This is a genomic window from Pseudomonas sp. PGPPP1 (genome assembly GCF_002255865.1).
Lineage (GTDB): Bacteria > Pseudomonadota > Gammaproteobacteria > Pseudomonadales > Pseudomonadaceae > Aquipseudomonas > Aquipseudomonas cremoris.
On sequence record NZ_NKIG01000040.1, the window covers coordinates 1 to 44,849 of the forward strand.

The window sequence follows — 44,849 nt, forward strand, 5'->3', positions numbered from 1 at the left end:
GGATCAATCGGTGCAGATCTATAACAGCGAGCGGCCACATCTATCGCTGAAATACAAAACGCCCGATGCGGTGCATCGGGCGTTTTGAGGCTGAAATAGGTGTAAACCTATTTCAGGACTGGACACCTGCCTTACAACTTGGCAGTCAACAGCGCTTCCAGCTTCTCCTGGTCCCGAGCAAACTGGCGGATGCCTTCTGCCAGCTTCTCAGTCGCCATCGCATCCTCGTTGGACTCCCAACGGAACTGCGCTTCAGTCAAATGTACCCGCGCTTCACCGGCATGACCCGGCGACAGCTTACGTTCCAGCTTGCCGTTATCGGCAGCCAGTTTCTCTAGCAGGTCCGGGCTGATGGTCAGGCGATCGCAACCGGCCAGCTCTTCGATCTGGCTCAAGTTACGGAAGCTTGCGCCCATGACTACGGTCTTGTAGCCATTGGCCTTGTAGTAGTTGTAAATGCGTGTCACCGACTGCACGCCTGGATCATCAGCGCCGGTGTAGTCGTTGCCATTGGCTTTCTTGTACCAGTCGTAAATACGGCCCACAAACGGCGAAATCAGGAACACGCCCGCTTCTGCACAAGCCACGGCCTGGGCAAAGGAGAACAGCAGGGTCAGGTTGGTCTGGATGCCTTCTTTTTCCAGCGTCTCTGCAGCGCGGATGCCTTCCCAGGTGGATGCGATCTTGATCAGTACGCGGTCACGACCAATACCGGCCTTTTCGTACAAGTCGATCAGGCGGTGCGCACGTTTGAGCACGGCATCAGTGTCGAACGACAGGCGGGCATCCACTTCGGTGGAAATGCGCCCCGGAACCACTTTCAGAATCTCTTGGCCCACCGCCACCGCGAAGCGGTCGCTGGCCAGGCCCACGTCACCGTTGCAGTCCTTCACGCACTCATCCAGCAGCTTGGCATACGCAGGGATCGAGGCGGCCTTGAGCAGGAGGGAAGGGTTGGTGGTGGCGTCTTGCGGTTTGACCCGGGCGATAGCTTCAAAATCGCCGGTATCGGCTACGACAGTGGTGATTTGCTTGAGTTGTTCCAGCTTGGAAGTCATGGGCGTGCTCTGTCCTATGGGTCTGTTGACATTACCCGAGCGCTGACAGGCGCTCAAGGCGCAAATGCGTTCGATCGTTTGCGAGGGCAACAACCTGAAAACGGCCGTTTGAAAGATTGGCCTTGGTGCTAAATAGGAGGGCAAAACGGCCGGCAGGTTCAACCGAATCCCATAAGACCGGATTCAAACCCGCAGGCACCGCCCGTGCGCTCAACGTCCTTCCAGCAACGCCCCAGCCTGATCCAGCAACGCCAACGGATCACTCGCCTTGTGAATGTCCACCGACAACAACTGCCTGAACTTGCGCGCCCCCGGAAACCCCGTCCCCAGCCCGAGAATATGTCGGGTGATATGGTGCATCGAGCCACCGGTCGCCAAATGCTCGGCAATGTAAGGCCGCAACTGCGTCAACGCCTCCGCCCGACTGATCACCGGCGCGTCACTACCAAACAACCGCTGATCCACTTCCGCCAGCAAATATGGATTGTGATAAGCCTCGCGACCCAGCATCACCCCATCAAACGTCTGCAAATGCTCTTGGCATTCTTCCAGCGTCTTGATCCCGCCGTTAAGCACAATCTCCAAATCAGGAAAGTCCCGCTTCAACTGCGCCGCCACGTCATACCGCAACGGCGGAATGTCGCGGTTTTCCTTGGGTGACAATCCTTCCAGAATGGCAATTCGCGCATGCACCGTAAAACTGGTGCACCCCGCGTCTTTTACCGTACCGACGAAATCACACAACTCGGCATAACTGTCCCGCCCATTGATCCCGATGCGGTGCTTCACCGTCACGGGAGTCGACACTGCATCCCGCATTGCCTTCACGCAATCTGCTACCAGCGCAGGATGCGCCATCAGAATCGCGCCGATCATATTGTTCTGCACCCGATCGCTGGGGCAGCCGACGTTCAGGTTCACTTCGTCGTAACCGGCAGCCTCGGCCATGCGGGCGCAGGCGGCCAAGTCGGCGGGGACGCTGCCGCCCAACTGCAGCGCGAGAGGATGCTCTGCTTCATTGTGGCGCAGGAAGCGCTCGTGATCGCCGTGCAGGATCGCACCGGTGGTAACCATCTCGGTGTAAAGCAGAGCGTGTTTGGAGAGCAGGCGTAGGAAGAACCGGCAGTGGCGGTCGGTCCAATCCATCATAGGGGCGACGGAAAAGCGACGGGTAAGCGGTTGCGGTGGAACGGTCGTCAGGGGCATTGGGCAATCTGAGTGGGTAGGGCAGAATGCGTGAGTTTATCAGGAATCCAGAGGCAGGTTTCCGGGCCTACCTCTTCAGCGCTTGTGTGATTGCCGGGGCTCACCCTGTAACAACCGTCCCTTTATGAAAAATCTCGCGTCGTGCCCGGCGACTTATATTCTCATGTTTGCTTAGCGCGTAAATCTCATCAAAACGGCGACGATCAATGCCGTCATATTTGTCGAGCTCTTCAAAAACCATCCGATCGTAATCGTGCTCGATCACGAACCGGAAAATTTCCCGACGGTAATAAAAGCCGAATTGGAACGCCAGGACTTCGGTGAGGTGATCCGTGGGAGCGAGGAAGCAGTTTTCCAGATCGATTGCCTTGGCTCGTGTGGGTTGCTGCGGATCGATCATTACGTTGTTGGCCCAGAAATCCATGTGGACGATGTCTTTGCTGTGTAAAGCATGCAGCAGGTTAAAGGACACGTGAATCAGGTTCTGAATGTTGCGTTCGCGCTTGAGCCATGTGAGCCCATTAAGGTGGCCGTCGAGCATTTCGGTGAATATGAAGAATTCCTGGATCAGGCCGAGAGCTGATTTCCTGTAGCCGAAACCGTACAGGCCGGCGACGGGGGCGCCGCGTTTTTGTGCGCCGAGGGTATTGATGACTTCTTCTACTGGCCAGTCGAACGCTCCGTCGCGCTTTGCGCGCCCGAACGTCACTCTTAGCTTTGGTCTGAGGCTGTCAAGGGGCTGGGATTTGGCGAACAGGTCGTTCTCCATCCCTTTGAGGGGAGCGCTGACGCGGTCTCGCAATTGAAGGCGGGCGTCGATCAAATCCTCAATTGCTTGCTGAGCGCTGGAGTCGGTGCGGTGAGCGGTGAAGATCGTCGCGTTGCGGTGGTTGAGGGTTGCAGGAAAGCTCTGGAGCACGGTGTTGTCAGGAAAGCTCAAAACACATCCTTGTTGTTCGTGAAATATGACAGATATGTTACAGGCTGTACCTATTGGATCCAACCTGAACATGACCTGTCCAAACATTAAATTTAAGTCACAAAGGTAGCTTTAAGGGTTTTCCATAATTGACTGTGCGTTGTTTTTGTGGGTTTTTTTGGCCGTGTGGTTGGCGGTCAGCACTGAAATTCTGCTGAGTTTCATCGCGCAAGTGGGCGGGATTTTTGTTCTTCGGGAGGGAGAAAATTGGCGTGAAAAAATAATTGCGTGGTGCAATAATGGCATTGCGCCATTATTTCAAACTTTAAGTGCTAACAATGAAAACAACACTTTATGCGAAATTTTTTATCGTTTTAGTTACGCTTTCGCTGGTCTACGCTATTTATAGGTTGACCAGCGAGTTGGTATGAATGGTCTTAAGCGGGATTCGAGTTTTTGTATTGGCGGAGCAGGACGCGGCCAATCACGAATATGCCCCCAAGTACTAAGCCTAAAAAGGCGCCAAGTGCGGCAGGTTTTTTGTTGTTTTTGCTGTTTCCGATTTTAACTTCGTCAAGCGTGTTGAAGGCTCTCACGCTATTTTCAGGAGCTAAAGCTGGCAGGTTTAGCGCAATGGCTTCGTTATTCGCAGTGTCCATTGCTGTCTTGAGCTGAGATTTGGCTTGCTCTGCGGAAGGCGCGGTAGCTGAGGCGATATAGAGAACGGCCTCATTCCTCCCCGTCTTTGGCGCGGTTTCTTTCAGTGCGATGGATTGCGACGCCATGACGCCCATCGCGGTGTAGAAAATATCACTTTGTATTGAGCTATACAGTTGCAGTTCTACTGGCTGTATCGAAGTACCGGCAACCTGCTCATTTTTATTCACTTCTTTATACAAGTTATAAAGTGATGATTTTGTGATGTAAGTGCTGGCTGTCCATTCCTCTGCCGACGTCATATATAGGGATAATGAAATGACAGCGCCTGCAACTGTTGTCGCCAGGATAGTTATCTTGTTCGTCCAGAGGGCTTGGATCAGCGGGACCAGATCTATCTCATCACTAGGACGGTTATTTGAATTCGTTGAAATGCTCACGAAAAATTCCTTTCTAAACGTTCCCGAATTGTAGAGAAAAAAACACAATCAGACACTTATTATTCCATTTAATATAAATGAGAATACTTCTTGTTTTGTAAGTGCGTCACTTAACACCTTCACTACCCACCGCACCCTGAACCGTAGCTGTCGCTCATTGAGTTTTCATGAATGTCAGCGTCTCACCGGCATACGATCACCCGAACGATATAAACGTTCACGCCTCAACCTTCAGGGACTTGAAATATGCGCTCGAACCTTATCAAAGCCATGATCATTGCCGGCGCAGCGCTGGTTGTTAGCGCATGTTCAGGCATGAGCACCAGCACGTGCCTCTCCGAAGGTTGCCAATCCCTCGATGGCCACGGGTCTGGCAACGCGACCAGAGTAAACTTCGGAGGAAGCGGGATTGGTAATAGTTTCAACCAGTACAGTTCCGACTTGCTGCACGATTGAGATCGAAGTGGGCAGACTTACCTGCCCACTTAGCTTTTATCTACCTAATCAATGCCCGCCCGGCATGCGCCGTGCAATCAGGTAAACGCCGAGCCCGACCAGTGCCGTGGCTGCTCCGATATAGCCGGTACTGGTCCATCCCAGTCCCGCGCTAATCGCCATCCCGCCAAACCACGGGCCCAGTGCGTTGGCGAGGTTGAACGCCGCATGATTGGACGCAGCTGCCAAGCTAGGCGCCTCGTGCGCGATGTCCATCAGGCGGATCTGCAGCGGTGCGGCCATTGACACCATGGTGCCCACCAAGCCGATTCCCAGAAGCACGCTCCACAACGACCCGGCGGCAAACGGGAAGAGCACCAGCACGGCCATCGACCACACCAGGATCAAGCCCACCGCACGGAACTGCATGCGATCAAAGAGCTTGCCGCCGGCGATGTTGCCGATGATGCCGCCCACACCAAACGCCGCCAGGCCAAACGGAATCCACTGCGGCGACACTTTGGTCACTTCGAGCATGGTCGGGGCGAGGTAGCTGAACACGCAGAACATGCCGGCAAAGCCAATAGCGCCAATAGAGAGTGCCATCCACACCTGGGGTTTGGTGAAGGCGCGCAGTTCCTTGCGCGGGTCGCTGCGTTGTTCGTCGTGGCGGTGGGGAACGAATTGCCAGACCAAGGCGATGGTGCACAAGGCGATCATGCTGACCAATGCGAACGCCGAGCGCCAGCCCAAGTGTTGGCCGAGGAAGGTGGCAATGGGGTTGCCGAGCAGCATGGCCAGGGTCAGGCCCATCATCACGCGTGCGACAGCGCCAGCGCGTTTGTCAGTGGGCACCATGCTGGAGGCGACCACGGCAGCGATGCCGAAATAGGCGCCGTGGGGCAGGCCGCTGATAAAGCGGAAGGCCACCAGCGAGCCGAAGGTCGGGGTAAACGCCGTGGCCAAGTTGCCCAAGGCGTACAGGCCCATCAGCAACAGCAGCATGTGTTTTCGCAGCAATTTGGCGCCGAGAATCGCCAGCAGTGGGGCGCCAACCATGACGCCCAACGCGTAGGCGCTGATGGCATGGCCGACTTGGGGTTCGCTTAAGCCCAAGTTCTGCGCGATGTCGGGCATCAAGCCCATGATGGAAAATTCGCCGGTACCGATCGCGAAGGCGCCCACGGCCATGGCAGCTTCCATTTTGGCGGCGCTGCGCGCGGGCAGTACGTGCCCGGGTGTTTGCTGGATAGTCATGGGTAACTCTGTATGGATGGGGGGGTACGAAGAAGAGCCGTCGATGCTACGCAAGCGGCGTCGAAGGTGTCTAGAACAGCCGTTGGCGTGAGAGTTCCAGGCCTGTGACCTCAGGTCGCGGCTGCCACGCTTGACACCGGCGCGTTAAAAGCTGCGATTTAGAGCTGTCAATTGGCCAAACGGCGCATAAACGCCGTTTGCCGTGATATTCTGCGCGCCGTCTTGGTCTAGTCTCTTTCTGGTGCGTACATCCGTATACGTCCCAGCGATTGGCTGTCGCCCAGGTAGCTGAAGCCAATAATGATAAAAAGTCAGCGCAGAAGGGACATAAAAGTGAGGTCGATACATCGACCTTGTGTGCCCACCCTGCGGCCCTCAAGTGAATGTGTGAACCCCGCGGTGCGTTGCCTGGCGCAGCGTAATGGTGGCTTGCTCATGATCCGGGGTGGTAGGGCGGATGGCGTTTTATCATAGGTGCTACTGATGTTTAAAAAAGTAAACACTGCCTTGCTAGGGCTGGCTTTGTCGCTGGGGATCAGCTCCGTTCACGCGCAAGAGGCAAAGAAAGTCGATGTGCTGCTGATCGGCGGCGGCATCATGAGTGCAACCCTGGGTGTATGGCTCAATGAGCTGCAGCCGGACTGGTCGATGGAGATGGTCGAGCGCCTTGATGGCGTGGCCGAAGAAAGCTCCAACGGCTGGAACAACGCCGGTACCGGTCACTCGGCCCTGGCTGAGCTGAACTACACCCCGGAAGACAAGAACGGCAACGTTGAGATCCCGAAAGCGGTCGAGATCAACGAAGCGTTCCAGATCTCCCGTCAGTTCTGGTCCTGGCAGGTCCAGCAGGGCGTGCTGAAGAACCCGCGTTCGTTCATCAACTCCACGCCGCACATGAGCTTTGTGTGGGGCGATGACAACATCAAGTTCCTGAAAAAGCGCTACGAAGCCCTGCAAGCGAGCCCGCTGTTTGCTGGCATGCAGTACTCCGAAGACCCGGCGCAGATCGCCAAGTGGGTTCCGCTGATGATGGAAGGGCGTGACCCGAACCAGAAAATCGCGGCCACCTGGACCCCGATCGGCACCGACGTGAACTTCGGCGAGATCACCCGCCAGTTCGTTGCCCACCTGCAAACCACGCCGAAGTTTGACCTGAAACTGTCGAGCGAAGTGCAGGACATCACCCGTAACGCCGACGGTTCGTGGCGTGTGAGCTACAAAAACCTGAAAGACGGCACCAAGACTGAAACCGACGCCAAGTTCGTGTTCATCGGCGCCGGCGGCGGTGCACTGCACTTGCTGCAAAAGTCGGGTATTCCTGAAGCCAAGGACTACGCGGCCTTCCCGGTTGGTGGTTCGTTCCTGGTTACCGATAACCCAGCTATCGCCGAGCAGCACCTGGCCAAGGCCTACGGTAAGGCTTCGGTTGGCGCACCGCCGATGTCGGTTCCGCACCTGGACACCCGCGTACTGGATGGCAAGCGCGTAATTCTGTTTGGCCCATTCGCCACCTTCTCGACCAAGTTCCTGAAAGAAGGCTCGTACCTGGACCTGCTGACCAGTACCACCACCCACAACATCTGGCCTATGACCCGTGTTGGTGTGCGTGAGTACCCACTGGTCGAGTACCTTGCTGGCCAACTGATGCTGTCGGATGACGACCGCTACAACGCCCTGAAAGAGTACTTCCCGAACGCCAAGAAAGAAGACTGGCGCCTGTGGCAAGCCGGTCAGCGCGTGCAGATCATCAAGCGTGACCCAGAGTTGGGCGGCGTGCTGAAACTCGGTACCGAAGTGGTCAGCTCTGCCGACAACTCCATCGCAGGCCTGCTGGGTGCATCGCCAGGCGCGTCCACCGCGGCTCCGATCATGCTGACCGTGCTGCAGAAAGTGTTCAAGGACAAGGTTGCGACCCCTGAGTGGCAGGCCAAGCTGCACCAGATCGTACCGAGCTACGGCACCAAGCTGAACGACAGCCCGGAAGCGGTTGCCAAGGAGTGGGCCTACACCGCCGGCGTCCTGCAACTGACTCCACCGCCTGCGATTCCGCAATTGGCTGCTCCAAAAGCCACCGAGGCTACCAAGCCTGCGGCTGAGCCGAGCAAGCCGGCGTCTGACCTGGCGCTGTAAGCCAAGTCGAGATGCAACAAAGCCCGCTGAACCGGTAACGGTCAGCGGGCTTTTTATTGGGCGGTGGTTGGCGATGGCGTTTCCTGGCTTATCGAGCAGCCGGATTACCTACGCCTTTGCTGCTTCGTTTCGGTCGCAACGGGTTCAGCAAGCCGACAGACACGACCTGTTAAAAATATCCCAGAGCCAAGCAGGAGCGAGGCTGTAGCAAGGGGGCATTTTTTACCGGTGTATGTGTTGGGCGATCACGCCCGAGGAATGTGTATGTTGCTACGTTATGCGGCATTGGCGGCAGTTGTCGTCGCGGCGTCCGGGTGTGTGCAAGAGCGTGTTGTGCATGAGCGTGGGCCGGTCCAACGGGAGTACGTTGAAGTCGTCGCTCCGCAACCGCCACCGGTGCAGGTGATCGAGGTCGAGCCCGCACCCCGTTACGGTTACATCTGGTCGCGCGGCTACTGGCGTTGGGAAGGTGGGCGATACGTTGCGGTACACGGTCACTGGGAGCAGGTGCGCGAAGGTTATCGTTACGTGCATCCGCACTGGGTACAACGCAATGACGGCTACCACTGGCAGGTGGGGGGCTGGATACGTTGATCTCCGGCTAGATCGAAGCGGCCACTGTGTGTGGCGTGGGCTGATCGGAACAGGTACAAAGATTGCCCGACTTACCCCATCGACACGCCTGTAGACGACCGTAAAGAGAGACAGTCCATGACCGATCGCCGCCTCATCATCCCTGCCGCCATGCACCCTATTGTCGAGCGCGCGGGTTACGTCCCGGCAGTTAAGGTCGGCAACACCCTTTACTGCGCGGGGCAGGTCGGTCGCACGCCAGAACTGGCTGTGATCGACGACCCAGAGGCGCAATTCGTCGCCGCCTGGGAGAACCTGCGAGTGGTGTTGGAGGAGGGCGGATGCAGCTTCGAGGATGTGGTGGACATGACCACTTACCACGTCAACATGAGCCAGCACATGGCGGTTTTTCGTGAAGTGAAAAACCGCCTGTTTCCACGCGGGCATTGCGCCTGGACGACTATTGGCGTGTCAGAACTGGCGCATCCCGGTTTGTTGGTGGAAATCAAATGTGTGGCGGTACAGCGCTGAGTTATTGAACCACGCGATAACACGGCACATACGCCGCGCCGCCTGGCAATTTCATGCGGTGCTGCGCCACGAAGGCCTGCAGCAACTCGTCCAGCGGTTTCATGATGGCCGGGTCGCCGTGGATCTCGTATGGGCCGTTTTGCTCGATCAGGCGGATGCCCTTGTCCTTCACGTTGCCTGCCACAATGCCTGAGAACGCGCGGCGCAGGTTGGCGGCCAACTCATGCGGTGGCAGCGAGTGGCTCAGTTGCAGCGCGGCCATATTGGCGTGCGTTGGGTCGAACGGGCGCTGGAAACCCTCATCGATCTTCAGAAGCCAGTTGAAGTGGAAGGCGTCATTACGTTCACGACGAAATTGCTTCACTGCCTTGAGCCCGGCGGTCATCTGGCGAGCCACTTCGGCCGGGTCGTCGATGATGATCTGGTAGTGCGCCTGTGCGGCTTCGCCCAGCGTGGCGCCGACAAACGCGTGCAGTTGCTGCAGGTAGGGCGCTGCGTGTTTCGGCCCCGTGAGGATGACCGGGAACGGCAGGTCACGGTTGTCCGGGTGCATCAGGATACCCAGCAGGTACAGGAACTCTTCCGCCGTGCCTGCGCCGCCCGGGAAGATGATGATGCCGTGGCCGACACGCACGAACGCTTCCAGGCGTTTTTCGATGTCCGGCAGGATCACCAGTTCGTTGACGATCGGGTTCGGCGCCTCGGCTGCGATGATGCCCGGCTCGGTCAGGCCCAGGTAGCGCCCGCCGGTGATGCGTTGCTTGGCGTGGGAAATGGTCGCGCCTTTCATCGGGCCTTTCATCACGCCAGGGCCGCAACCGGTGCAGACGTCGAGGCTGCGCAGGCCCAGTTCGTGGCCGACTTTCTTGGTGTATTTGTATTCTTCGGTATTGATCGAATGCCCGCCCCAGCACACCACGATTTTCGGCTCGACACCGGGGCGCAGGGTGCGGGCGTTGCGCAGCAAGTGGAACACGTAGTCGGTGATGCCTTGGGAATTGCTCAGGTCGATGCGCTGACTGTCCAGCTCGTTCTCGGTGTAGACGATATCGCGCAGGGCGCTGAACAGCATTTCACGGGTGCTGGCGATCATTTCGCCATCGACGAAAGCGTCGGCCGGAGCATTCAACAGTTCGAGGCGCACGCCACGATCTTGCTGGTGGATACGCACCTCAAAGTCTTTATAGGCGTCGAGGATGGTCTTGGCGTTGTCGATGTGCGCGCCGGTGTTGAGGATGGCCAGCGCGCACTGACGGAAGAGGGTGTAGATGCTGCCGCTACCGGCTTCGCTCAGTTGTTGGACTTCACGTTGGGACAGGGTTTCGAGGCTGCCCTTGGGGCTGACGGAGGCATTGATGACTTGACGTTGGGGCATTCTGATTCCTTGAAGGCGCAGCCACCGCGCCCTTGAAGGCGCCGCGATGGCTTGAGAAGGGTGGGCGCCGAATTCGGTCGCACGGGACGGTTTTTTACCTCAGGCCCAAGGCCGAGTGCAAACCCCGTCCGGCACCATCATGCCGCAGAACTTACTGAATCAGCTTCCAGTTTTTGTAGAAAACCCGACGCAGGGTAAAGACCATCCCGGCAAAGCCCGCAATCACGGCGTTGAGCACCGAAGGCAACGACGTCGGCCGCACGATATCGATAAACAGGCAGTAACGCTTTGCGTCGTTTTTGTTGAAGGACGCATGCATCAGCGTGTCATCGAAGATAAACAGCGGGTCGTCGTGCCAGTAATGCTTGTGCTTGCCAACCTGGATGTACACGCCGTCGTGATGGGGCGCCGGCGCCATGTTGTAGAGCACGCGGAACATCATGCGCAGGGGGCCGAAGTGAAAGGAGGTCGAGCGGTTTTCGTTAAACACGGACACACCGATGGTTTTCACGAACGGCAGTTTTTCCCGGAGTTTCGGAATGTCGAGGGTGGTTTCGATGGGCCGTCCGTACCATTGGAAAAACAGCATGCCACGCTTTTTTTCCGCCATGCGCTCGTCCAGGTAGCCGATGATTTCATCCTTGTGGGCCATGGCGTCGTCGATTACCTGTTGCAGGTCTTTACGCCACGCGGCGGGCAAGTCGTTCATCGTGTAAACGTGGCGGTTGCGCGAACTCAGCAGGTCGAACAGCGTGTTGAACGGCGCCAAAAGCCAGGTGTTGCGACCACTGCCAATGAAGTATTTCTTGATGGTCGCGCGGTCGTATAGGCCGTTGCGCAAAAAATCGTAGACACCGCACACCAGCACCAGGGCCAGGAACACCAGGGTAGTAACCGGGAAGCAATAAATGATCAGCAACACGCCCAGCACCCAGGCGGCCGAAACCATTCTCTTGCGGATGACACTCGCACTCATGAAGCTCAGCTCCAGCGGGGAAGATGTATAGACTCCAGCCCCCGGCATCGTGATATGCCAGGCTTTGAAATATATGGAAACAATCTCCTTATAATAGGGCTTTATCCCTGAGTCGGGCGTTTTAAATATTGCGAAATTGTGAAGGCTTTACACAGTTTTTAACCCGCTCAGCGTTTTGTTGATTGGATTTTGTAAACGCAAGATTTGCGACTATCGTGACGCTTCGGTTTTTCGGACGTCATAGACCGGTACGAATGAAGTTGAATGGCCACCACTGGCCGTCGACCCCTTGGAAGAGGCAGAAATTTTATGATCATCAAACCGCGGGTTCGTGGCTTTATCTGTGTGACCGCTCACCCTGTTGGCTGTGAAGCGAACGTCAAGGAACAGATCGACTACGTCACCCAGCACGGCGCCATCGAAGGCGGCCCCAAGAAGGTGCTGGTTCTCGGCGCTTCCACCGGCTACGGCCTGGCCGCGCGCATCAGTGCCGCGTTTGGCTGCGGCGCCGACACCCTGGGCGTGTTTTTTGAGAAAGAAGGCGAAGAAGGCAAGTTGAGCTCGGCTGGCTGGTACAACAGCGCCGCGTTCGAGAAGTTTGCTGTCGAAAAAGGCCTGTACGCCAAGAGCATCAACGGCGACGCGTTCTCCGACGAGATCAAGCGCCTGACCATCGAAACCATCAAGAAGGACCTGGGCAAGGTCGACCTGGTGGTCTACAGCCTGGCCGCGCCACGCCGTACCGACCCGCAAGGCGTGGTGCACAACTCCACCCTCAAACCGATCGGCAAGGCCGTGACCCTGCGCGGGATCAACACCGACAAGGGCGTTGTGGTCGACACCACGCTTGAGCCTGCGACCCAGGAAGAAATCGACGGCACCGTCAAAGTGATGGGCGGCGAAGACTGGCAGCTGTGGATCGACGCCCTGCGTGACGCCGACGTGTTGGCCGAAGGCGCCAAGACCACCGCGTTCACCTACCTCGGCGAGAAGCTGACCCAGGACATCTACTGGAACGGCTCCATCGGCGAAGCCAAGAAAGACCTCGACAAGAAAGTCCTGACCTTGCGCGACAACCTCGCTGCGCTGAAAGGCGACGCCCGTGTGTCGGTGCTCAAGGCCGTGGTCACCCAGGCGAGCTCGGCGATCCCGATCATGCCGCTGTACCTGTCGCTGCTGTTCAAAGTGATGAAAGAGCAGGGCACCCACGAAGGCTGCATCGAGCAGGTCTACGGCCTGTTCAAGGACAGCTTGTACGGCAGCGAGCCGAAACTCGACGCCGACGGCCGCCTGCGTGCCGACCTGGCTGAGCTTGAGCCTAAAGTCCAGGACGCCGTGGCTGCACTGTGGAACCAGGTCACCGACGACAACGTCAATGAGATCAGCGATTTCGCAGGCTATAAGGCTGAATTCCTGCGCTTGTTCGGCTTTGAAATCGACGGCGTGGATTACGACGCTGACGTGAACCCGACCGTGAAGATCAATGGCCTGATCCAGGCTTAAACACGGTCGAAAAATGTGCGAGCGGGCTTGCTCGAGAATACGTAGTGTCAGTCACTGAATAGGGCGACTGATACACCGCTTTCGCGAGCAAGCCCGCTCCCACATTCGATCTGTGTTTTCTCAGACCCGTCTTACGCTCCGCTGAGTGCACCCCTTCTGCAAGATCTGCCAGAATCCCTTCGCTATCACTCACGCTAACGGAGGATCTGATGACGATTCGTGCAGTAGTTTTTGATTTCGGCGGTGTCCTGTTCGACTGGAACCCGCAGCACCTCTACCGCAAGCTGATTGCCGACGACCACGAACGGCAATGGTTTCTCGAGAACATCTGCACCCAGGCCTGGAACACCGAGCAGGACGCCGGCCGCTCCCTGGCCGAGGGCACTCGCAGCCTCATCGAGCGATATCCCCAGCATCAAACGTTGATCCAGTCCTATTACGACCGCTGGCATGAAATGCTGCGCGGCCCGTTGCCGGACGGTGTGGCGATCCTTGAAGCCTTGCATAGCGCCAACATGCCGTTGTTCGGGCTCACCAACTGGTCAGCCGAAACCTTCCCGTATGCCCGAGCCCACTATCCGTTCCTGCAGCATTTTCGCGACATCGTGGTGTCCGGCGAATTGAAGCTGATCAAGCCTGATCCGGCGATCTATCACGCAAGCCTTAGCCAGGTACGTGTTCATCTGTCGGATATCCAAGCCAGTGAAGTGGTGTTTATCGACGATGTGGCGGGCAATATCGAGGCAGCCGTCGCGCTTGGTTGGCAGGGGATCCACCATGTGTCGGCCGAGCGCACAGCGGCGCGCCTGCGTGAGTTGGGTGTGGGCTTCTAGCGCGCCCACTTCTCCATCACGAAATCCACGAACGCGCGCAGTTTGGGCAAGCGGTAGCGGTCCTGGCGATACAGCAGGTGCATGGGGCGGCTGGGCAATTGATAGGTGGTCAACAAGGCCACCAGCTTGCCGCTTTCCAGGTCCGGTTGGACCAGGGCATCGGCCAGCATGATGATGCCCATGCCGTTTACAGCCGCCTGGCGCAAGCCTTGCGAGCTGTTGATGGTCAATGTGCCGGCCACTGGAACCTCCACCTCGCCGTCATCGCCTGTCATGCGCCAGAGCTTGTCGGTATCACGCCAGTTGTCGTTCGCCGGGTAGGCGAACGCCAGGCAGTCGTGATGCTGCAGGTCGTTGGGCGTCTGTGGCGTGCCGCGTCGCGCCAGGTACTCAGGTGAAGCGCAGAGGGTGAGGGTGTAGGCCTGCATGGGTCTGGCGATCAGGCTGGAGGTTTCCAGTTCGCCGAGGCGGATCGCCACGTCGAAGCCGCTGTCGACCAAGTCCATCCGCTCGTTGCTCAGCACTACGTACAGGTTGATCAGCGGGTATCGTTGGGAAAACTCGCTCAAGGCCGGCACGAGGCGTTCGGTGCCGAACACGGGGGGCGCGGTGATACGCAGGTTGCCTTTGGGGGTTTCGCTGTGGATCTGCTCGGCCAGCAGCTCGGAGTCGGCCACCAGTCCCAGGACTTCCAGGCAGCGTTGGTAATATTGCCCGCCAAACTCGGTGAGGCTCTGTTTGCGCGTGGTGCGCTTGAGCAAGCTGACCCCCAGCCGTTGTTCCAGCGCGCGCAGATGGTTGCTGACCATGGTGGTCGACATTCCGCACTCCTGCGCGGCGGCGGTCATGCTGCCGGTTTCCACCACCTTCACGTACACCGTCATTGCTTGGAACAGGTCCATTATCAAGTCCAGCTTTAAAGTAATTGCAGGTAAACCCAGTTTATCCAGCTCTGATGGCTAACGATACTGGGCACACCCACACAATGCTTGGAGCTCGACGCCATGACCGCCGCCTGCCTGATGACCACGTATCAACCTTCGCCCTTGAGCTTCACCCGTGGTCTGGGCACCCGTCTGTGGGATCAGCAGGGGCGTGAGTACCTGGATGCCGTAGCCGGTGTGGCAGTGACCAACGTCGGGCATTCCCACCCCAAACTGGTGGCCGCCATCAGTGAACAGGCTGGCTTGTTATTGCACACCTCCAACCTCTACAGCATCGATTGGCAACAACGGTTGGCCCAACGCCTGACCGAGCTGTCGGGGCTGGACCAGGCGTTTTTCAACAACTCCGGCGCCGAAGCCAACGAGACGGCGCTGAAGCTGGCGCGTTTGCACGGCTGGAAAAAGGGCATCGAAGAGCCGTTGGTGGTGGTGATGGAGAACGCCTTTCACGGTCGCACCCTTGGCACCATGGCGGCCAGCGATGGGCCCTCGGTGCGCCTGGGCTTCCAACGGTTGCCGGGGGATTTCCTCAAGGTTGGTTTTGGTGATATCGCCGCCATCGAAGCACTTACCCAACGGTTTGGAGTGCGTATTGCCGCAGTCCTGCTGGAACCCATCCAGGGCGAAAGCGGTGTGTTGCCAGCCCCGCCGGGTTACCTGCGAGCCTTGCGCGAACATTGCACCCGTCACGGCTGGTTGCTGATGCTCGACGAAATCCAGACCGGCATCGGCCGTACCGGCACTTGGTTTGCCTTCCAGCACGAAGGCATCGTGCCTGACGTGATGACCCTGGCCAAAGGCCTTGGCAACGGCGTGCCCATTGGCGCTTGCCTGGCCCGGTTCGGTGTGGCCCAGCTGTTCACGCCCGGCAGCCATGGCAGTACGTTCGGCGGTAACCCGTTGGCCTGTCGGGTGGGCTGCACTGTGCTGGATATCATTGAAGAACAGGGCTTGCTGCAGAATGCCGCGCAACAGGGTGAACGCCTGTTGGCGCGGTTACGTGTGGAGCTGGCGGATCACCCGCAGGTGGTGGCCATCCGTGGGCAAGGCTTGATGATCGGTATCGAGTTGGCCAGCCCTTACCGTGACCTGGCCCTACGCGCCGCCCAGGAGCATGGCCTGTTGATCAACGTGACCCGGGGCAAGATCATCCGCCTGCTGCCGCCGCTGACGCTGGATGCCAAGGAGGTGGAGATGATTGTGCGAGCCGTCACCCGTTTGCTGGATTGAAATAAGAGCAAAGTGTGGGAGCGGGCTTGCTCGCGAATGCGGTGTGTCATTGCCAAACAAGCTGACTGATCCACCGCTTTCGCGAGCAAGCCCGCTCCCACATGGGGATTTCCGTGTCTTTCAGTGGGCATGCCCATTCAGCCATTCCTGGTTCATCGTCTCCTTGTCCCCTAAGTAGTCCAACAGCCACGCCATCGCCGGGGACAGCTTGTTCTGTGCCCACGCCACGCACGACGGGCTGGCCGGAAACGGCCGGCTCAATTGCAACGCTACCAATTCGCCACGTTCGATCCACTGCAATACCTGATGCGCCGGTGCCATGCCGACACACAGGCCGTCGCGCAGGCAATCGATGGCTGAGGACCAATTCGGTACCACCAGCCGCCGCTGGTTATCCAAGGTCCACGTGTCGCGCTTGGGCAGGTTGCGCGAGGTGTCGGTCATGCACAGCGAGGCGAACGGGCGCAGTTGATCATCACTGAGCAAACCCTGCACGGCCGCCAGCGGATGCTTCGCGCTGACCACGCACAGCCAGTTGAGCAAACCCATATCGCGGAAAGTGAAATGACTGGCTACCGGCACCGCGCTGGTCGCACCGATAACAATGTCGGTGCGCTCATCCGCAAGGGCATCCCACACACCGTTGTACACCTCGTATTCCAGCAGCAATTCCACCTCGGGAAACTGCCGATAGAAATCCAGCACCAATTGCCGACAGCGCTGAGGTTTGACGATGGAGTCCACCGCCACCTTCAATTGCCCACTCCAGCCATTGGCCACTTGCTGACACAGGCGCCGTGTGCCGAGCATTTTTTTCATCACGCCCCGAGCTTCATCTATAAACAGGCGGCCGGCGGGCGTCAGTTCCACATCGCGATGTCGCCGCACGAACAACGGCACCGCCAGCCACTCTTCAATCTGACGCACCGTATAGCTGATGGCCGATGGCACTCGGTGCAGTTCTTGGGCGGCGGCGCTGAAACTGCCATGGCGCGCCACCGCATCGACTACATCCAGGGAGTATTCGGACCACATGGCAGTTGCCTTCAAAATTATTGATAAGAGTGTTCAATTATTATCGCTTCACACAGAAACTGTCAGCTTCATAATGGGCGTCAGTCAGCAAATAGTTTGATGGCAAGATCTACAAGGCTTCGATGAAAAATTCTTTTTGTTTTACCTGGTATCTGGCGGGGCTGAGTATGCTCGGTTACCTCGCCATGGACATGTACTTGCCGGCGTTCGGCGCCATGGGCGAGCAGTTGCAGATTGGCGCGGGCGCAGTAGGCGCCAGCTTGAGCATTTTCCTGGCTGGTTTTGCGGTGGGGCAATTGCTGTGGGGGCCACTGTCTGACCGCCTGGGGCGCAAACCCATCCTGCTCGCGGGCCTGAGCCTGTTTGTACTGGGATGCGCCGGGATGTTCTGGGTCGAGACTGCACCGCAGCTGCTGGCACTGCGTTTCATGCAGGCGATTGGCGTGTGTTCCGCCGCCGTAAGCTGGCAGGCGCTGGTGATTGATCGCTACCCGGCGGACAAGGCCCACCGCGTATTCGCCAGCATCATGCCGTTGATGTCGCTGTCGCCCGCACTGGCACCGCTGTTAGGCGCGATGGTGCTGAACCACTTTGGCTGGCAGGCGATTTTCGGGGTATTGCTGGGCGTTTCACTGCTGTTGCTGCTGCCGACATTATTCCTGCGCAGCGTGCCGAAACGTCAGGCGGTTGAAGGCGAAACGACGCGCTTGGGCTATGGCCAGTTGCTTACCTCTCGTGTATTTACCGGCAACGTGATGATCTTCGCCGCGTGCTCGGCCAGTTTCTTTGCCTGGTTGACCGCTTCGCCGTTCATTCTTGGCGATATGGGCTACAGCCCGAATGACATCGGCTTGAGCTATGTGCTGCCGACGCTGGCGTTTCTGGTGGGCGGTTACAGTTGCCGCAGCGCCCTGCAACACTTTCAGGGCAAGACGCTGTTGCCGTGGTTGCTGCTGGCCTACTGCATCAGCATGGTGGCGTTGTACCTGGTCGCGACGTTGACCATACCGACCCTGACCACCCTGTTGATTCCGTTCTGCCTGATGGCGCTGGTCAACGGTGCCAGTTACCCCATCGTCGTCGCGAATGCGTTGATGCCTTTTGCGGAAAACTCCGGCAAGGCGGCAGCACTGCAAAACACCCTGCAACTGGGTCTGTGCTTTCTCAGTAGTTTGTTGGTGTCGTCGATGATCGAGCAACCGCTGCTGATTACCGTGATCGTGATGTTGGCGACTGCGCCGTTGGCGGTGTTGGGTTACTGGTTGGCGCGGCCGAAGTCGGATAATTCCGAACTGGCGAGCGCTTGATCTGGCAATACGATCGAAAAATGTGGGAGCGGGCTTGCTCGCGAATACGGTGGACCAGCCGGTAAGTCTTTACCTGACACACCGCTTTCGCGAGCAAGCCCGCTCCCACATTTGATTCGGTTTCTTCAGTTGCAAAGCGCCATGGCTTAAAAGGTAATTTCCATATTCACCGTCGGCGTCGACGTGCGGCTACCGCGGCCGCCGTCCACGCCGAACTTGTTATGCCAGTACTCGTAACCCACCCCGAGGTACAGGTTCGGCTTCACGCTTTTACCGGGTCGCACGGCCACCATCAGTGCCGTGCGCATCAGCGCTTCCGGCGCGGTGTCACGGCCGTGGTAGTCCTCACCTTTTTCCCCGACGTAATTAACGAAGCCCTGGAATTTCGCTCCGTGATTGGCGATCTCGAACGGGCGCATCCACGTCAGGTTGAGCATGTAGGTCGCGTCGAACGTGTGGTTCGACTCCTGCGCGCCAGGGATACCGGTGTGGTTCTTTTCCTTGTAATACATCAGGCTCAGGTCCAGCACGCCGACAGTGTTGAACTTCAAGGTCGGGCCGATCACCAGTGCGCGCTTTTTGGCTGAGGCAAAGTTGTTGTTGCGGTTGGCGTCGAAGCCCAGGGTCAGCGCGTAATCCTTGATCATGCCGGTACCCAGCGGCACATCGAACACGCGCGACGCGTACAACTGGTGCCGGTACACCGCATACACCTCGCTGCCACCATGGTCGGTGCCCTTGCGCGGGTCGCTGCTGTCGGAGAGGAAGACATCGAGGTTCAGGTAATTGCTGCCGTACTGGTAGCCGCTGGCGTGGGTGAAGCTGTAGATGCGCTTGCTGAAATCGTCGGGGTTATTCGGATTGGTGAAGTGTTGGCCGTAGCGAAATCCTACGCTGTTGTTCATCCATTCCACCGCGACAGCCTCCCCGCCGCCGAGGAGTGTGAGTAATACAGTTGCGCCGTGCAGTGCCTTTTTCATTGTTTTAATTCCTTTGGCGTTTGGCTCATGGCGGCCTTGCAGGGGCCGCCGGGCGCAGTATCAGCACAAGGGTGGTGTGCGCCAAAGAACAGAATCTCGCCTGGGGTGATGCCGAAACGGCAGCAGCGCAGTTGTCGTGAAAGTCAGGAAATACGGGGCGCCCAGGCAGTTTCTTCACGCTCGCGCAGGGCAATTTCCTCGCCCAGCAAGTGGGTCAAGGCTTGCACTGCCACCGGCAGGTCGCGGTCTTTGCGGGCATACACACCGAGGTCGCTGAAGATGCCGCCCTGGTCACTCAAGGGAATGTGCAGCAGTTCGCCGCGCGCCAGGTCGGCTTCGATGCCGATACGGGTCTGAAAGGCGATGCCCAATTGCTGGCGTGCCAACTGCCGGGCCAACTCCATGGAATTACTCTGCAGCAAGGGTTTGTTTGCCGCCGCGCGCTTGTGCAAAGGCGCGATCAGGTGATGCACCGACAACTCGCTCTTCGCCTGAATCACCCCATGCTCGCAGCACTGCCCGTAGCTGACGCGGGTTTCAGCGGCCAACGGATGGTCCGGTGTCATCAGCGCACCCAGGCGGAAATGCCCGACGCACAACTGAGTGATTTCGCTGCTGCGGGCGAGGGCAAACGCCAGCCCCAAGTCTGCCTGGCCATTGATCACCGAACCGGGAATCGACTGCGAGCCTTGCACCGTCACGCCAATCGTCACCTTCGGGTAGCGCTCGCGCATGCGCCTGAGCGCGGCCGGTAGCAACTCGACGGCGGCGCCTTCCACCGTAGCGATCTCCACGTGGCCGGTCTGCACACCGTGCAATCCATCCAGCTCGCCGCGCACGCGCTCCACATCCTGCAACAGCAGCGTCACGTGGCGAGTGAGGATTTCGCCCGCGGCAGTCACGCGCAGCCCGCCGGGTAGACGCTCGAACAAGGCGGCGCCCATCTCGTCTTCCAGCTTGAGGATCTGCCGGTTCACGGCGGATGACGCCACGTTCAGGCGGCGTGCGGCCTCGCGGATCGAGTGACAGCGCCGGACCATGTCGAAGTAGTAGATCGCCGGGGCGTGAATACGCAGCTTGCGGTTGAGCATTTTTTTTCAGGTCCTTTTGCGCACGGCTTCAAGCCACAGGGCAGGGCGGCTGAATGGATTTTTGTAACGGCTGTAAACGGCTTATTGTGGAATTGATTGTATACAACTCTATGGACATCTCTTGTTTCCTTTGCATACAGTGAATGCACAACAAAAACAGAGATCCCCTCACCATGACTATCCCGAAGGCGTCACCGCAGCGGCCCGAAGATGAAAATCTGGGCGTCGCCGCCAACATGGCTTACGGCCTGCAGCATGTGCTCACCATGTACGGCGGCATCGTTGCCGTGCCCCTGATCATTGGCCAGGCCGCCGGCTTGTCACCGGCGGATATCGGCCTGTTGATCGCCGCGTCGTTGTTTGCCGGTGGCCTGGCCACGCTGTTGCAAACCCTTGGCTTGCCGTTCTTTGGTTGTCAGTTGCCGCTGGTGCAGGGTGTGTCGTTTGCCGGCGTGGCAACCATGGTGGCGATTGTCGGCGGCGACGGTGCCGGCGGGGTGCCGGTGATTCTTGGGGCGGTGATGGCCGCGTCGTTGATCGGACTGCTGATCACGCCAGTGTTCTCGCGGATCACGAAGTTTTTCCCACCCTTGGTGACCGGGATCGTGATCACCACCATCGGCCTGACCCTGATGCCCGTTGCGGCGCGCTGGGCCATGGGCGGCAATAGCCGCGCGGCAGATTTCGGCAGCATGCCGAATATTGGCTTGGCAGCGCTGACCCTGGTGTTGGTGTTGCTGCTGAGCAAGATCGGCAGTGCAACCATCTCGCGCCTGTCGATCCTGCTGGCGATGGTAATCGGCACCGTGATTGCGGTGTTCCTGGGCATGGCCGACTTCTCCGGCGTGACCCAGGGGCCAATGTTCGGTTTCCCAGCGCCATTCCATTTCGGCATGCCAACCTTCCATGTGGCCGCGATCATTTCCATGTGCATCGTGGTGATGGTGACCTTGGTCGAGACCTCGGCAGACATCCTGGCGGTGGGCGAGATCATCGACACCAAGGTTGACTCCAAGCGCTTGGGCAACGGTCTGCGTGCTGACATGTTGTCGAGCATGTTCGCACCGATCTTCGGTTCGTTTACCCAGAGCGCCTTCGCCCAGAACGTAGGCCTGGTGGCGGTTACCGGGGTGAAGAGTCGTTTTGTGGTGGCAACCGGCGGGGTGTTCCTGGTTATCCTCGGACTGCTGCCGTTCATGGGGCGGGTGATTGCGGCGGTCCCGACGTCGGTGCTCGGTGGGGCGGGGATTGTACTGTTCGGTACCGTGGCGGCGAGTGGTATCCGTACGCTGTCGAAGGTGGATTACCGCAACAACATGAACCTGATCATCGTCGCCACCTCCATCGGTTTTGGCATGATCCCGATCGCGGCGCCGAACTTCTACGATCATTTTCCGACGTGGTTCGCGACCATTTTCCACTCAGGCATCAGCTCATCGGCGATCATGGCGATCCTGCTGAACCTGGCCTTCAACCATTTCACCGCCGGCAACTCGGACCAGCAGTCGGTGTTTGTGGCGGGGACAGAGCGCAGCTTGTGCTTCCGGGATGTGTCGGAACTGCGCGATGGGGATTACTTCAGCGGCGGTAAGTTGTTCGATGCCGAGGGTAAGGAGATTCCGTTGGTAGCGGATGCTCCGAGGAAAACCACTAAGCCTGAGACCACTGAGGTCTGAAGCGGTACCTGATGTGGGCGCTGGCTTGCCTGCGATAGCTGCGGTGAATTCACCCTCGTCATCGCAGGCAAGCCAGCGCCCACATTTGAATTCAGCCAGCCTTGAGTTCTTTGTACGGCATTGCACACACCTCATCCAAAAACTTCACCACGGTCCCCATGCACGCTTGGCGTTCTTCGACATGGGGCATGTGGCTGGAGTCTTCAAACAGCGCCCAGCGCACATCCGCGATCTCATCCAAAAACGGCTTGACCACCAGCGGCGTGGCCTCATCGTGCCGGCCGGAAATCACCAGCGTCGGTACATTGATTGCCGACAGGCGGCCGATGGATTTCCAGTCTTTCAAGCTGCCGATTACGTGGAATTCGGTGGGGCCGCTCATGGCGTGGTACACCGTCGGGTCGGAGTCGACTTGGGCAAAGGTGCGCGCCACTGCGTCCGGCCATGGGTTGACCCGGCACACGTGATGGTCATAGAACACCCGTGATGCCGCGAGGTATTCCGGGTCTTGGTAGGTGCCGGTGGCTTCGTGCTTGAGCAGGGTTTCATGCACGCCTTCGGGCAACAATTTGCGCAGGCGGTTGGCTTCGCTGACCCACGTGCGCATGCACGTCGGCGAGTTGGCCGGGATAAACGCGCGCAGGCCCTTGGGCTGCAGGATCGCGTGTTCGCTGCCGAGCATGCCGCCCCAGGATTGGCCGAGAATCGCGTAGTTGTCGCTGATCTCCAGATGCTGCAGCAGGTTGTTCAGCTCTTCGAGAAACAGGCCGACGGTCCAGAAGGATGGGTCTTTGTCAGGGAGGTGGGTGGAGCGCCCGTTGCCCAGTTGGTCGTAGTGGATCACGGCGTGACCGCTGGCGGCGACATCCTTGAACGCGTCGACATAGTCGTGGGTGCAACCCGGGCCGCCGTGAATGACCACCAGCGGTGTACGGCCACTGGACAGGTCACCGGTGACGCGATACCAGGTCTGGTAGGTGCCAAACGCCGCATACCCTTCGTGGATTTTTTCGATGAATTCCATTTCGTGCCCTGCTCTCAAAAAAAGGATCAGGGACACAATAGTCGTCGCGGGAAATTTAGGTAACTAGCAAAACAGCTAGGTTTTGCGCGCGGGTCAATCTTCGAGCAAGCGGTAATGGGTGGCGCGCACCACCGCCTGTACGCGGTTCTTGGCCCCCAGTTTGTGCATCGCCGAGGCCAGGTGCAGGGTAACCACCGCCAGTGAACGGCTCAGCTGGCTGGCGATTTCAGCGGCAGTCAGGCCGTCGGCGGCCCATTTGAGGCACTCGCGCTCCCGTTTGGTCAGGTGGATATGCGGGTAGGTGCGCAGCTCCTTGCTGAACAGCGGGTAGGCCGCTTCCTGCAAGGCATGGGAAATAAGGCTGAAATCCGACAAGGTTTGCTGCGCATCCTGCAGTACGGTCTGGGCTTTGCCGGTACGCAGCCCGGTCAGCGATGCAAAACCACCACGGGGCAGGTGGATTGGCACGCTCACGCCGCAGGTCAGTTGCTGGTCGTGCAGGTAGGACGAAACGGGCGCATGGCAGGGATCGATGATCTTTTGTAGCGCGGTATCGGCCTTGGCTTCGTAGGACCACACGAACGGCGACACCGTACTCAGGGCCAAATGCTGCACCGGATCGATCTGATAGAACCCTTTGCAGCACCACAAGCTGTGCCAGCCCGGCGGGGTATTGCGCAACGCCAGTACCGAGGGGGTGATGAGTGCACCATCCTGGTCAATCGGCACCGGGGTGTAGTCATACACCAGTGCATCGAAGCCCAACTGCTGGGCGAGGATAAACGTGTTGTCCATCTGCTCATCCAGGCTCCTGCCCGGCATCAAGCGGTGATTGAAGGCAGTTAGCTTGGCCAGCATCCGTTCTGCTCCCGAATTCATTTGAATCTCGACTTGCTGCAAGTAGAATGCCACGCCCCGGCGAAGGACAGCCAGGCCAAACCTATAAGAATTGCTAGGTTATGGACACGCGGCATCCTCGGTAGTGTTGGCCGCTAAACGGCCGCTACCTGCCAGGCCGACACAACACAAGGAATGTATGCATGTGGCGTGAAATTGCCCCCGACCAGCAGTACAACGTGCAAGTCGACGGCTATGACCTCGTGGTCTACAGCTTTGGCGAAGGCGATGAGGTGCTGTTGTGTCTCAACGGCGGGCCAGGCTTGCCGTGTGACTACTTGCGCGACGCCCATGGCTGGCTCAAAGACCATAACCTGCGAGTGGTTGCATTCGACCAGCTTGGCACGGGCGCATCAGCCAGACCGACCGATGTTTCCCTGTGGGAAATCCGCCGTTATGTCGAAGAAGTCGAAACCGTGCGCCAAGCCCTGGGCCTGGGCTGCGTGCATTTGCTTGGGCATTCCTGGGGCGGCTGGCTGGGTATCGAGTACGCCATCCACTACCCCGAGGCCCTGAAAAGCCTGATCCTCGAAAACACCGTCGGCGACATCCCGCACCTGTCCCAGGAACTGGAACGCCTGCGCGGCGCCCTCGGCAGCGAAACCGTGGCCATGATGCAGCGCCACGAAGCCATGGGCACCCTAAACCACCCGCAGTACCAGGCCGCGATCACCTTGCTCAATTACCGCCACGTGTGCCGCCTCGACGAGTGGCCCGAGCCGGTCAAACGCTCGCTGGGTGACTGGAACATGGGCCCCTACGAAACCATGCAGGGGCCCAACGAATTCCTCTATATCGGTAATCTCAAGGACTGGAACCGTCTCCCTGAAATGACCGAATTCAAGATGCCTATCCTGATCACCACCGGCCAGCACGACGAACTCACCCCGGCTTGTGCCATGCGCATGAAGATGGCCGCCAGGCACGCCGAATTGCACGTATTTCCCAACAGCAGCCATATGCCGTTCTACGAAGAACCGCAGGCGTATTTCCCGGTGCTGCTGGACTTCCTTGCGCGTCATCGAGGCTGACGGATGAACCTGGCGCGCTACCGTTTTGTACTCTCCCGGCCGCTGCAATTGCTGCCGGTGTTGTTTGGCATCAGCCTGATTACCTTTGTGCTGGTGCGTTCGATTCCGGGCGACCCGGCGCGGGCCCTGCTGGGCTCGCGCAGCACGCCAGACGCCTTGTTGAAAATCCGCGCCCAGTACGGCCTCGACCAGCCGTTATGGCTGCAATATTTCTACTTCCTGAAGAACCTGCTCAAGGGCGATCTCGGCCAATCGCTGCTGTACAAGGTCGATGCGCTGAAACTGATCGTTACCCGCATCGAGCCGACCCTGGTGCTGGTGCTTGGTAGCGTGGTGCTGGCGCTGCTGATTGCGGTGCCGCTGGCAACCGTGGCCGCGCGTAACAAAGGTGGTTGGGCAGACAACCTGATACGCGTATTCACTACCGTGGGCCTGGGCATGCCGGCGTTCTGGCTGGGCTTGATGCTGATCCTGTTGCTGAGCGTGCAGTGGGGCCTGTTTCCGGTGTCCGGTTACGGTCGCACTTGGGTGGACAAGGCCCACCATATGGTGCTGCCGTGCCTGACAATCGCCCTGGCGCTGTCGGCGGTATTGGTGCGCAACCTGCGAGCCAGCATGTTGATGGAGTTGCAGGCCGACCACGTCACCGCCGCCCGGGCCCGAGGGCTGTCGGAAGCGGCGGTGTTTCGCCGCCACGTGTTGCCCAACTCCCTCGTGCCGGCGGTCAACCTGTTGGCGGTGAATATCGGCTGGCTGATCAGTGGCACGGTGGTGATCGAAAGCCTGTTCGCCATCCCCGGCATCGGCCAATTGCTGGTGCGCGGCATCTTCACCCGCGACTACATGGTGGTGCAGGGCGTGGCCATGGTGCTGGCCTGTGCCACGGTGGTGGTCAACTTTATCGCCGACGTGGTCACGGTAGCCCTCGACCCACGGGTGAAGATGCAATGACCAGCCGCCCGTTGATTGCCCCGTGGCGCCTGCGCTTGCGTTTCGGTTTTCGCAACGGCCGTCTGACTGCCGCGTGGGGCTTGTTGATTCTGCTGGTGTGGTTTGCCCTGGCACTGTTCGCGCCGTGGATCGCCCCTTATGACCCGATTGCGCAGAACACCGATATCAGTTTGCTCGGTCCCAGCCTGTCCCATCCATTTGGCACGGATAATTACGGGCGCGACATTCTTTCGCGGGTGATCTGGGGCGCGCGCATCGACCTGCAACTGGCGATCATCGGCGTGATCTTCCCGTTCATGATCGGCACCTTTATCGGCGCAGTCTCCGGCTACATCGGCGGGCGTTTCGACAGTTTCTGCATGCGTGTCATCGATGTGATCCTGGCGTTCCCGTTCCTGGTGTTGATGCTGGCGATCATGGCCATTCTCGGTCCGGGCCTGAAGAGTTTTTACATCGCCATGGCGCTGGTGGGTTGGGTGTCGTATGCGCGGCTGATCCGCTCGCAGATCCTGGTGCTGAAGGAAAGCGACTTTGCCTTGGCGGCCAAAAGTTTGGGCTTTGGCCACGGGCGCATTCTGTTCCGGCATTTGCTGCCGAATGCGATGTTCGGCTCGATCGTGTTTTCCATGTCCGACGCCGTGCTGGTACTGCTCAATGGCGCCGCCGTGAGTTACCTGGGCCTGGGCGTGCAGCCGCCCACCGCCGAGTGGGGCACCATGGTCGCCGAAGGTCAGGCCTTCATCACCACCGCCTGGTGGATCTGCACGTTTCCGGGGCTGGCCATTGTGACCCTGGCCATGGGCTTTAGCTTGCTGGCGGACGGCGTGGCGCAAGTATTGGGGGATCGCTCATGAGCCTGTTGCAGGTGCAAGACCTGAGCGTAATCGCCACTCACCCTGGGCGCGACGTCACCTTGGTGGACCGCGTGTCGTTTGACGTGGCCGAAGGCGAGATCCTCGGCTTGGTGGGCGAGAGTGGTTCGGGCAAGACCATGGCCTGTCGCGGCCTGATGCGCTTGCTGCCATCGCCCAGCCTGCGGGTGCAGGGCGGTGCAGTGCGCTTGGCCGGCCAGGATCTGTTGCAACTGGATGATGCCGGGATGCGCGCCGTGCGGGGCGGGCAACTGGGCATGATTTTCCAGAATCCCAGCAGCCATCTGGACCCGCTGATGCGCATCGGCGAGCAGATCGCCGAGGGTATCCGCCTGCATCAAGGCGCCTCGAAAAAGGACGCGCGCCTGCAGGCCATCGACGTGTTGCGCCAAGTGGGCATTCCCGATCCCCAGGCGCGTGTCGACAACTACCCCCACGAGTTTTCCGGTGGCATGCGCCAGCGCGCAATGATCGCCGTGGCCTTGGGCTGCAACCCCAAAGTATTGATTGCCGACGAGCCAACCACCGCCCTCGACGTCACCGTGCAGGCGCAAATCCTGCGCCTGCTGCTGGACCTGCGAGACACGCGCGGTTTGTCGATCATCATGATCACCCACGACCTTGGCGTGGTGGCGCAAACCTGTGATTCCATCGCGGTGATGTATGCCGGACGCCTGTGCGAACACGGCAGCAAGTACGACCTGCTGGCCCGTCCGCAACACCCCTACACCGCTGGCCTGATCGGCTGCCAACCGGCGCGCAGCAGCGGTCACGCCTTGCTGCGCACCATCCCTGGCCAGCCGCCGCTGCTGGACTCATTGCCCGCCGGTTGTCGCTTCAATCCGCGCTGCCCGCAGGTCGGCGCCTTGTGCACCGAGCGCTTGCCGGAAGGGGCGCGGGTCGCCTGTCACTACCCCTTGGGAGCGCACCCATGAGCCTGTTGCAGATCAAGGACCTGGAGGTGAAGTTTGCCGCGTCCGGCACCGGGTTGTTCGGGTTGAAAAAGCAGTGGGTGAGGGCGGTGAACGGTGTGTCGCTGAACCTGGCGGCGGGTGAAACCCTTGGATTGGTAGGCGAGTCCGGCAGCGGCAAGAGCACTTTGGGTCGGGCAATTTTGCACCTCAACCCGATCAGTGGCGGCCAGGTGTTGTTCGACGGCATCGATATGGCCCACGGCAGTGCCGTCGACATTGCGCGTTTGCGTCATGAAACCGCGATGATCTTCCAGGACCCTTACGCAGCCTTGAACCCGCGCCATACCATCGGCGAAACCATTGCCGAAGTGTTGCGGGTGCAACGCAAGGTCCCAGCGGACCGGATTCCGGCTCGGGTCAATGAACTGCTCGACCTGGTCGGCCTGCGCCCCGAACTTGCCAGCCGCAAACCCGGCTCCCTCAGCGGCGGCCAGTGCCAGCGCGTCGGCATCGCCCGTGCGCTGGCGGTGGAACCGCGCCTGATCATCGCCGACGAGTGCGTGGCGGCGCTGGATGTGTCGATTCAGGGCCAGATCATCAACCTGCTGTTGGAGCTGCAACAGCGCATGAACCTGGCGATTCTGTTTATCGCCCATGACCTGGCGATCGTGCGCCGCCTGTGCGACCGCGTGGCAGTGATGTACCTGGGCAAGATCGTCGAGGAAGGGCCGGTGGAAGCGGTGTTTACCGCGCCGCGTCATCCCTATACGGCGGCGTTGATTGAGGCGATTCCGGAGATCGACCCTCATCGACCGTTGCCTTCGGAACCCTTGCCGGGTGAGCCACCCAGCCCACTGAATTTGCCTACAGGGTGTGCCTTTCACCCGCGCTGTCGGCACGCGCAAGTCATGTGTTCCGTGGTGTTGCCGCCTACTCATTTCCTGCACGAGCATCGGTACAGTTGCGTGCTTGAACAACCATTGACCCTTTCTGCCGTCCATAAACAAGGAGTTATGACATGCAATCGCGCCACTTGAAGCTGCTTGCAGCCGCCACGTTGACCGCTTGGTCCCTCACTGCCGGGTTGGCGCAAGCCGCCGGCGTATTGACCATCGGTTGCCGTGAAGACAGCACCACGTTCGACCCGATCAAAAGCGCGCAAAACCGCGACACCTGGGTATTCGCCAACGTCTACGACACCCTGGTCCGCGTGGATAACCTGGGCACCAAGATGGAGCCGGGGCTGGCAGAAAGCTGGGAGATTTCAGAGAACGGCCTGACCTACACCTTCAAGCTGCGTGACGCGAAATTCTCGGACGGTTCGGCGATCACCGCAGATGACGCGGCGTTTAGCCTGCTGCGTATCCGCGACAACAAGGCGTCGCTATGGGCTGACCCCTTCAACCTGATCAACACGGCCAAGGCGGCTGATCCGAAAACCCTGGTGGTCACGCTGAAGACTCCGGCTGTAGCTTTCCTTTCCCAACTGGCTTCGCCGACGGTGTCGATCCTGTCGGAAAAAGCCATGACCAAAATGGGTGAAGAGGCCTACTCGGAAAACCCGGTGACCTCCGGCGCGTTTACCGTGGACGAGTGGCGCAAGGGCGATCGGGTGATCCTGAAAAAGAACCCGAACTTCTGGCAAGCCAAGAACGTCAGCCTGGACGGCGTGGAGTGGGTCTCGGTGACCGACGACAACACCCGCATGCGCATGGTGCAGAACAACGAGCTGGACACGGCGATCTTCGTGCCGTTTTCACGGGTTGAAGAGCTGAAGAAAGACAAGAATGTGGTGGTGCATTCCGACCCGTCCACCCGTGAAGATCACCTGCTGATCAACCACGAGCACGGCTTGCTGGCCAAGCCGGAAGTGCGTCAGGCGCTGGACATGGCCATCGATAAACAATCGCTGGTGAAGACCGCCACGTTCGGTCAGGGCACTGTGGCCTATTCCTACATTCCAAAGGGCTCGCTGTACCACTACGCCAACAACCTGCAACGCCCGTACGACCCAGCCGAAGCCAAGAAACTGCTGGCTGCCGCCGGTGCCAAGGACTTGAAGCTGAACTACGTGGTCAACGCCGGTAACGAAGCCGACGAGCAGATCGCGGTGATCATCAAGGACCAGTTGGCCAAGGTCGGCGTGACCGCCAACCTGCAAAAGGTCGACCCCACCCAAAGCTGGCAGATGCTGGTGGACGGTGACTACGATATTTCGGTGATGTACTGGACCAACGACATCCTCGACCCGGACCAGAAGACCACTTTCGTGCTGGGCCACGACACCAACCAGAACTACATGACCCGCTACAAGAACGACAAGGTCAAGGAGTTGGTGGCGCAAGCGCGGATCGAGGCCGACCCGGTCAAGCGTGAGCAGATGTATGTCGAGCTGCAGAAGCTGGCGAAGCAGGATGTGAACTGGATTGACCTGTACTACAGCCCGTATATCAACATCTCACGCAGCAACATCAGCAATTTCCTGCAGAACCCGTTGGGCCGCTTCACCCTTGAGGAAGTGGTGAAAAACTAAACCCTCACCACACCGCAAACCAATGTGGGAGCTGGCTTGCCTGCGATAGCATCACCGCGCAGTGACTGAGTCACCGAGGTGTTTGCATCGCAGGCAAGCCAGCTCCCACATTTGGTTTGGTGTGTGAGGTATTACTGCGCGTCGAACGCCTGCCCATTGATGCCGGTACTGTCCGGCCCCATCAGGTACAGGTACACCGGCATGATCTCTTCCGGCGTCGGGTTATCCGTCGGGTTTTCCCCTGGATACGCCTGGGCCCGCATGCTGGTGCGCGTGGCGCCGGGGTTGATGCTGTTGGCGCGTACCGGCGCGACGGTGTCGAGCTCATCGGCCAGGGTTTGCATCAGGCCTTCGGTGGCGAATTTCGACACGCCGTAAGCGCCCCAGTACGCACGACCCTTGCGACCCACGCTGCTGGAGGTGAACACCACCGACGCATCCTGGGACAACTTGAGCAGCGGCAGCAGCGTGCTGGTCAGCATGAACATCGCGTTGACGTTCACGTGCATCACCCGCATGAAGTTCTCACCGGACAACTGCTCGATCGGCGTGCGGGGGCCGATGATCGAGGCGTTGTGCAGCAGGCCGTCGAGGTGGCCGAACTCTTTTTCGATCATCGCTGCCAGCTCATCGTATTGATGCGGCAGGGCGGTCTCCAAGTTGAACGGGATCACCACCGGTTGCGGCTGGCCTGCGGCTTCGATCTCGTCATAGACCTGGGCCAGGTTGGCCTCGGTCTTGCCCAGCAGCAAGACGGTGGCACCATGGGCGGCATAGGTTTTCGCCGCTGCTGCGCCAATCCCGCGACCGGCGCCGGTCACCAGGATCACCCGGCCTTTGAGCAGTTCTGGACGTGCGGAGTAATCAAACATAAATAGCCTCGACAAAATTCACAGTGATACAGCTCTCAATGTGGAATCCAATTCCTGTGGGAGCTGGCTTGCCTGCGATGGCGGTCTCTAAGCTGGCACGTGTGCTGGCTGACACTGCGCTATCGCAGGCAAGCCAGCTCCCACATTGACCTCGGTGTTTGCAGGTTTGATGAGCAATCAGCAACTGCACAGCGCGTTATCCAGCACCTTGCGCAGCTCCAGCGGGTGGTCCACCACCACATCGGCGCCCCAATGACGCGGGTTGTCGTCCGGGTGGATATAGCCGTAGGTGACCGCAGCAGTGCGGGTCCCGGCGTCGCGGCCGGACTCGATGTCGCGCAGGTCATCACCCACGAACAATACGCTGGCCGGGTCCAGGTCGAGCATCTTGCACGCCAGGATCATCGGCTCCGGGTCCGGCTTGCTGTTTTTCACGTGGTCCGGGCAGATCAACAGCGCCGAGCGCTCGGCCAGGCCCAACTGCTGCATGATCGGTTCGGCAAAACGCAGCGGTTTGTTGGTGACCACGCCCCAGATCAGGTTGGCCTTCTCGATGTCTTCCAGCAGTTCGGCCATGCCATCGAAGAGTTTGCTGTGGATCGCACAGCCCTTGACGTAACGCTCCAAGAATTCCAGGCGCAACTCCTCAAAGCCTGGAGATTCAGGGTCCATCGAAAAGGTCACCGCGACCATCGCCCGCGCACCGCCGGAGATCTCATCGCGGATGTGCTGGTCGTTGATCGGCTCCAGGCCACGGTCAGCACGCATGGCCTGGCAGATGGCGATAAAGTCCGGCGCGGTGTCCAGCAGGGTACCGTCCATATCGAAGAGAACCGCTCGCAACTTCACAGGCTCACTCCTCGCGCAGGGTCTGGATCATATAGTTGACGTCAACGTCGTTGGCCAGCTTGTAGTGCTTGGTCAGCGGGTTGTAGGTCAGGCCGATGATGTCCTTGACGGTCAGGCCGGCCTGGCGGCTCCACGCGCCCAATTCGGACGGACGGATGAATTTCTTGAAGTCGTGGGTGCCGCGCGGCAGCAGCTTCATGATGTATTCGGCGCCGATGATCGCGAACAGGTAGGCCTTGGGGTTGCGGTTGATGGTGGAGAAGAATACCTGGCCACCTGGCTTGACCATGCGGAAGCAGGCACGAATCACCGAGGACGGGTCGGGCACGTGTTCCAGCATCTCGAGGCAGGTCACCACGTCGAACTGCTCGGGCATTTCTTCGGCCAGGGCTTCGGCGGTGATCTGGCGGTATTCCACGCTCACACCGGACTCCAACTGGTGCAGTTGGGCCACGGCCAGAGGCGCTTCGCCCATGTCGATGCCCATCACGGTGGCGCCGCGCTGGGCCATTGCCTCACTGAGGATGCCGCCGCCGCAACCCACGTCCAATACCTTCTTGCCAGCCAGATTGACGCGCTCGTCAATCCAGTTGACCCGCAGCGGGTTGATGTCGTGCAGGGGCTTGAATTCGCTCTCGCGGTCCCACCAGCGGTGAGCCAGGGCTTCGAATTTAGCGATTTCGGCGTGGTCGACGTTGCTCATGGTGAATCCTCTAAATCTGATAAATCGGGTTTTCGGTCCTGAATCCGTAGGTTCAAGACTGACGTTATTCGTGGTGCCCGCTGATGCGTTGGCCCCAGGCTATGGCCGTGGCGGTCAACTGTTGTTCATCCATGCGGGTCAGTTGCCGGTCGTCGAGCAATTGCTTGCCGGCGACCCAAAGGTGTTTCACGCAATCACGTCCGGTGGCATATATAAGCTGTGAGACCGGATCGTAGATCGGTTGTTGCGCCAGCCCGGACAAGTCGAAGGCGACGATGTCCGCGGCCTTGCCCACTTCCAGCGAACCGATCTCGCCTTCCAGGCCCATGGCCCGCGCACCATTGAGCGTAGCCATGCGCAGCGCGCGGTGGGCATCCAGGGCAGTGGCCGAACCGGCGACAGCCTTGGCCAGCATCGCCGCCGTGCGGGTTTCGCCCAGCAGGTCCAGGTCGTTGTTGCTGGCGGCGCCATCGGTACCGATGGCCACATTGACGCCAGCCTGCCACAGACGCTCCACCGGGCAAAAGCCGCTGGCCAGTTTCAGGTTCGATTCCGGGCAATGGATGATGCTGGTGTTGCTTTCTACCAGCAAAGCCAGGTCGTCCTCGCTGATTTGGGTCATATGAACGGCCTGGAAGCGCGGGCCCAGCAGCCCGAGGCGACCCAGGCGGGCGAGTGGCCGTTCGCCGGTCTGCTCGACAGCTTGCTGCACTTCAAAGGCGGTTTCATGAACGTGCATGTGGATTGCGGCGTCCAGTTCCTCGGCGATCACCCGGATCTTTTCCAGGTTGTCGTCGCACACGGTGTACGGCGCATGAGGGCCGAAGGTGATCTTGATGCGCGGGTGGTGCTTGAGGTCGCCAAACAGCTCGACACCTTGGCGGATCGCCTCATCGGCGGTGCTGGCACCGGGGATCGGGAAGTCGAGGATGGGAATCGCGATCTGCGCGCGCATGCCACTGTTGTGCACGCAGTCGCTGGCGACCTTGGGGTAGAAGTACATGTCGGAAAAGCAAGTGATGCCGCCCTTGAGTTGCTCGGCGATGGCCAGGTTGGTGCCGTCGCGTACGAACGCTTCATCGACCCATTTGGCTTCGGCGGGCCAGATATGCTTTTCCAGCCAGGTCATCAGTGGCAGGTCATCGGCCAGGCCGCGAAACAGGCTCATCGCCGCATGCCCGTGGGCGTTGATTAGGCCAGGGCTGAGCAGCATGCCCGGCAACTCGCGTGTTTCGGTGGCTGAAAGCTTCAGCGCTGCGGCCCGCGGACCGATAAAGGCAATGCGCCCGTCGCGGATGCCCAGGCCGTGTTCCTTGAGTACCACGCCAGCAGGTTCGACGGGTACCAGCCAGGTCGGCAATAGCAACAGGTCGAGCGGGGCGGCAGTGGCGGTCATCGAAGGCTTCTTCCCAGGCAGCTATAAAAGAAGGGCGAAGTATACCCGAGCGTCCTGGCTGGCGGATCGCTATAATCGGCGGCTTTGTTTCTGAGTGCGGAGTAAGGAATGCGCGATCGACTGTTGGCTGCGGAGAAGGTGAAGGCCATCGATTGGCGCGATGGCGCGCTGCACTTGCTCGATCAACGTGCCTTACCGTCTCGGGAAAGCTGGATCGCCTGCTCTACGGTTGATGAGGTGGCTGCGGCTATCCGTTCGATGATAGTGCGCGGCGCACCGGCCATCGGGATCAGCGCCGCCTATGGCCTGGTGCTCGCCGCTCGCCAGCGAATGGCCGAGGGGGGTGACTGGCAGGCGTCGTGGGAAGAAGACTACGCACTCCTGGCGGATACCCGTCCTACCGCAGCGAATCTGTTCTGGGCACTCAAGCGCATGCGCGACCGCCTGGACCGCGTCAAGAAGCACGCCGATCCGCTGGCGGTGCTGGAAGCCGAGGCGATTGCGATCCACGAAAGTGATCGCGAAGCCAATATCACCATGGCCCAGCTGGGTGTCGAGCTGATCCGCAAGCACCAGGGCAATGCCCAGGCGATCCTCACCCATGGCAATGCTGGCGCTTTGGCCACTGGCGGCGTCGGCACGGCCCTTGGAGTGATCCGGGCTGCTTACCTGGAGGGCATGGTCGAGCAGGTCTACGCCAATGAAACCCGCCCTTGGCTGCAAGGTTCGCGGCTGACTGCCTGGGAACTGGCGGGCGAGGGGATCCCGGTGAAGGTGAATGCTGACTCGGCCGGCGCGCATATCCTCAAGACCAAGGGCGTGACCTGGGTGATTGTCGGTGCCGACTGCATTACCGCCAATGGCGATGTGATCAGCAAGATTGGCACCTATCAACTGGCCGTGTGCGCCATGCACCACGGCGTGCGCTTCATGGTGGTGGCGCCGAGTTCGACCATCGACTTGATGATGGCGAGCGGCGATGACGTTGCGCTGGAGGAGCGGGAGTCGGGTGAGTTGCTGGAAATAGTGGGGCAGCGGTTGGGCGTGGAGGCATTCAACCCTGTATTCGACGTCACGCCGGCGGACTTGATTGACGTGATAGTGACCGAGAAGGGCATTGTCGAGCGGCCCGATACGGCCAAATTGGCCAAGTTGATGTGCCGTAAGCGGTTGCATTGAGGCTGGTGGCGGCTGTGGAATTGCTATCGCAGGCAAGCCAGCTCCCACGCTGAATACGTTCACCGTTCAAAATGTGGGAGCGGGCTTGCCCGCGATTGGCCATAAAAGTCAACAAACCTCTCGGATCGACTGTTTAAAAATAGCACCAGTGCTGCTCTAAGCCTCTCTCGTCCCCCTCAAGCCTGTCACCCGTCAACTAACTATGCTCCATGCGCATCAGGGGGATAGGTGCGTGGCGGCGATTGTGATAACATCCGGCGGTTTCCAGGGCCGCCCCGAGGGGAGGCCTTAAACGCGCAGATCCGTGTCATAACTCGTTGATTTGTCGTAAGTCGTTGTCAGGCACCGTGCCGGCAGCGGCGAGCTTCGTTCGTCCCATATGGATGTGACGAGGTTTCACCCGAAAAAGGAATCAGGCTTCTCATGGGCGAACTGGCCAAAGAAATCCTCCCGGTCAATATCGAAGACGAGCTGAAACAGTCCTACCTCGACTACGCGATGAGCGTAATTGTCGGTCGGGCACTGCCTGATGCGCGCGATGGCTTGAAGCCCGTGCACCGGCGTGTGCTGTTCGCGATGAGCGAGCTGGGTAACGACTGGAACAAGCCGTACAAGAAATCTGCCCGTGTTGTCGGTGACGTGATCGGTAAGTATCACCCTCACGGCGACACTGCGGTGTACGACACCATCGTTCGGATGGCCCAGCCGTTTTCCCTGCGCTACCTGCTGGTAGACGGCCAGGGCAACTTCGGTTCGGTCGACGGCGACAACGCCGCGGCCATGCGATACACCGAAGTGCGCATGACCAAGCTGGCGCACGAGCTGCTGGCCGACCTGCATAAAGAAACCGTGGACTGGGTGCCGAACTACGACGGCACCGAAATGATCCCGGCTGTCATGCCCACCAAGATTCCCAACCTGCTGGTCAACGGCTCCAGCGGTATCGCCGTGGGCATGGCCACCAACATCCCGCCGCACAACCTCGGTGAAGTCATCGACGGTTGCCTGGCCCTCATCGACAACCCTGAGCTGACCGTCGATGAGCTGATGCAATACATTCCCGGCCCGGACTTCCCGACCGCCGCAATCATCAACGGCCGTGCCGGCATCATCGAAGCCTACCGCACCGGTCGCGGCCGTATTTACATGCGCGCCCGCTCGATGATCGAAGACATCGACAAGGTCGGTGGTCGCCAGCAAATCGTTATCACCGAACTCCCGTACCAGCTGAACAAGGCGCGTCTGATCGAGAAGATCGCCGAGCTGGTTAAAGAGAAGAAGCTGGAAGGCATCACCGAACTGCGCGACGAGTCCGACAAAGACGGTATGCGCGTGGTGATCGAGTTGCGTCGTGGCGAAGTGCCTGAGGTGATCCTCAACAACCTCTATGCCCAGACCCAGCTGCAAAGCGTGTTTGGTATCAACGTGGTTGCACTGATCGACGGTCGTCCGCGCATCCTGAACCTCAAGGATCTGCTGGAAGCCTTCGTGCGTCACCGCCGCGAAGTAGTGACCCGTCGTACTGTGTTCGAGCTGCGCAAAGCTCGCGAGCGCGGCCACATCCTGGAAGGTCAGGCCGTTGCGCTGTCGAACATCGACCCGGTCATCGCCCTGATCAAAGCCTCGCCAACGCCGTCGGAAGCCAAGGAAGCGCTGATCAGCACGCCTTGGGAATCCAGCGCCGTGGTGGCCATGGTTGAACGTGCCGGTGCCGACTCGTGCCGTCCAGAGACCCTGGACCCGCAATACGGCTTGCGTGAAGGCAAGTATTTCCTGTCGCCGGAACAGGCCCAGGCCATTCTGGAACTGCGCCTGCATCGCCTGACCGGCCTGGAGCACGAGAAGCTGCTGGCCGAGTACCAGGAGATCCTCAACCAGATCGGCGAGTTGATCCGCATCCTCAGCAGCGCCGTGCGCCTGATGGAAGTGATCCGCGAAGAACTGGAAGTGATCCGCGCCGAATACGGCGATGTGCGTCGCACCGAGATCCTCGATGCGCGCCTCGACCTGACCCTGGGTGACATGATCCCGGAAGAAGAGCGTGTGGTAACCATCTCTCACGGTGGCTATGCCAAGACCCAGCCGCTGGCTGCGTACCAGGCCCAGCGTCGTGGTGGTAAGGGTAAATCGGCTACCGGCGTGAAGGATGAGGACTACATCGCTCACCTGCTGGTCGCCAACAGCCACACCACGCTGCTGCTGTTCTCCAGCAAGGGCAAGGTGTACTGGCTCAAGACATACGAAATCCCGGAAGCCTCCCGTGCTGCCCGTGGTCGTCCGTTGGTCAACCTGCTGCCGCTGGACAGTGATGAATACATCACCACCATGCTGCCGGTCGAGGAATACACCGAAGGTCACTTCATCTTCATGGCCACCGCCAAAGGCACCGTGAAGAAGACCCCGCTGGAATCCTTCAGCCGTCAGCGCAGCGTGGGCCTGATCGCCCTGGAACTGGACGAAGGCGACGTGCTGATCTCGGCCGCCATTACCGATGGCGAGCGTGAAGTCATGCTGTTCTCCGACGGCGGCAAGGTAACGCGCTTCAAGGAATCCGACGTTCGCGCCATGGGCCGTACCGCCCGCGGTGTGCGCGGCATGCGTCTGCCAGAAGGGCAGAAGCTGATTTCGATGCTGATCCCGGAAGAAGGCAGCCAGATCCTCACCGCTTCGGCGCGTGGTTACGGCAAACGTACCGCTATCAGCGAGTTCCCGGAGTACAAGCGTGGCGGCCAAGGCGTTATTGCCATGGTCAGCAACGACCGCAACGGCCGTCTGGTCGGCGCGGTCCAGGTGCTCGATGGCGAGGAGATCATGCTGATTTCCGACCAGGGCACCCTGGTACGTACCCGTGTGGATGAAGTGTCGAGCCTGGGTCGTAACACCCAGGGCGTGACCTTGATCAAGCTGGCCAGCGACGAGACGTTGGTAGGCCTGGAGCGCGTCCAGGAACCATCGGAAGTCGAAGGCGAGGAACTCGAAGGTGAAGCGTTTGAAGGCGAGGTGATCGCAGCAGGCGATGACAACGTCGACGAGCCAACCCTCGACGCTGCCGCAGACGAAGAAGAACCGCAGGAATAAGCGGACACACAGGGGGCGGATGAAGATTCGCCCCCTTGTTGTTTGTCCCTTCTGAAAGTATTGAAATACCTGTTTATTGCACCACCCCACCAGATCTAGAGTGAGATTGGATGTGAGCAAGAGAGCCTATAACTTCTGTGCCGGTCCCGCGGCGCTTCCTGAAGCAGTCCTGCAGCGTGCGCAGGGTGAACTCCTCGACTGGCATGGAAAAGGCCTCTCCGTGATGGAAATGAGCCATCGCAGCGATGAGTTCGTGTCCATTGCCAACAAGGCCGAGCAGGATCTGCGCGACTTGCTGGACATTCCATCCAATTACAAAGTGCTGTTCCTGCAGGGTGGCGCGAGCCAGCAGTTCGCCCAGATCCCGCTGAACCTGCTGCCGGAAGACGGCACTGCCGACTACATCGACACCGGTATCTGGGGGCAGAAGGCTATTGAAGAGGCCTCGCGCTACGGTCACGTCAACGTTGCCGGCACCGCCAAGCCCTACGACTACTTCGCCATCCCAGGTCAGAACGAATGGAAGCTGTCGAAGGATGCGGCCTACGTGCACTACGTCGCGAACGAAACCATTGGCGGCCTGGAGTTCGACTGGGTGCCGGAAGTCGGCGACGTTCCGCTGGTGTGCGACATGTCCTCGGACATCCTCTCGCGGCCTATCGATGTGTCCAAGTACGGCATGATCTATGCCGGCGCGCAGAAGAACATCGGTCCAAGTGGCATCCTGGTTAACATCGTTCGTGAAGACCTGCTGGGCCGCGCCCGTTCGCTGTGCCCGACCATGCTCAACTACAAGGTCGCAGCCGACAACGGATCGATGTACAACACCCCGCCGGCGTTCTCCTGGTACCTGTCCGGCCTGGTATTCGAGTGGCTGAAAGAGCAGGGCGGTGTCGCCGCCATGGGCAAGCTCAACGAAGAGAAGAAGCGCACCCTGTACGACTTCATTGACGCCAGCGGCCTGTATAGCAACCCCATCAATCCAAGCGACCGCTCGTGGATGAACGTGCCGTTCCGCCTGGCTGACGACCGTCTGGACAAACCATTCCTGGCCGGTGCCGACGCGCGCGGCCTGTTGAACCTCAAGGGCCACCGTTCGGTGGGTGGCATGCGCGCCTCCATCTATAACGCTGTCGACATCCACGCGATCAATGCGCTGGTTGCCTACATGGCAGAGTTCGAAAAGGAACACGGCTAATGTCTGAACAAGAGCTCAAGGCCCTGCGTGTACGCATTGACAGCCTGGATGAGAAAGTCCTGGAGCTGATCAGTGAACGTGCGCGGTGCGCCCAGGAAGTGGCACGGGTGAAGATGGCGTCCCTCGCTGAAGGCGAAGTGCCGGTGTTCTACCGCCCCGAGCGTGAAGCTCAGGTGCTCAAACGCGTGATGGAGCGTAACAAGGGGCCGCTGGGCAACGAAGAGATGGCGCGGTTGTTCCGTGAAATCATGTCGTCGTGCCTGGCGCTTGAGCAGCCGCTGAAGGTTGCTTATCTCGGTCCTGAGGGTACGTTTACCCAGGCGGCGGCCATGAAGCACTTCGGCCACGCTGTGATCAGCAAGCCGATGGCGGCCATCGACGAAGTGTTCCGTGAAGTGGCGGCCGGTGCGGTGAATTTTGGCGTGGTGCCAGTGGAAAACTCCACTGAAGGCGCGGTCAACCACACCCTGGACAGCTTCCTTGAGCACGACATGGTGATCTGCGGCGAAGTCGAGCTGCGTATCCACCATCACCTGCTGGTGGGCGAGAACACCAAGACCGACAGCATCAGCCGCATCTATTCCCACGCCCAGTCCCTGGCCCAGTGCCGAAAGTGGCTGGATGCCCACTACCCGAATGTCGAGCGCGTGGCGGTATCCAGCAACGCCGAAGCGGCCAAGCGTGTCAAAGGTGAGTGGAACTCGGCGGCGATTGCCGGTGATATGGCCGCAGGTCTTTATGGCTTGACGCGTCTAGCCGAAAAAATCGAGGACCGTCCGGACAACTCCACGCGCTTCCTGATGATCGGCAGCCAGGAAGTGCCGCCGACCGGCGACGACAAGACTTCGATCATCGTCTCGATGAGCAACAAGCCTGGCGCGCTGCATGAACTGCTGGTGCCGTTTCACGACAACGGGATTGACCTGACGCGCATCGAGACTCGTCCTTCGCGCAGCGGTAAATGGACGTACGTGTTCTTTATCGATTTCATCGGCCATCACCGCGACCCGCTGGTCAAAGGTGTGCTGGAGAAAATCAGTCAAGAGGCCGTGGCGCTCAAGGTGCTGGGCTCTTACCCGAAAGCGGTTTTGTGAGGCGTTAACATGAGTGGCAACTTCCTCGCCCTGGCTCAGCCGGGCGTGCAACAACTGTCGCCTTACGTTCCGGGCAAGCCTGTGGACGAGCTGGCGCGTGAGTTGAACCTGGATCCGTCGAAGATCGTCAAGCTGGCGAGCAACGAGAACCCGCTGGGCCCTAGCCCCAAAGTGCTGGCGGCGATTCGTGAGGAACTGGCCGAGCTGACCCGTTACCCGGATGGCAACGGCTTCGCCCTGAAGTCGTTGTTGGCGGAAAAGTGCCGGGTCGATCTGAACCAAGTGACCCTGGGTAACGGCTCCAATGACATCCTTGAGCTGGTCGGTCGCGCTTACTTGGCGCCAGGCCTGAATGCGGTGTTCAGTGAACATGCGTTCGCGGTTTACCCGATTGTCACTCAAGCCGTCGGTGCTGATGCGCGCGTGATTCCTGCCAAGGATTGGGGGCATGACTTGCCAGCGATGCTGGCAGCAATCGACGCCCAGACCCGCGTCGTGTTCATCGCCAATCCGAATAACCCGACGGGTACCTGGTTCGATGAGCAGGCGCTCAACGAATTCCTGCAGGATGTGCCCGAGCACGTGCTGGTCGTGCTGGACGAGGCCTACATCGAATACGCAGAAGGCAGCGACCTGCCGGACGGCCTGGATTTCCTGGCGGCGTATCCGAACCTGCTGGTGTCGCGCACTTTCTCCAAGGCTTACGGCCTTGCTTCGCTGCGGGTTGGCTATGGTCTGTCCACGGCGGTGGTAGCTGACGTGCTGAACCGAGTACGCCAACCGTTCAACGTCAACAGCCTCGCCTTGGCGGCGGCTTGTGCGGCGGTGAAGGATGCCGAGTACCTGGAAGAAGGTCGGCGCATCAACGAAAACGGCATGCTGCAGTTGCAGGAAGGCTTGCGTGAGTTGGGCCTGGGCTGGATTCCGTCCAAGGGCAACTTTATTTGCGTCGACCTCGGCCAAGTGGCCGCGCCTGTTTTCCAGGGTCTGTTGCGCGAAGGTGTGATCGTGCGTCCGGTGGCTAACTACGGCATGCCCAACCACCTGCGCATCACCATCGGCTTGCCGGCTGAAAACAGCCGCTTCCTGGAAGCGCTGGCCAAGGTTCTGGCTCGTGGTTGATGTCACTGCATTGCAACCTGCTGTGCCTATGATCGGTCGCCTGGTGGTGGTCGGCCTGGGGTTGATCGGCGGCTCCTTCGCCAAAGGCCTGCGTGAAAGTGGGCTATGCGGTGAAGTGGTCGGCGTCGACCTGGACCCTCAATCGCGCAAGCTAGCGGTTGAGCTGGGCGTGGTGGACCGCTGTGAAGCGGACTTGGCGCTCGCGTGTCATGGCGCGGATGTGATCCAGCTAGCGGTACCGATCCTGGCCATGGAGAAGTTGCTGGCGTTGTTGGCGGGTATGGACTTGGGGCAGGCGATTCTCACGGATGTCGGCAGTGCCAAAGGCAATGTGGTGCGCGCGGCGCAACTTGCATTTGGCGGGATGCCCGCGCGCTTCGTACCGGGCCACCCGATTGCAGGTTCCGAGCAGAGCGGGGTGGAGGCGTCCAATGCGCAGTTGTTCCGTCGGCATAAAGTGATCCTGACGCCGTCGGAGCAAACCGATCCCGCTGCGTTGGCGGTGGTGGATCGTCTGTGGCGTGAGTTGGGGGCGGACGTCGAGCATATGCAAGTCGAGCGCCATGACGAAGTGCTAGCGGCAACCAGTCATTTACCGCATTTGCTGGCATTTGGTCTGGTGGACTCTTTGGCCAAGCGCAATGAGAACTTGGATATTTTCCGCTACGCAGCCGGTGGTTTCCGCGATTTCACGCGAATTGCCGGCAGCGACCCGGTGATGTGGCACGACATCTTTCTCGCCAATCGCGAAGCGGTGTTGCGTACTCTGGACACTTTCCGCAGTGATCTCGACGCCCTGCGCGATGCAGTGGATGCGGGTGATGGTCATCAATTGTTGGGCGTGTTCACCCGTGCGCGGGTGGCGCGTGAGCATTTCAGCAAGATCCTGGCGCGCCGGGCCTATGTGGAAACCGCTGTGAACGCCGACGAGTTGACCTTTGTCGCCAACCCGGGTGGCCGCCTGAGCGGGCGCATCCGTGTGCCGGGCGATAAGTCGATTTCTCATCGGTCAATCATGTTGGGCTCATTGGCCGACGGCGTGACCGAGGTCGAAGGCTTCCTTGAGGGCGAAGATGCTCTGGCGACCTTGCAGGCGTTTCGTGACATGGGAGTGGTCATTGAAGGTCCGCACCATGGGCGCGTGACCATTCATGGCGTGGGCTTGAATGGCTTGAAGCCGGCGCCGGGGCCGATTTACCTGGGGAACTCGGGCACGTCCATGCGGCTGTTGTCCGGCTTGCTGGCAGCGCAAAGCTTTGACAGCGTGTTGACTGGCGATGCGTCGTTGTCCAAGCGCCCAATGAGCCGCGTGGCCAAGCCGCTGCGGGAGATGGGCGCAGTGATCGAAACCGGGCCGCAAGGACGTCCACCGCTGACCATTCGTGGTGGGCAGTCGCTCAAAGGTTTGGACTATGTGTTGCCGATGGCCAGCGCCCAGGTCAAATCCTGTTTGTTGCTGGCCGGGCTATACGCCAAAGGCAAGACCGCAGTGACCGAGCCAGCACCTACGCGCGATCATACCGAGCGCATGTTGCGAGGTTTTGGCTATCCCGTGAGGGTGCAGGGTGCTACCGCAGCGGTTGAGTCGGGTCATACGCTGACTGCTACCCGTATTGAGGTGCCGGGGGATATTTCCTCGGCGGCGTTTTTTATGGTGGCTGCGTCGATTGCCGAGGGTTCCGAGTTATTGCTGGAACATGTCGGCATCAACCCTACCCGTACCGGGGTGATTGATATCCTGCGGCTGATGGGGGCAGATATCAGTCTGGAGCACCAGCGCGAAGTCGGTGGAGAACCTGTCGCAGACCTGCGTGTGCGTGCTGCCGTTCTGAAGGGGATCGAGATCCCAGAAGCGCTCGTGCCGTTGGCCATTGATGAGTTTCCGGTGTTGTTTATTGCGGCGGCCTGCGCTGAAGGTCGGACCGTTTTGCGTGGGGCTCAGGAGTTGCGCGTGAAGGAGTCCGACCGTATCCAGGTGATGGCCGACGGTCTGCTCACGCTAGGCGTGAAGTGTGAAGCTACCCCTGATGGGATTATCATTGACGGTGGCCTGATGGGCGGTGGTGAAGTCCATGCCCATGGTGATCACCGGATTGCCATGGCGTTCAGCGTAGCGTCCCTGCGGGCGACTGCGCCGATCCGTATCCGCGACTGCGCCAATGTTGCTACGTCCTTTCCGAATTTTCTTACACTGTGTGCCCAAGTCGGCATCCGTGTTGCCCAAGAGGCTCAATTGTGAATATCAAAGCACCGGTGATTACCATCGACGGGCCAAGCGGCTCGGGCAAAGGCACCATCGCCGGCATCCTGGCCAAGCGCCTGGGTTGGTGTCTGCTGGATTCCGGCGCGCTGTACCGGTTGCTGGCGTTTGCCGCACGCAACCATGGCGTAGACCTGACCAATGAAGAGTCCCTGAAGCTGCTGGCGGCGCACCTAGATGTGCAGTTCGTCGGTGCGACGGAAGGTCATCCCCAGCGCATCATCCTGGAAGGGGATGATGTGACGGATGATTTGCGCAACGAGCAAGTCGGTTCCTGGGCATCCCAGGTTGCCGCGCTCCCAGCTGTGCGTGACGCGTTGCTGCAGCGTCAGCGGGCTTTTCAGGAGCCGCCGGGCCTTGTGGCCGATGGTCGCGACATGGGTACCGTAGTGTTTCCCGAGGCACCGCTGAAGATTTTCCTGACGGCCAGCGCCGAGGAACGAGCTCGCCGCCGCTACTTGCAGTTGAAGGGCAAAGTCGATGGTGTTAGTCTGTCGAGTCTGCTAGATGAGATCCGTGCACGCGATGAGCGTGATACCCAGCGTGCAGTAGCCCCGCTAAAGCCGGCGGCTGATGCCATACAGTTGGATTCCACGGAGTTGTCCATCGAGCAGGTGCTGGAACGCATCTTGAGTGAAATCGCCATTCGCGATATCGCCGGGTGATCAAGAAGGCCGCAGGGGACCAGTCATAGTCCTGCGGTGGCTTCTTTTAACTGAA

At 59.6% G+C, this 44,849-nt stretch carries 39 protein-coding genes; 22 read left to right on the forward strand and 17 right to left on the reverse strand.

The features are described 5' to 3' along the window. Nucleotides 1-131 precede the first annotated feature (131 nt). The 4 genes from tal to CFE47_RS28335 all read right to left on the reverse strand — a co-directional run bounded on the left by tal (nt 132) and on the right by CFE47_RS28335 (nt 4,280). Nucleotides 132-1,058 (reverse strand): transaldolase, encoded by a 927-nt coding sequence (gene tal / locus CFE47_RS28320; RefSeq protein ID WP_286842078.1) that lies wholly within the window; start codon nt 1,056-1,058, stop codon nt 132-134. Between the two features lie 210 nt (nt 1,059-1,268). Further along, nucleotides 1,269-2,264, reverse strand: coding sequence for a tRNA dihydrouridine(20/20a) synthase DusA (dusA, locus tag CFE47_RS28325; protein WP_286842081.1), 996 nt, complete (start codon nt 2,262-2,264; stop codon nt 1,269-1,271). A 100-nt stretch (nt 2,265-2,364) separates the two neighbouring features. Next, on the reverse strand, nt 2,365-3,204 hold the full coding sequence (locus CFE47_RS28330; protein WP_286842083.1) for a lipopolysaccharide kinase InaA family protein: 840 nt from the start codon (nt 3,202-3,204) through the stop codon (nt 2,365-2,367). Between the two features lie 416 nt (nt 3,205-3,620). After that, entirely contained in the window at nt 3,621-4,280 is a 660-nt protein-coding gene (locus CFE47_RS28335) for a Wzz/FepE/Etk N-terminal domain-containing protein (RefSeq protein ID WP_286842085.1), read from the reverse strand. Between the two features lie 246 nt (nt 4,281-4,526). Between CFE47_RS28335 and CFE47_RS28340 the strand changes: the two genes are divergently transcribed. Next, on the forward strand, nt 4,527-4,736 hold the full coding sequence (locus tag CFE47_RS28340; RefSeq protein ID WP_286842087.1) for a hypothetical protein: 210 nt from the start codon (nt 4,527-4,529) through the stop codon (nt 4,734-4,736). Between the two features lie 48 nt (nt 4,737-4,784). On the opposite strand, the gene CFE47_RS28345 is transcribed toward CFE47_RS28340, so the two are convergent. Then, complete coding sequence (locus CFE47_RS28345; protein ID WP_286842090.1) at nt 4,785-5,972, reverse strand: MFS transporter; 1,188 nt, start codon at nt 5,970-5,972, stop codon at nt 4,785-4,787. Nucleotides 5,973-6,455: 483 nt separating this feature from the next. Here CFE47_RS28345 and mqo point away from each other — a divergent pair, with 483 nt between their 5' ends. From mqo to CFE47_RS28360, 3 genes are all read left to right on the forward strand, one after another. After that, nucleotides 6,456-8,102: a malate dehydrogenase (quinone) gene (gene mqo / locus CFE47_RS28350; RefSeq protein WP_286842094.1), complete on the forward strand. Its 1,647-nt coding sequence runs from the start codon at nt 6,456-6,458 to the stop codon at nt 8,100-8,102. A 264-nt stretch (nt 8,103-8,366) separates the two neighbouring features. After that, a complete protein-coding gene (locus tag CFE47_RS28355; RefSeq protein ID WP_185708695.1) occupies nt 8,367-8,696 on the forward strand; it encodes a YXWGXW repeat-containing protein in 330 nt (109 codons plus the stop codon). A 117-nt stretch (nt 8,697-8,813) separates the two neighbouring features. After that, complete coding sequence (locus CFE47_RS28360) at nt 8,814-9,206, forward strand: RidA family protein (protein ID WP_286842096.1); 393 nt, start codon at nt 8,814-8,816, stop codon at nt 9,204-9,206. A gap of 1 nt (nt 9,207) precedes the next feature. Here CFE47_RS28360 and ppnN read toward each other — a convergent pair whose 3' ends face one another. Together ppnN and CFE47_RS28370 are read right to left on the reverse strand one after the other, a co-directional pair. Continuing rightward, nucleotides 9,208-10,581 carry a nucleotide 5'-monophosphate nucleosidase PpnN gene (gene ppnN / locus CFE47_RS28365; protein ID WP_286842099.1) on the reverse strand — a complete coding sequence of 458 codons (1,374 nt, stop codon included), beginning with the start codon at nt 10,579-10,581 and terminating at the stop codon, nt 9,208-9,210. A gap of 151 nt (nt 10,582-10,732) precedes the next feature. Then, the gene (locus CFE47_RS28370) at nt 10,733-11,557 is read right to left on the reverse strand and encodes an aspartyl/asparaginyl beta-hydroxylase domain-containing protein (protein WP_286842101.1); all 825 of its coding nucleotides are present in this window, start codon (nt 11,555-11,557) and stop codon (nt 10,733-10,735) included. 309 nt (nt 11,558-11,866) lie between these two features. Between CFE47_RS28370 and fabV the strand changes: the two genes are divergently transcribed. Together fabV and CFE47_RS28380 are read left to right on the forward strand one after the other, a co-directional pair. Continuing rightward, nucleotides 11,867-13,060, forward strand: coding sequence for an enoyl-ACP reductase FabV (gene fabV / locus CFE47_RS28375; RefSeq protein WP_286842103.1), 1,194 nt, complete (start codon nt 11,867-11,869; stop codon nt 13,058-13,060). 209 nt (nt 13,061-13,269) lie between these two features. Next, nucleotides 13,270-13,893 carry an HAD family hydrolase gene (locus CFE47_RS28380; protein WP_286842105.1) on the forward strand — a complete coding sequence of 208 codons (624 nt, stop codon included), beginning with the start codon at nt 13,270-13,272 and terminating at the stop codon, nt 13,891-13,893. On the opposite strand, the gene CFE47_RS28385 is transcribed toward CFE47_RS28380, so the two are convergent. Beyond that, nucleotides 13,890-14,795, reverse strand: a complete 906-nt coding sequence (locus CFE47_RS28385) for a LysR family transcriptional regulator (protein ID WP_185708701.1) — start codon at nt 14,793-14,795, stop codon at nt 13,890-13,892. The two genes, CFE47_RS28380 and CFE47_RS28385, sit on opposite strands and share 4 nt — an antisense overlap. 102 nt (nt 14,796-14,897) lie before the next feature. On the opposite strand from CFE47_RS28385, the gene CFE47_RS28390 reads away from it, so the two are divergent. Beyond that, complete coding sequence (locus CFE47_RS28390; RefSeq protein WP_286842109.1) at nt 14,898-16,067, forward strand: aspartate aminotransferase family protein; 1,170 nt, start codon at nt 14,898-14,900, stop codon at nt 16,065-16,067. A 120-nt stretch (nt 16,068-16,187) separates the two neighbouring features. On the opposite strand, the gene punR is transcribed toward CFE47_RS28390, so the two are convergent. Next, a complete protein-coding gene (gene punR / locus CFE47_RS28395; protein WP_286842111.1) occupies nt 16,188-17,102 on the reverse strand; it encodes a DNA-binding transcriptional activator PunR in 915 nt (304 codons plus the stop codon). Between the two features lie 122 nt (nt 17,103-17,224). On the opposite strand from punR, the gene punC reads away from it, so the two are divergent. Beyond that, complete coding sequence (gene punC / locus CFE47_RS28400; protein WP_286842112.1) at nt 17,225-18,409, forward strand: purine nucleoside transporter PunC; 1,185 nt, start codon at nt 17,225-17,227, stop codon at nt 18,407-18,409. 146 nt (nt 18,410-18,555) lie between these two features. Here punC and CFE47_RS28405 read toward each other — a convergent pair whose 3' ends face one another. Further along, the gene (locus tag CFE47_RS28405) at nt 18,556-19,389 is read right to left on the reverse strand and encodes a nucleoside-binding protein (RefSeq protein WP_286842114.1); all 834 of its coding nucleotides are present in this window, start codon (nt 19,387-19,389) and stop codon (nt 18,556-18,558) included. A gap of 143 nt (nt 19,390-19,532) precedes the next feature. Next, on the reverse strand, nt 19,533-20,480 hold the full coding sequence (locus tag CFE47_RS28410; protein WP_286842117.1) for a LysR family transcriptional regulator: 948 nt from the start codon (nt 20,478-20,480) through the stop codon (nt 19,533-19,535). A 173-nt stretch (nt 20,481-20,653) separates the two neighbouring features. On the opposite strand from CFE47_RS28410, the gene CFE47_RS28415 reads away from it, so the two are divergent. Further along, on the forward strand, nt 20,654-22,156 hold the full coding sequence (locus CFE47_RS28415; protein WP_286842119.1) for a nucleobase:cation symporter-2 family protein: 1,503 nt from the start codon (nt 20,654-20,656) through the stop codon (nt 22,154-22,156). 91 nt (nt 22,157-22,247) lie between these two features. Here the strand turns inward: CFE47_RS28415 and CFE47_RS28420 are convergent, their stop codons facing one another. Both CFE47_RS28420 and CFE47_RS28425 read right to left on the reverse strand, forming a co-directional pair. Beyond that, nucleotides 22,248-23,180 carry a proline iminopeptidase-family hydrolase gene (locus CFE47_RS28420; protein ID WP_286842121.1) on the reverse strand — a complete coding sequence of 311 codons (933 nt, stop codon included), beginning with the start codon at nt 23,178-23,180 and terminating at the stop codon, nt 22,248-22,250. 93 nt (nt 23,181-23,273) lie between these two features. Beyond that, nucleotides 23,274-24,038: a LuxR family transcriptional regulator gene (locus CFE47_RS28425; RefSeq protein WP_286842123.1), complete on the reverse strand. Its 765-nt coding sequence runs from the start codon at nt 24,036-24,038 to the stop codon at nt 23,274-23,276. A gap of 182 nt (nt 24,039-24,220) precedes the next feature. Between CFE47_RS28425 and CFE47_RS28430 the strand changes: the two genes are divergently transcribed. From CFE47_RS28430 to CFE47_RS28455, 6 genes are read left to right on the forward strand one after another with little or no spacing between them, the layout of a single operon-like run. Next, a complete protein-coding gene (locus tag CFE47_RS28430; RefSeq protein WP_286842125.1) occupies nt 24,221-25,108 on the forward strand; it encodes a proline iminopeptidase-family hydrolase in 888 nt (295 codons plus the stop codon). 3 nt (nt 25,109-25,111) lie between these two features. Then, nucleotides 25,112-26,059: an ABC transporter permease gene (locus CFE47_RS28435; RefSeq protein ID WP_286842127.1), complete on the forward strand. Its 948-nt coding sequence runs from the start codon at nt 25,112-25,114 to the stop codon at nt 26,057-26,059. Continuing rightward, the gene (locus tag CFE47_RS28440) at nt 26,056-26,913 is read left to right on the forward strand and encodes an ABC transporter permease (protein ID WP_286842129.1); all 858 of its coding nucleotides are present in this window, start codon (nt 26,056-26,058) and stop codon (nt 26,911-26,913) included. Before CFE47_RS28435 ends, CFE47_RS28440 begins: the two co-directional genes overlap by 4 nt. Beyond that, the gene (locus CFE47_RS28445) at nt 26,910-27,866 is read left to right on the forward strand and encodes an ABC transporter ATP-binding protein (protein WP_286842130.1); all 957 of its coding nucleotides are present in this window, start codon (nt 26,910-26,912) and stop codon (nt 27,864-27,866) included. Before CFE47_RS28440 ends, CFE47_RS28445 begins: the two co-directional genes overlap by 4 nt. Continuing rightward, nucleotides 27,863-28,882: an ABC transporter ATP-binding protein gene (locus CFE47_RS28450; RefSeq protein WP_286842132.1), complete on the forward strand. Its 1,020-nt coding sequence runs from the start codon at nt 27,863-27,865 to the stop codon at nt 28,880-28,882. The genes CFE47_RS28445 and CFE47_RS28450 overlap by 4 nt, the downstream gene beginning before the upstream one ends. Then, a complete protein-coding gene (locus CFE47_RS28455; RefSeq protein WP_286842134.1) occupies nt 28,864-30,378 on the forward strand; it encodes an ABC transporter substrate-binding protein in 1,515 nt (504 codons plus the stop codon). The genes CFE47_RS28450 and CFE47_RS28455 overlap by 19 nt, the downstream gene beginning before the upstream one ends. Nucleotides 30,379-30,509: 131 nt before the next feature. Here CFE47_RS28455 and CFE47_RS28460 read toward each other — a convergent pair whose 3' ends face one another. From CFE47_RS28460 to CFE47_RS28475, 4 genes are all read right to left on the reverse strand, one after another. After that, nucleotides 30,510-31,250, reverse strand: a complete 741-nt coding sequence (locus CFE47_RS28460; RefSeq protein WP_110623284.1) for a YciK family oxidoreductase — start codon at nt 31,248-31,250, stop codon at nt 30,510-30,512. Between the two features lie 177 nt (nt 31,251-31,427). Then, nucleotides 31,428-32,099: an N-acetylmuramic acid 6-phosphate phosphatase MupP gene (gene mupP / locus CFE47_RS28465; protein ID WP_185708716.1), complete on the reverse strand. Its 672-nt coding sequence runs from the start codon at nt 32,097-32,099 to the stop codon at nt 31,428-31,430. Nucleotides 32,100-32,103: 4 nt separating this feature from the next. Beyond that, a complete protein-coding gene (ubiG, locus tag CFE47_RS28470; protein WP_003189760.1) occupies nt 32,104-32,802 on the reverse strand; it encodes a bifunctional 2-polyprenyl-6-hydroxyphenol methylase/3-demethylubiquinol 3-O-methyltransferase UbiG in 699 nt (232 codons plus the stop codon). 64 nt (nt 32,803-32,866) lie between these two features. Further along, a complete protein-coding gene (locus CFE47_RS28475) occupies nt 32,867-34,198 on the reverse strand; it encodes a TRZ/ATZ family hydrolase (RefSeq protein WP_286842139.1) in 1,332 nt (443 codons plus the stop codon). 108 nt (nt 34,199-34,306) lie between these two features. On the opposite strand from CFE47_RS28475, the gene mtnA reads away from it, so the two are divergent. The 7 genes from mtnA (at nt 34,307) to cmk (ending at nt 44,794) form a co-directional block, all read left to right on the forward strand. After that, the gene (mtnA, locus tag CFE47_RS28480; protein ID WP_286842141.1) at nt 34,307-35,377 is read left to right on the forward strand and encodes an S-methyl-5-thioribose-1-phosphate isomerase; all 1,071 of its coding nucleotides are present in this window, start codon (nt 34,307-34,309) and stop codon (nt 35,375-35,377) included. Nucleotides 35,378-35,800: 423 nt separating this feature from the next. Continuing rightward, on the forward strand, nt 35,801-38,455 hold the full coding sequence (gene gyrA / locus CFE47_RS28485; protein WP_185708719.1) for a DNA gyrase subunit A: 2,655 nt from the start codon (nt 35,801-35,803) through the stop codon (nt 38,453-38,455). A gap of 112 nt (nt 38,456-38,567) precedes the next feature. Then, complete coding sequence (gene serC, locus CFE47_RS28490) at nt 38,568-39,653, forward strand: 3-phosphoserine/phosphohydroxythreonine transaminase (protein WP_286842144.1); 1,086 nt, start codon at nt 38,568-38,570, stop codon at nt 39,651-39,653. Further along, the gene (pheA, locus tag CFE47_RS28495) at nt 39,653-40,747 is read left to right on the forward strand and encodes a prephenate dehydratase (RefSeq protein ID WP_003172650.1); all 1,095 of its coding nucleotides are present in this window, start codon (nt 39,653-39,655) and stop codon (nt 40,745-40,747) included. Before serC ends, pheA begins: the two co-directional genes overlap by 1 nt. A gap of 9 nt (nt 40,748-40,756) precedes the next feature. After that, nucleotides 40,757-41,869, forward strand: coding sequence for a histidinol-phosphate transaminase (gene hisC / locus CFE47_RS28500; protein ID WP_032888914.1), 1,113 nt, complete (start codon nt 40,757-40,759; stop codon nt 41,867-41,869). A 28-nt stretch (nt 41,870-41,897) separates the two neighbouring features. Continuing rightward, a complete protein-coding gene (locus CFE47_RS28505; protein WP_242461439.1) occupies nt 41,898-44,108 on the forward strand; it encodes a bifunctional prephenate dehydrogenase/3-phosphoshikimate 1-carboxyvinyltransferase in 2,211 nt (736 codons plus the stop codon). Next, a complete protein-coding gene (cmk, locus tag CFE47_RS28510; RefSeq protein WP_003172653.1) occupies nt 44,105-44,794 on the forward strand; it encodes a (d)CMP kinase in 690 nt (229 codons plus the stop codon). Before CFE47_RS28505 ends, cmk begins: the two co-directional genes overlap by 4 nt. Nucleotides 44,795-44,849 lie beyond the last annotated feature (55 nt).

Excerpts from the sequence above, each read along its gene's own strand:
- CFE47_RS28355 (WP_185708695.1), top strand. The coding sequence starts at position 8,367 with ATGTTGCTACGTTATGCGGCATTGGCGGCAGTTGTCGTCGCGGCGTCC.
- punR (WP_286842111.1), bottom strand. The coding sequence starts at position 17,102 with ATGTGGTCCGAATACTCCCTGGATGTAGTCGATGCGGTGGCGCGCCAT.
- hisC (WP_032888914.1), top strand. The coding sequence starts at position 40,757 with ATGAGTGGCAACTTCCTCGCCCTGGCTCAGCCGGGCGTGCAACAACTG.
- CFE47_RS28385 (WP_185708701.1), bottom strand. The coding sequence starts at position 14,795 with ATGGACCTGTTCCAAGCAATGACGGTGTACGTGAAGGTGGTGGAAACC.
- mtnA (WP_286842141.1), top strand. The coding sequence starts at position 34,307 with ATGCGCGATCGACTGTTGGCTGCGGAGAAGGTGAAGGCCATCGATTGG.
- CFE47_RS28460 (WP_110623284.1), bottom strand. The coding sequence starts at position 31,250 with ATGTTTGATTACTCCGCACGTCCAGAACTGCTCAAAGGCCGGGTGATC.
- CFE47_RS28475 (WP_286842139.1), bottom strand. The coding sequence starts at position 34,198 with ATGACCGCCACTGCCGCCCCGCTCGACCTGTTGCTATTGCCGACCTGG.
- fabV (WP_286842103.1), top strand. The coding sequence starts at position 11,867 with ATGATCATCAAACCGCGGGTTCGTGGCTTTATCTGTGTGACCGCTCAC.
- CFE47_RS28440 (WP_286842129.1), top strand. The coding sequence starts at position 26,056 with ATGACCAGCCGCCCGTTGATTGCCCCGTGGCGCCTGCGCTTGCGTTTC.
- CFE47_RS28445 (WP_286842130.1), top strand. The coding sequence starts at position 26,910 with ATGAGCCTGTTGCAGGTGCAAGACCTGAGCGTAATCGCCACTCACCCT.
- ubiG (WP_003189760.1), bottom strand. The coding sequence starts at position 32,802 with ATGAGCAACGTCGACCACGCCGAAATCGCTAAATTCGAAGCCCTGGCT.
- CFE47_RS28435 (WP_286842127.1), top strand. The coding sequence starts at position 25,112 with ATGAACCTGGCGCGCTACCGTTTTGTACTCTCCCGGCCGCTGCAATTG.
- CFE47_RS28425 (WP_286842123.1), bottom strand. The coding sequence starts at position 24,038 with ATGCTGGCCAAGCTAACTGCCTTCAATCACCGCTTGATGCCGGGCAGG.
- CFE47_RS28415 (WP_286842119.1), top strand. The coding sequence starts at position 20,654 with ATGACTATCCCGAAGGCGTCACCGCAGCGGCCCGAAGATGAAAATCTG.
- CFE47_RS28430 (WP_286842125.1), top strand. The coding sequence starts at position 24,221 with ATGTGGCGTGAAATTGCCCCCGACCAGCAGTACAACGTGCAAGTCGAC.
- tal (WP_286842078.1), bottom strand. The coding sequence starts at position 1,058 with ATGACTTCCAAGCTGGAACAACTCAAGCAAATCACCACTGTCGTAGCC.
- CFE47_RS28360 (WP_286842096.1), top strand. The coding sequence starts at position 8,814 with ATGACCGATCGCCGCCTCATCATCCCTGCCGCCATGCACCCTATTGTC.
- CFE47_RS28420 (WP_286842121.1), bottom strand. The coding sequence starts at position 23,180 with ATGGAATTCATCGAAAAAATCCACGAAGGGTATGCGGCGTTTGGCACC.
- CFE47_RS28390 (WP_286842109.1), top strand. The coding sequence starts at position 14,898 with ATGACCGCCGCCTGCCTGATGACCACGTATCAACCTTCGCCCTTGAGC.
- dusA (WP_286842081.1), bottom strand. The coding sequence starts at position 2,264 with ATGCCCCTGACGACCGTTCCACCGCAACCGCTTACCCGTCGCTTTTCC.
- CFE47_RS28340 (WP_286842087.1), top strand. The coding sequence starts at position 4,527 with ATGCGCTCGAACCTTATCAAAGCCATGATCATTGCCGGCGCAGCGCTG.
- pheA (WP_003172650.1), top strand. The coding sequence starts at position 39,653 with ATGTCTGAACAAGAGCTCAAGGCCCTGCGTGTACGCATTGACAGCCTG.
- punC (WP_286842112.1), top strand. The coding sequence starts at position 17,225 with ATGAAAAATTCTTTTTGTTTTACCTGGTATCTGGCGGGGCTGAGTATG.
- CFE47_RS28405 (WP_286842114.1), bottom strand. The coding sequence starts at position 19,389 with ATGAAAAAGGCACTGCACGGCGCAACTGTATTACTCACACTCCTCGGC.
- CFE47_RS28450 (WP_286842132.1), top strand. The coding sequence starts at position 27,863 with ATGAGCCTGTTGCAGATCAAGGACCTGGAGGTGAAGTTTGCCGCGTCC.
- CFE47_RS28380 (WP_286842105.1), top strand. The coding sequence starts at position 13,270 with ATGACGATTCGTGCAGTAGTTTTTGATTTCGGCGGTGTCCTGTTCGAC.
- CFE47_RS28370 (WP_286842101.1), bottom strand. The coding sequence starts at position 11,557 with ATGAGTGCGAGTGTCATCCGCAAGAGAATGGTTTCGGCCGCCTGGGTG.
- mqo (WP_286842094.1), top strand. The coding sequence starts at position 6,456 with ATGTTTAAAAAAGTAAACACTGCCTTGCTAGGGCTGGCTTTGTCGCTG.
- CFE47_RS28505 (WP_242461439.1), top strand. The coding sequence starts at position 41,898 with ATGATCGGTCGCCTGGTGGTGGTCGGCCTGGGGTTGATCGGCGGCTCC.
- CFE47_RS28410 (WP_286842117.1), bottom strand. The coding sequence starts at position 20,480 with ATGCTCAACCGCAAGCTGCGTATTCACGCCCCGGCGATCTACTACTTC.
- CFE47_RS28345 (WP_286842090.1), bottom strand. The coding sequence starts at position 5,972 with ATGACTATCCAGCAAACACCCGGGCACGTACTGCCCGCGCGCAGCGCC.
- CFE47_RS28455 (WP_286842134.1), top strand. The coding sequence starts at position 28,864 with ATGCAATCGCGCCACTTGAAGCTGCTTGCAGCCGCCACGTTGACCGCT.
- gyrA (WP_185708719.1), top strand. The coding sequence starts at position 35,801 with ATGGGCGAACTGGCCAAAGAAATCCTCCCGGTCAATATCGAAGACGAG.
- ppnN (WP_286842099.1), bottom strand. The coding sequence starts at position 10,581 with ATGCCCCAACGTCAAGTCATCAATGCCTCCGTCAGCCCCAAGGGCAGC.